The sequence below is a fragment of the Moritella sp. JT01 genome (assembly GCF_001574435.1).
Classification (GTDB): Bacteria; Pseudomonadota; Gammaproteobacteria; order Enterobacterales; family Moritellaceae; genus Moritella.
Window position 1 is genome coordinate 181 of sequence record NZ_LOCN01000003.1, and the last position, 57,671, is coordinate 57,851.

Annotated in this window: 44 protein-coding genes and 2 tRNA genes (1 of these 46 running past the window's edge); 41 read left to right on the forward strand and 5 right to left on the reverse strand. The window is 38.6% G+C overall.

Annotated elements, in window-relative coordinates; all coding sequences use genetic code 11:
- Window positions 1-112 precede the first annotated feature (112 nt).
- From AKG98_RS02790 to AKG98_RS02810, 5 genes are all read left to right on the forward strand, one after another.
- Window positions 113-188 (forward strand) — tRNA-Trp (locus AKG98_RS02790).
- 77 nt (window positions 189-265) lie between these two features.
- Window positions 266-341: transfer RNA gene (locus AKG98_RS02795), tRNA-Trp, on the forward strand.
- A 34-nt stretch (window positions 342-375) separates the two neighbouring features.
- The gene (locus tag AKG98_RS02800; protein ID WP_067041096.1) at window positions 376-777 is read left to right on the forward strand and encodes a DNA polymerase III subunit psi; all 402 of its coding nucleotides are present in this window, start codon (window positions 376-378) and stop codon (window positions 775-777) included.
- Window positions 778-787: 10 nt separating this feature from the next.
- Window positions 788-1,228 (forward strand): ribosomal protein S18-alanine N-acetyltransferase, encoded by a 441-nt coding sequence (rimI, locus tag AKG98_RS02805; RefSeq protein WP_067041099.1) that lies wholly within the window; start codon window positions 788-790, stop codon window positions 1,226-1,228.
- 132 nt (window positions 1,229-1,360) lie between these two features.
- The gene (locus tag AKG98_RS02810; protein ID WP_067041102.1) at window positions 1,361-3,148 is read left to right on the forward strand and encodes a long-chain fatty acid--CoA ligase; all 1,788 of its coding nucleotides are present in this window, start codon (window positions 1,361-1,363) and stop codon (window positions 3,146-3,148) included.
- Between the two features lie 109 nt (window positions 3,149-3,257).
- Here AKG98_RS02810 and AKG98_RS02815 read toward each other — a convergent pair whose 3' ends face one another.
- On the reverse strand, window positions 3,258-4,175 hold the full coding sequence (locus tag AKG98_RS02815) for a manganese-dependent inorganic pyrophosphatase (protein ID WP_067041105.1): 918 nt from the start codon (window positions 4,173-4,175) through the stop codon (window positions 3,258-3,260).
- A gap of 316 nt (window positions 4,176-4,491) precedes the next feature.
- Between AKG98_RS02815 and dauA the strand changes: the two genes are divergently transcribed.
- From dauA to AKG98_RS02835, 4 genes are all read left to right on the forward strand, one after another.
- On the forward strand, window positions 4,492-6,216 hold the full coding sequence (dauA, locus tag AKG98_RS02820; RefSeq protein WP_067041107.1) for a C4-dicarboxylic acid transporter DauA: 1,725 nt from the start codon (window positions 4,492-4,494) through the stop codon (window positions 6,214-6,216).
- 80 nt (window positions 6,217-6,296) lie between these two features.
- The gene (prfC, locus tag AKG98_RS02825) at window positions 6,297-7,883 is read left to right on the forward strand and encodes a peptide chain release factor 3 (protein WP_067041109.1); all 1,587 of its coding nucleotides are present in this window, start codon (window positions 6,297-6,299) and stop codon (window positions 7,881-7,883) included.
- Between the two features lie 344 nt (window positions 7,884-8,227).
- Window positions 8,228-10,102: a DEAD/DEAH box helicase gene (locus AKG98_RS02830; RefSeq protein WP_067041112.1), complete on the forward strand. Its 1,875-nt coding sequence runs from the start codon at window positions 8,228-8,230 to the stop codon at window positions 10,100-10,102.
- 218 nt (window positions 10,103-10,320) lie between these two features.
- Entirely contained in the window at window positions 10,321-12,387 is a 2,067-nt protein-coding gene (locus AKG98_RS02835) for a S9 family peptidase (protein WP_067041115.1), read from the forward strand.
- Between the two features lie 80 nt (window positions 12,388-12,467).
- Here AKG98_RS02835 and AKG98_RS02840 read toward each other — a convergent pair whose 3' ends face one another.
- Window positions 12,468-13,499 carry a GGDEF domain-containing protein gene (locus AKG98_RS02840; protein ID WP_067041118.1) on the reverse strand — a complete coding sequence of 344 codons (1,032 nt, stop codon included), beginning with the start codon at window positions 13,497-13,499 and terminating at the stop codon, window positions 12,468-12,470.
- A gap of 121 nt (window positions 13,500-13,620) precedes the next feature.
- On the opposite strand from AKG98_RS02840, the gene AKG98_RS02845 reads away from it, so the two are divergent.
- The 9 genes from AKG98_RS02845 (at window position 13,621) to AKG98_RS02885 (ending at window position 27,190) form a co-directional block, all read left to right on the forward strand.
- Window positions 13,621-14,388: a TatD family hydrolase gene (locus tag AKG98_RS02845; protein WP_067041121.1), complete on the forward strand. Its 768-nt coding sequence runs from the start codon at window positions 13,621-13,623 to the stop codon at window positions 14,386-14,388.
- A gap of 219 nt (window positions 14,389-14,607) precedes the next feature.
- Entirely contained in the window at window positions 14,608-15,831 is a 1,224-nt protein-coding gene (locus AKG98_RS02850; RefSeq protein WP_067041124.1) for a NupC/NupG family nucleoside CNT transporter, read from the forward strand.
- Between the two features lie 664 nt (window positions 15,832-16,495).
- Window positions 16,496-17,284, forward strand: a complete 789-nt coding sequence (deoC, locus tag AKG98_RS02855) for a deoxyribose-phosphate aldolase (protein WP_067041126.1) — start codon at window positions 16,496-16,498, stop codon at window positions 17,282-17,284.
- 181 nt (window positions 17,285-17,465) lie between these two features.
- Complete coding sequence (gene deoA / locus AKG98_RS02860) at window positions 17,466-18,797, forward strand: thymidine phosphorylase (RefSeq protein WP_067041129.1); 1,332 nt, start codon at window positions 17,466-17,468, stop codon at window positions 18,795-18,797.
- A gap of 62 nt (window positions 18,798-18,859) precedes the next feature.
- Window positions 18,860-20,074 (forward strand): phosphopentomutase, encoded by a 1,215-nt coding sequence (locus tag AKG98_RS02865; RefSeq protein ID WP_067041130.1) that lies wholly within the window; start codon window positions 18,860-18,862, stop codon window positions 20,072-20,074.
- A gap of 88 nt (window positions 20,075-20,162) precedes the next feature.
- The gene (gene deoD / locus AKG98_RS02870) at window positions 20,163-20,876 is read left to right on the forward strand and encodes a purine-nucleoside phosphorylase (protein ID WP_067041132.1); all 714 of its coding nucleotides are present in this window, start codon (window positions 20,163-20,165) and stop codon (window positions 20,874-20,876) included.
- Window positions 20,877-21,046: 170 nt separating this feature from the next.
- Window positions 21,047-22,717, forward strand: coding sequence for an energy-dependent translational throttle protein EttA (ettA, locus tag AKG98_RS02875; protein WP_067041134.1), 1,671 nt, complete (start codon window positions 21,047-21,049; stop codon window positions 22,715-22,717).
- A 227-nt stretch (window positions 22,718-22,944) separates the two neighbouring features.
- On the forward strand, window positions 22,945-24,615 hold the full coding sequence (locus AKG98_RS02880) for a GGDEF domain-containing protein (RefSeq protein ID WP_228140191.1): 1,671 nt from the start codon (window positions 22,945-22,947) through the stop codon (window positions 24,613-24,615).
- Between the two features lie 214 nt (window positions 24,616-24,829).
- Window positions 24,830-27,190, forward strand: a complete 2,361-nt coding sequence (locus tag AKG98_RS02885) for a PilZ domain-containing protein (RefSeq protein ID WP_067041136.1) — start codon at window positions 24,830-24,832, stop codon at window positions 27,188-27,190.
- A gap of 83 nt (window positions 27,191-27,273) precedes the next feature.
- On the opposite strand, the gene serB is transcribed toward AKG98_RS02885, so the two are convergent.
- Window positions 27,274-28,425: a phosphoserine phosphatase SerB gene (gene serB, locus AKG98_RS02890; protein WP_067041138.1), complete on the reverse strand. Its 1,152-nt coding sequence runs from the start codon at window positions 28,423-28,425 to the stop codon at window positions 27,274-27,276.
- A gap of 102 nt (window positions 28,426-28,527) precedes the next feature.
- On the opposite strand from serB, the gene AKG98_RS02895 reads away from it, so the two are divergent.
- From AKG98_RS02895 to AKG98_RS02905, 3 genes are read left to right on the forward strand one after another with little or no spacing between them, the layout of a single operon-like run.
- Window positions 28,528-29,232 carry an AhpA/YtjB family protein gene (locus tag AKG98_RS02895; protein ID WP_067041141.1) on the forward strand — a complete coding sequence of 235 codons (705 nt, stop codon included), beginning with the start codon at window positions 28,528-28,530 and terminating at the stop codon, window positions 29,230-29,232.
- Between the two features lie 4 nt (window positions 29,233-29,236).
- Window positions 29,237-30,706 (forward strand): UDP-N-acetylmuramate:L-alanyl-gamma-D-glutamyl-meso-diaminopimelate ligase, encoded by a 1,470-nt coding sequence (gene mpl / locus AKG98_RS02900; protein ID WP_067041144.1) that lies wholly within the window; start codon window positions 29,237-29,239, stop codon window positions 30,704-30,706.
- A 56-nt stretch (window positions 30,707-30,762) separates the two neighbouring features.
- Window positions 30,763-31,386: a flavin prenyltransferase UbiX gene (locus tag AKG98_RS02905; RefSeq protein WP_198155387.1), complete on the forward strand. Its 624-nt coding sequence runs from the start codon at window positions 30,763-30,765 to the stop codon at window positions 31,384-31,386.
- 58 nt (window positions 31,387-31,444) lie between these two features.
- On the opposite strand, the gene AKG98_RS02910 is transcribed toward AKG98_RS02905, so the two are convergent.
- Window positions 31,445-32,074, reverse strand: coding sequence for a TetR/AcrR family transcriptional regulator (locus tag AKG98_RS02910; RefSeq protein WP_067041150.1), 630 nt, complete (start codon window positions 32,072-32,074; stop codon window positions 31,445-31,447).
- A 319-nt stretch (window positions 32,075-32,393) separates the two neighbouring features.
- On the opposite strand from AKG98_RS02910, the gene hpt reads away from it, so the two are divergent.
- The 4 genes from hpt (at window position 32,394) to AKG98_RS02930 (ending at window position 35,662) form a co-directional block, all read left to right on the forward strand.
- Window positions 32,394-32,927, forward strand: coding sequence for a hypoxanthine phosphoribosyltransferase (hpt, locus tag AKG98_RS02915; RefSeq protein ID WP_067041153.1), 534 nt, complete (start codon window positions 32,394-32,396; stop codon window positions 32,925-32,927).
- Between the two features lie 200 nt (window positions 32,928-33,127).
- Entirely contained in the window at window positions 33,128-34,087 is a 960-nt protein-coding gene (locus tag AKG98_RS02920) for an ABC transporter ATP-binding protein (protein ID WP_067041156.1), read from the forward strand.
- Window positions 34,084-34,854, forward strand: a complete 771-nt coding sequence (locus tag AKG98_RS02925) for an ABC transporter permease (RefSeq protein ID WP_006029926.1) — start codon at window positions 34,084-34,086, stop codon at window positions 34,852-34,854. The genes AKG98_RS02920 and AKG98_RS02925 overlap by 4 nt, the downstream gene beginning before the upstream one ends.
- Before the next feature lie 106 nt (window positions 34,855-34,960).
- Window positions 34,961-35,662 carry a tRNA (guanosine(46)-N(7))-methyltransferase TrmB gene (locus tag AKG98_RS02930; protein ID WP_067041159.1) on the forward strand — a complete coding sequence of 234 codons (702 nt, stop codon included), beginning with the start codon at window positions 34,961-34,963 and terminating at the stop codon, window positions 35,660-35,662.
- A 97-nt stretch (window positions 35,663-35,759) separates the two neighbouring features.
- Here AKG98_RS02930 and AKG98_RS02935 read toward each other — a convergent pair whose 3' ends face one another.
- Window positions 35,760-36,923, reverse strand: a complete 1,164-nt coding sequence (locus tag AKG98_RS02935; RefSeq protein WP_067041161.1) for an LPS O-antigen chain length determinant protein WzzB — start codon at window positions 36,921-36,923, stop codon at window positions 35,760-35,762.
- Between the two features lie 676 nt (window positions 36,924-37,599).
- On the opposite strand from AKG98_RS02935, the gene AKG98_RS02940 reads away from it, so the two are divergent.
- The 16 genes from AKG98_RS02940 to AKG98_RS03015 form a co-directional block, all read left to right on the forward strand.
- A complete protein-coding gene (locus tag AKG98_RS02940; RefSeq protein WP_067041165.1) occupies window positions 37,600-38,736 on the forward strand; it encodes a polysaccharide export protein in 1,137 nt (378 codons plus the stop codon).
- Window positions 38,736-39,167 (forward strand): protein tyrosine phosphatase, encoded by a 432-nt coding sequence (locus AKG98_RS02945; RefSeq protein ID WP_067041168.1) that lies wholly within the window; start codon window positions 38,736-38,738, stop codon window positions 39,165-39,167. The genes AKG98_RS02940 and AKG98_RS02945 overlap by 1 nt, the downstream gene beginning before the upstream one ends.
- Before the next feature lie 102 nt (window positions 39,168-39,269).
- Window positions 39,270-41,471, forward strand: a complete 2,202-nt coding sequence (locus tag AKG98_RS02950) for a polysaccharide biosynthesis tyrosine autokinase (RefSeq protein WP_228140192.1) — start codon at window positions 39,270-39,272, stop codon at window positions 41,469-41,471.
- A gap of 89 nt (window positions 41,472-41,560) precedes the next feature.
- Complete coding sequence (gene tviB / locus AKG98_RS02955) at window positions 41,561-42,841, forward strand: Vi polysaccharide biosynthesis UDP-N-acetylglucosamine C-6 dehydrogenase TviB (RefSeq protein WP_067041170.1); 1,281 nt, start codon at window positions 41,561-41,563, stop codon at window positions 42,839-42,841.
- 49 nt (window positions 42,842-42,890) lie between these two features.
- Window positions 42,891-43,928 carry an NAD-dependent epimerase/dehydratase family protein gene (locus AKG98_RS02960; RefSeq protein WP_067041173.1) on the forward strand — a complete coding sequence of 346 codons (1,038 nt, stop codon included), beginning with the start codon at window positions 42,891-42,893 and terminating at the stop codon, window positions 43,926-43,928.
- A gap of 276 nt (window positions 43,929-44,204) precedes the next feature.
- Window positions 44,205-45,389 (forward strand): hypothetical protein, encoded by a 1,185-nt coding sequence (locus AKG98_RS02965; protein WP_157534058.1) that lies wholly within the window; start codon window positions 44,205-44,207, stop codon window positions 45,387-45,389.
- Complete coding sequence (locus AKG98_RS02970; protein ID WP_067041179.1) at window positions 45,386-46,687, forward strand: polysaccharide pyruvyl transferase family protein; 1,302 nt, start codon at window positions 45,386-45,388, stop codon at window positions 46,685-46,687. Before AKG98_RS02965 ends, AKG98_RS02970 begins: the two co-directional genes overlap by 4 nt.
- A gap of 7 nt (window positions 46,688-46,694) precedes the next feature.
- Window positions 46,695-47,921 (forward strand): O-antigen ligase family protein, encoded by a 1,227-nt coding sequence (locus tag AKG98_RS02975; RefSeq protein WP_083543868.1) that lies wholly within the window; start codon window positions 46,695-46,697, stop codon window positions 47,919-47,921.
- Complete coding sequence (locus tag AKG98_RS02980; RefSeq protein WP_067041184.1) at window positions 47,911-49,098, forward strand: glycosyltransferase; 1,188 nt, start codon at window positions 47,911-47,913, stop codon at window positions 49,096-49,098. The genes AKG98_RS02975 and AKG98_RS02980 overlap by 11 nt, the downstream gene beginning before the upstream one ends.
- Window positions 49,091-50,368, forward strand: coding sequence for a hypothetical protein (locus AKG98_RS02985; protein WP_067041187.1), 1,278 nt, complete (start codon window positions 49,091-49,093; stop codon window positions 50,366-50,368). The genes AKG98_RS02980 and AKG98_RS02985 overlap by 8 nt, the downstream gene beginning before the upstream one ends.
- Window positions 50,361-51,341 (forward strand): glycosyltransferase family 2 protein, encoded by a 981-nt coding sequence (locus AKG98_RS02990; RefSeq protein WP_067041190.1) that lies wholly within the window; start codon window positions 50,361-50,363, stop codon window positions 51,339-51,341. Before AKG98_RS02985 ends, AKG98_RS02990 begins: the two co-directional genes overlap by 8 nt.
- Before the next feature lie 4 nt (window positions 51,342-51,345).
- Window positions 51,346-52,515 (forward strand): DegT/DnrJ/EryC1/StrS aminotransferase family protein, encoded by a 1,170-nt coding sequence (locus AKG98_RS02995; RefSeq protein WP_067041193.1) that lies wholly within the window; start codon window positions 51,346-51,348, stop codon window positions 52,513-52,515.
- Entirely contained in the window at window positions 52,508-53,101 is a 594-nt protein-coding gene (locus AKG98_RS03000) for a sugar transferase (RefSeq protein ID WP_067041196.1), read from the forward strand. The genes AKG98_RS02995 and AKG98_RS03000 overlap by 8 nt, the downstream gene beginning before the upstream one ends.
- A 167-nt stretch (window positions 53,102-53,268) precedes the next feature.
- Window positions 53,269-55,212 carry a nucleoside-diphosphate sugar epimerase/dehydratase gene (locus tag AKG98_RS03005; protein WP_067041199.1) on the forward strand — a complete coding sequence of 648 codons (1,944 nt, stop codon included), beginning with the start codon at window positions 53,269-53,271 and terminating at the stop codon, window positions 55,210-55,212.
- 247 nt (window positions 55,213-55,459) lie between these two features.
- Window positions 55,460-56,884 (forward strand): MBL fold metallo-hydrolase RNA specificity domain-containing protein, encoded by a 1,425-nt coding sequence (locus AKG98_RS03010; RefSeq protein ID WP_067041202.1) that lies wholly within the window; start codon window positions 55,460-55,462, stop codon window positions 56,882-56,884.
- A gap of 183 nt (window positions 56,885-57,067) precedes the next feature.
- On the forward strand, window positions 57,068-57,671 hold the 5' portion of the coding sequence (locus tag AKG98_RS03015) for an O-antigen ligase (protein ID WP_067041205.1). 689 nt of this gene lie beyond the right edge of the window; 604 of the gene's 1,293 nt are visible here — the first part of the coding sequence; the start codon lies at window positions 57,068-57,070; the stop codon falls past the right edge of the window.

The following is a 57,671-nucleotide window of genomic DNA, read 5'->3' on the forward strand; positions in this document are numbered from 1 at the left end:
ATGGTAGTGTGGGGTCTCCCCATGTGAGAGTAGGGCATCGCCAAGCGCCAAATTTTATTCAAAGCCTCGCTTTGGATAGATATTCAAGACGAAGTCTTGGGTAAAGAGTAATAGGGGTGTAGCTCCAACGGCAGAGCAGCGGATTCCAAATCCGCGTGATGGGAGTTCGAATCTCTCCACCCCTGCCAATTTTATAAGTACTATCAAATCTAAGAAACAGATTTAACTTTAATGATAAATTAAGTTATAATCCTGTTCATCTTGTAGGGGTGTAGCTCCAACGGCAGAGCAGCGGATTCCAAATCCGCGTGATGGGAGTTCGAATCTCTCCACCCCTGCCACTTTCTTCTGTAAATCTTCAGATATGGTTATCCAATGAGTAATTTTTCACGTTATTACTTGCAGCAAATGGGTATCACATTATGGCAATGTCATAAACCTGAGCAGTTTCCTCATCTTGCTAGCCAAGCTGAAAAAAAACCATTACCGAAACATTGCCAAATTCTGATTATCGCCAATGATAAACTTACACCACATAATCAATTTATCAAACAAATCTTGCGTACATTACAGCTTGAACTTAATCAAAGCCATATCATTACTGAAGATGAGTTAAAGTATTATTACCAAACGCCAAAATGGATTTGGACTATCGGTTGTAAACAATCAAATCTTGCTGCAAAACAGCAACTATCATCACCACATTTAGATGTACTGTTGCATTCTGCTCAAGCGAAAAAGCAGCTTTGGCAACAAATCGTCAGTTATATGCAATAACGAGTCTTTAATGCCAAAAATCATTCCGCTAACACCTGAACATTTACCTTTAATCCAAAAAATTGAAACTGCGAGCCATGCATTTCCTTGGTCGGATAAAGTCTTAGCCAGTAACTTCGGCGCTCGATACTTTAATTTTGTATTGATAAAAGATGAGCAAATTTTAGGTTATTACTTTGCGAGTCAAGTCGCTGGAGAAGGAAGTTTGCTCAATATTGCGGTTGCTCCTGCACATCAAGGCAAGGGTTACGGCAAGCTACTTATTAATCATCTTATCCAACAATGCCAACAGCAAGATCTGTTTCAGTTATGGTTAGAAGTTCGTGAGTCGAATAATGCAGCTTATCAGTTGTATTTAAATATTGGTTTTAATGAAGTAGATCGTCGTTTTGGCTATTACCCTGCGGCAACAGGTAGAGAAGATGCCATTATGATGTGCTACATTGTCTAAAACAAGACAGGGTGATTCTTTCTTGTTTTTACCATCGGGGAAGCCTATTGTTTGTATACTTATTCCTGATTAATGATTATTATCCGTGACATATTATGCGTTAATTCTATTTATGGATAATCAGAGTAACTAATGACCCAACACTTAGTAAACAGTTTTAGATCTAAATTTGCAGCACGTAAAGCCACTACGGCAATTCGCTTCCAAGAAAACGGTGAATGGCAAGATATTACTTGGTCTGAGCTACTTGATAACTCGGACCGCGTTGCGAAAGCATTACTATTTTTGGGTTGTGACGTTCAAACTAAAGTTGGTATCTTTGCAAATAATCGCCCTGAGTGGAGTTTTGCTGATTTAGGTATTCTAGCTGCACGTTGTGTTACGGTTCCTATTTATCCAACTAATACCACAGAGCAAACGCGCTATATTATTAATAATGCCGATATCGATTATTTATTCGTTGGCGGACAAGAGCAGTTTGATAAAGCGCTTGAGCTGTTAATAAGCAATGACTTAAAGCTGGTTGTTGCGCTGACGGATGCCATTGATTTAAAAGGCACATCGAATACGATGTACTTCTCTGAGTTTATTCAGCAAGGTAATGGAGCCGCTGACGCTGAGTTTAAACAGCGACTTACTGATGCGAGTATGGATGACTTAGTTACCCTTATTTATACGTCGGGTACGACAGGACAGCCAAAAGGCGTGATGTTAGATTACACTAACTTTGCAGCCGCATTCAGTAGTCATGATAAAATGATTGATGTTTCGGAAACCGATACCTCAATTGCATTCTTACCATTAAGCCATGTGCTTGAGCGTAGTTGGTCTTTTTACCTGATGCATTGTGGTGCGAAAAATGTGCATCTCGAAAATCCCAAACTGATTATTGATGTTATCGCAGAAGTTAAACCTACGCTATTTGTCGCTGTACCGCGCTTATATGAAAAAATATACAGTACCATTCATAGTCGATTAGAATCAGCATCTGCAGTGAAAAAAGCGTTGTTTGGCTGGGCGACTAAAGTTGGTTTAGCACATTTCAAGCTTATTCACAGTAATCAGAAGCCACCATTAGTATTATCGATTCAGCATAAACTCGCTGATAAGCTTATTTTTTCTAAATTGCGCGGTATTCTTGGTGGTAACACACGTTTTTTACCTTGTGGCGGTGCGAAAGTTGATCCTGACATCAATATTTTTTTCCAATCAATCGGAATTGAACTGCAAGCTGGTTACGGTATGACAGAGACAACGGCGACAGTATGCTGTCATCGTGGTACCGGCTATGATTTTGGTTCTATTGGTCTACCACTGCCAGATATGGAAGTGAAAATCGGTGCTGATAACGAAATATTAGTGCGTGGTGATACGATCATGAAGGGCTATTACAAAATGCCTGAGGAAACCGAAAAGAACTTTATTGATGGTTGGTTGAAAACCGGCGATGCGGGTAAAATATTAGCGAATGGTGAAGTCGTGATGACTGAGCGTATTAAAGAGCTAATGAAAACATCGAATGGTAAATATATCGCACCGCAGTTGGTTGAAGGCACCTTAAATAAAGACCACTTTATTGATCAAGTCGCAATTGTTGCGGATTCTCGCCATTTTGTAAGCGCGTTAATCGTGCCATCATTTGACGCTTTAGAAGAATATGCAAACTCGATAAACCTGAAATTCTCAAGTAAAGCAGAACTGTTACGGCATAGTCATATTGTCACTATGTTTGAGAAACGAGTGCAAGATTTACAAAGTGAGTTAGCTAGCTTTGAAAAAGTGAAAAAATTCAAACTTCTTAGTCGTGAATTCTGTATGAAAAAAGGTGAGATAACCCCGACACTGAAATTACGTCGTAAAGTGATTGAAAGTGAATATAAGAAAGAGATTGATGAAATGTATAAGAGCGATAAAAAATAATTGCTCTGTATGAATAGAAAAGGGAGCTAATTAGCTCCCTTTTTGCATTCACATTTACAGCTTTATACTAGCAGTTTTTTACTATAAATAATAAGTGGTCGATTAAGACTTACTTAAATTTAGCCTGTAATGGTGGTAATACTTGTTTTTTACGGCTTACAACATTGGGTAGATCGATAAGTTCACCGACGAATGTACCACCTAGCGTTTCTGCTACTAACTCACCTTCTTCACTTTCGATTAAAGCGATAGAGTTTAGGTTGGTAATATCAGTCAGTAATACTAATGCAGTGTGGTAACCGTGTTCAGCTTTGTATTTAACGAGCTCAGCTTGTAGTTCTTCTTTACGTGCTAGTGCAGAGTCAACATTAGTGATCTCAATTTGTGCAATTGAGAAGTCTTTTTTGCCAATGGTATAAACTTTAAGATCACGTAAGATTAGTTCTTCAGAAGGCACTGCTGCAATATCGGATTTCGCTGCAAATTGTGCTGTAACGAATGCATCAATATCATCAATACCAGCGATTTTAGCAAGTTCGTGTGCTGCATCGATATCGATTTGCGTACATGTTGGCGAGTTGAAGTGTACTGTGTCACTTAAGATCGCACCTAGCATCATCACTGCTACTTTCTGATCGATTTCGATGTTGTGGATCTTATACATGCTATAAACAATCGTGTTTGAACAGCCACAAGGCCAGATCCATGCTTCAAGTTGTTCGTCAGTTTCGACGTCACCCAGTTTGTGGTGATCGACAATACCGCGGATTGTAGCTTGGCGCGCATCTTTTGGTGCTTGGTTGAAATCTGAGTAATCAATGATCCAAACTTCTTCACCAGCAATTGATGTACGTATTTCAGGGCACGCTAGTCCAGCTTGTTCAAGCAGGAAAAGACCTTCTGCATTCGGTTCGCCTTGCATAATTGGTGTTGCTGTTTTGCCATCGCGTTTTGTTAAAAATGCAGATAGAGAGATTGAGCCTGCTAAGCTGTCACAATCAGGGTTTGTGTGTCCTAGTACTAACATCATTGCTTCCAAATTAATTATAGGTTTATGGATTAATGAACATAATAGTGATCTCGGTTAAGCTGTGCAACCTAATCCGCTTAATCACTGCATTATTTACCTTTGTCATACCGCGTTCGAGACCGCTTATTATTCACTATTTAAGTATACATTGGATTTTTAATGTGATCATAGCTGCAAATTAAGATAATTAGTCGGTAATTCTGATATGAATCAAGCTAACAACTTTTTTGTTGATAAATGATGTGACCTTGATTGTATCTGCTGTAAAGAAGATTATAATTGCGTGATCTAATTAACAGTTTAAGGCAATAGAATGCAGCAAAGGGCTCATCTTTTTTCGTTACGTATTGCGCATGCACTACGTGAGTCGATTAACCGCACTGGTTATGACTCGACTAAATTCGGAAAAGATTTATTAGCGGGTATTACCGTTGGTATTATTGCCATTCCCTTAGCGATGGCACTTGCTATTGCCAGTGGTGTAGCCCCTCAATATGGCCTTTACACTGCGATTATTGGTGGCATTGTTATTGCGATATCGGGTGGTAGTCGCTACAGTATTTCAGGTCCTACCGCTGCTTTTGTTGTTATTTTGTATCCAATTGTTCAGCAATATGGTTTTGGCGGCTTATTATTAGCGACGATAATGTCTGGATTGATCTTGGTGATAATGGCGATATTACGTCTTGGCCGCTTTATTGAATATATCCCAGAAGCGGTGACCTTAGGTTTTACTGGTGGTATCGCTGTCGTAATTGCGACATTACAGTTCAACGATATTTTGGGTCTATCGATTGAGACCTTGCCTGAGCACTATTGGGATAAACTTGCATCATTAGTGAGTGCATTACCTGAGTTACACTTACCCAGTTTTACGGTTGCCATATTTACGCTTGTTATAATGTTAATTTGGCCGAAATTTAAAACCGTTATTCCCGCACACCTACCTGCCGTTATTTTTGGCAGTTTATTCGCACTTGTATTAAATAATATGGGAATGGAAATTGCGACTATTGGTAGTCGTTTTCATTACTTATTGCCTGATGGCAGTCAAGGTGCAGGGATCCCGCCTTACTTACCTACTTTCGAGTGGCCTTGGTTACAAGCGGGAGCGAATGGTCAAGCGTTAGTATTAAGTTGGACGTTACTGTCTGATTTATTACCTGCTGCGTTTGCGATTGCCATGTTAGGGGCGATTGAATCATTATTGTGTGCAGTGGTACTTGATGGCATAACAGGTAAACGTCATAGTGCAAATAGTGAATTACTCGGCCAAGGTATTGGTAATATCGTGGTGCCATTTTTTGGTGGTATTACCGCAACAGCGGCGATTGCACGTTCTGCTGCGAATGTTAAAGCCGGCGCGCAAACACCGATATCAGCCGTTATCCATGGTTTAGTTGTGTTGGCGAGTTTAGTGTTATTTGCACCATTATTAGCTTATTTACCTATGCCTTCGATGGCGGTGTTATTATTAGTTGTCGCTTGGAATATGAGTGAAGCGGGCAAAGTATTACATTTATTAAAGACTGCGCCGAAAAGTGATCTTTGGGTTTTTGCTATTTGTTTTTCGTTTACTATACTGTTCGATATGGTTTTGGCTATTACTGCGGGTATTTTGTTGGCGGCCGTATTGTTCATGAAAGAAATAGCTGAAATGGTTAAAGTGACTGATATTACCGATAATAAACGCATCGTAGCGGCCGATATTCCAGCTGGTTGGCGCGTATTTAAAATTAATGGGCCATTATTTTTTGCTGCTGCGGATCGTGTTTTTTCAGAATTAGCGGTTAAAACCACGGAAGTTGATGGTTTAGTTCTTTACCTTGATGGTGTGCCGTTACTTGATGCTGGCGGACTCGCAGCAATGGATCAATTTGTTAATCAGTGTAAGATCTACAACACTCAAGTGATATTTTGTGATCTGCAATTCCAACCCTTAAAAACCTTGGCGAGAGCAGGCGTGAAGCCTATTGGTGGCGTGACCTCTTTTAGCCCGACATTGCATGAAGCATTACGTGATATAGCGAACTATTAATTGCAGGTCTTCCTTGTGTCTCATCGTAATTTCAGCGAAAATAGCGCTCATTAGATTTAACCCAATGAGAAGACTCATTCATGTCAAATAGCATTCTTGAGCAAGAGGTGTCGAAAAGACGTACTTTTGCGATTATCTCGCATCCCGATGCCGGTAAAACAACAATCACCGAAAAAGTATTATTATTCGGGAACGCATTACAAAAAGCCGGTACTGTGAAAGGTAAAAAATCAGGTCAGCATGCTAAATCTGACTGGATGGAAATGGAAAAAGAACGTGGTATCTCGGTAACAACATCGGTAATGCAGTTTCCATACCGTGACTGCCTGATCAACTTACTTGATACGCCTGGACATGAAGATTTCTCGGAAGATACTTATCGTACGCTAACCGCTGTGGATTCTTGCCTAATGGTAATTGACTCCGCTAAAGGTGTTGAAACACGTACTGTAAAATTAATGGAAGTAACACGTCTACGTGATACGCCAATTATTACCTTCATGAATAAAATTGACCGTGATATTCGCGATCCAATTGACTTAATGGATGAAGTTGAAGAAGTATTAAAAATTGCATGTGCACCCATTACTTGGCCGATTGGCATGGGTAAAGAACTAAAAGGTGTTTACCACATTTTACGTGACGAAGTGATCATATATAACAGTGGTCAGGGTCATATGATCCAAGACAGTCGTGTAATTAAAGGTATTAACAACCCAGACGTTGACGAAGCGCTTGGCGATTATGCTGAGCAATTGCGTGAAGAGATGGAGCTTGTTGAAGGCGCAGCGAATAAATTCGATTATGATTTATTCATGGCGGGTGAACTAACACCAGTATACTTTGGTACAGCACTTGGTAACTTTGGTGTTGATCATGTACTTGATGGTTTAACTGAATGGGCACCCAAGCCGCAATCACGTGTAACAGATCTACGTACTGTCGCGCCAAATGAAGATAACTTCTCTGGTTTCATTTTTAAGATCCAAGCTAATATGGACCCAAAACATCGAGATCGTATTGCTTTCATGCGTGTTTGCTCTGGCAAATACAGCAAAGGCATGAAAATGAAGCATGTACGTTTAAATAAAGAAGTCAGCATTTCCGATGCCGTTACCTTTATGGCGGGTGATCGTACTCAAACTGAAGAAGCATACCCGGGTGATATTATTGGTTTACATAACCATGGTACGATCCAAATTGGTGATACTTTTACCCAAGGTGAATTATTGAAATTTACGGGTATCCCTAACTTTGCACCTGAAATGTTTCGCCGTATTCGTTTGAAAGATCCACTAAAGCAAAAGCAATTGCAAAAAGGGTTGATTCAGTTATCTGAAGAAGGTGCCGTGCAGGTGTTCCGTCCTCAACGCTCTAACGATTTGATCGTAGGCGCAGTTGGTGTGCTACAGTTTGACGTGGTTGTGCATCGTTTACGTACTGAATATAAAGTAGATGCAATCTATGAAGGCATCAGTGTTGCGACTGCACGTTGGGTTGACTGTAAAGATCCGCGTAAGCTAGAAGAATTCAAGAAGAAAGCGTGGGACAATATAGCATTAGATGGTGGTAATAACTTAACGTATATTGCCCCGACTATGGTTAATTTACGCCTTGCACAAGAGCGTTATCCTGATATTATTTTCCGTGAGACTCGCGAGCACTAAGCGAAAAATGTCACTGGATTTAGTAATAAATCTTACCTCTTTGGAGGTGAGATTTATTTTTTGTCACATTTTATAATCTTAACTCGCTTTCATTACCAAGTTTTAAGCTATTGATTTTAATTTGTTATTTTTTAACAGTTAGAAGTTTTTACTTTTTATGTGATTTAGGTCGCATAAATTCGGATTTTAATTTTTAACTGTAGTATACTACGTCGGCCTTTTTATGTGGCTTCGCTCTTAAAAGAGTTTGAGCAAAAGACCACTAATTTTGCGCACGAAATACAATATGTGGAGCTATAATTGATATAGCTTTATTCAAAGACCCGTCTACCTGAGGCCCGTGAATGTCTGATACATCACCCGTAGTACAATTTACTGATTTAAATTTACCTGAACCAATTTTACAAGTGTTGAATGATCTAGGTTATGAAACTCCTACACCAATTCAAGCTGAATGTATTCCGTTACTACAGAACGGTGGTGATGTGCTAGGTATGGCACAGACTGGTACGGGTAAAACTGCTGCGTTTGCATTACCATTATTAAGTAACATTGATATTGCATTGACTAAACCACAGATATTGGTGCTAGCACCAACTCGTGAATTAGCGATTCAAGTTGCTGAAGCATTTCAAGCATATTCACGTCATATGCGTGGATTCCATGTGCTACCTATCTACGGTGGTCAAAGCTACCCGATTCAGCTAAAAGCACTTAAACGCAACCCACAAGTGATTGTTGGTACTCCTGGCCGTGTGATTGATCACATTAACCGTGGTACGCTTGATCTTTCTGGTATTAAAGCGTTAGTACTTGATGAAGCTGATGAAATGCTACGTATGGGCTTTATTGATGATGTTGAATCAATTCTGTCTAAAACACCTGAAAAACGTCAAATGGCGTTATTCTCTGCAACTATGCCTGAAGAAATTCGTCGTATTACGAAACGTTTTATGACTGACCCAACTTCGGTTAAAATTGCAACTAAAACATCAACTGTTGAAAACATTGAACAAAAATGTTTAATCATTGGTGGTTTACAAGCAAAACTTGACGGCCTAACACGTATTCTTGAAACTGAAGATTACGATGGTGTGATCATCTTTGCTCGTACTAAGACAATGACTGTTGAACTTGCTGAGAAATTAGAAGCTCGCGGTTACTCTGCTGCAGCACTAAACGGCGATTTAAACCAAGCAATGCGTGAACGCACTGTAAGCCGTTTGAAAAGTGGCCAGTTAGATATCGTTATCGCAACTGACGTTGCGGCACGTGGTCTAGACGTTCCTCGTATTGACCTAGTAATTAACTACGATATCCCAACTGATACAGAATCATACGTTCACCGTATTGGTCGTACAGGCCGTGCTGGACGTAAAGGTACTGCAATCTTATTTGCTGCACCACGCGAACGTCGTTTATTAAAAGCGATCGAACGTGCTACACGTCAGCCATTAACGATGATGGATCTACCTTCACGTGATGATGTGACGAAAAAACGTATTTCATCATTCCGTGATCAGTTATCTGCGCTTTCTTCTGGTGACGAAAACCTAGATTTCTACAAAAACTTAGTTGGTCAACTTTCTGAAGAGTTAGAACTTAGCGAATTAGATCTTGCATCTGCGTTATTATTCATGGCTCAGAAAGAAAAACCATTAGTATTACCACCTGAAGCACCACGTCGTGAACGTAGCTTCCGTGATGATGACCGTGGTGATCGTGGCCGTGATCGCAACGACCGTGGCGACCGCCGTGATCGTGGTGACCGTCCTGAACGTGGTGAACGTGGTGAGCGTCGTCCAGCTGCAGAAATGGAAGTTTTCCGTATTGAAGTTGGTCGTAGTGATGGTGTTCAAGTTAAGAACATTGTTGGCGCTATTGCGAATGAAGCGAATATCAACAGCCGTAACATCGGTGGTATCCGTCTACATGATGACTACTCAACAATTGAATTACCAAAAGGTATGCCAAGCGAGCAGTTACAACAACTACAACAAGTTTATGTTTGTAACAAAGCATTACGCATGAGCAAACTTGAAGGTGTTGCAGCTGAAGGTCGTCAAGAACGCAGCAGCGCGCCACGTAGTAACGATCGTCCAGCACGTGACAATGATCGCGGACATCGTGGTCAACGCCGTGATTCTACTGGTGGTGGCGAACGTCGTGAATCTACTGGTGGCGAAGAACGTCGTCCACGTCGTCCACGTCGTGACTAATTAACTCGTTAACAATTAATCGTTAATAGTTAAATATATGAAAAGGAGCGCTTGCGCTCCTTTTTTGCATCTGGGATATTAATACTCATCACATTGCATAAATAATTGTTTGTCTAATGTAATGAGTACTTAGGCACCAATACTTAGGCACCAATACTTAGGTATAAGTAAATAAGTCACATCTCTTCAATTAATTTATAGGATTTCTTCTTGTGAAAATGGATCTCTCTACCACTGCGCCAGTTGCGATGAAGCAAGCGCACTCAATGACCATTCATCAGCATACTCGTCAAGACGACTATTTTTGGCTGCGTGACGATGAACGTAAAAACAAACAAGTTTTAAACTATTTAGAACAAGAAAATAACTATACGAAAGCGGTTTTATCGCCATTAGCCTCATTACAAACCGAACTTTATGATGAAATGGTCGCGCGGGTAAAACAAGAAGATGCATCAGTGCCTTATTTGAAGAAAGGCTATTGGTATCAAACCCGTTTTTCGGAAGGTAAGGAATATCCAGTGTATAGCTGGCGCAAGGATAATACCGATGCCGAGTGGCTGGTATTACTCGATGCGAATGAACGTGCTAAAGATCATCAGTACTATCAGCTCGGTGAATTAGCGATAAGTCCAAATCATCAGGTATTGGCTTTTTCTGAAGATACGGTTAGTCGACGTCAATATCGTTTGCGTTTTCTCAACCTAGATACTGGCGAAACGTATCCTGAAGAAATTGAAGATACCGAATCTGTGGTGTGGGCAAATGACAGTAAAACGCTGTTCTATGTAAAAAAACACCCAACCACATTATTGCCTTATCAAGTTTATCGCCATGAACTTGGTACCGACATCAGCACTGATGTACTGGTTTATGAAGAGTTGGACGATACTTTTTACACTGACATTTATAAATCGACCTCTGATGATTACATCATGTTGTCATTAAGCAGCACCATGACGTCTGAAGTACATGCATTACCTGCGGATAAGCCGACAGAAGCGTTTACGCTATTGCTTGGTCGCGAACGTGGTCATGAATATAGCGTTGATCATTATCGTCAGCAGTTTTATATTCGCAGTAACAAAACCGGTAAAAACTTTGCATTGATGTCAGCTACATTAGCGACAATCGCCGATACGCAACAATGGAAAACAATTATTCCAGCGCGTGAGCAGGTGTTATTAGAAAGTTATGAGCTGTTCCGTGATTGGCTCGTTGTTGAAGAGCGTGAGCAAGGTTTAACGTTTTTAAGACAAATTAATTGGCAGACAAAGGCCGATATCATCATTAAATTTGACGATCCAACCTATACGGCATGGCTTGGCACAAATCCGGATCCTGATACCGATAAATTACGTTATGGCTACTCGAGTTTAACAACACCAACCTCAACGTATCAATTAAATCTAGATAGTGGTGAACGTGAAATATTAAAACAGCAAACCGTTGTTGGTGATTTCTGTGCACAAGATTACCAGAGTGAACGCGTTTGGATTGTTGCTGAAGATGGCGTTAAGATCCCGGTGTCCTTAGTATATAAAACGGCGCTGTTTTCGAAGCGCAATGTTAATCCAATATTGCAATATGCTTATGGTTCTTATGGTTCGAGTATCGACCCTTACTTTAGCGCATCGCTATTAACTTTACTTGATCGTGGTTTTGTTTATGCCATTGCGCATATTCGTGGTGGTGAAGAATTAGGTCGTCATTGGTATGAAGATGGTAAGCTACTCAATAAAATGAATACCTTTACGGATTTCACAGCAGTAACCAGAGGTTTAGTCGAACAAGGTTATGCTGATCCTAAACGTGTTTATGCTATGGGTGGTTCTGCAGGCGGTTTATTGATGGGCACTGTGATTAATATTGCGCCTGAGTTATACCATGGTGTAGTTGCTGCTGTTCCATTTGTTGATGTCGTTAGTACCATGCTTGATGAATCTATTCCCCTGACAACCGGTGAGTATGACGAGTGGGGTAATCCGAACGACGCCGAGTTTTATCATTATATGCTGTCGTATAGCCCTTATGATCAAGTGACAGCACAAGCTTATCCGAATTTATTGGTGACGACTGGGTTACATGATTCACAAGTGCAATATTGGGAACCTGCAAAGTGGGTTGCTAAATTGCGTGAATTAAAAACAGATGCGAACGTATTGTTACTACATACGGATATGGAAACCGGGCACGGCGGTAAATCTGGACGTTTTCAGCATTACCATGATACCGCTAAAGAATATGCTTTCATGCTTGATTTGGCAAAGTGTACAGCGCTGTAAAATAAATAAAGAGCAAGTGATCTAAGCTATATATTGTAGGCTAGGATACTTGCTCTTTATTATCAAATCAGGATATGTCACTAGCGTGGCATAGGCATTACTCGATTGCGGCCAAGACGTTTTGCTTCATACAATTGTAGATCAGCGCGGGTCAAAATATCATGGCTGGTATCTCGGGGTTTATTTTCACTCACGCCAATCGATATGGTAATGTTATCAATCACTTTACCAGAACGCTTATCACGAATACTCAGGCGCTCAATGGCGCGGCGAATTGATTCCGCATTCTGACGCGCAATAGTGAAGTTTTTGTTTGGTAAGATCAGTACAAATTCTTCGCCACCATAACGGAATACTTGTTCACCTTCTTGACAGCTATCTGAGATACGTTTCGCAATGGCTTTTAATACTTGATCACCGAGTTGGTGGCCAAAATCATCATTAAAGGTTTTGAAGTTATCAATATCGACCATTAAGATTGAAAAAGTACGGTTTAAACTTGGGTTACTGCAAAAGGTTTCAATTTCTTTACTAAATACCCGGCGGTTGAGTAGGCCTGTTAAGCTGTCATGCATAGCATCATGCTGTGTTTCTAATAATGTTTCACGTAACTGTGCAATTTCGGCTTGTGCTTCTTGCAATTGGCTTTTGAAATGACGCGTTGACGAACGCACATCGTGAGACTCTTTGACCAGTTCCCGCACCGCGGATAATGTTTTTTCAATCGAAAAGCCATCTTCTTCAACACTTGATAATTCGTTCAAACATTTATTCAACATCCGATCAAATTCGTTGGTATCATTGAGTGTATCGTGTAGTGAGCTGCTCAATTCATTGGTCATCGAATCAAGTTCGATACGTAATTGAGTAATTTCTTGCTCACGCTTATCAACAATAAAGCGCTGATACAGTTCTTCACTCGCCGCTGGGGTACAAGTACCGTGTTGGGCAATTTTATCATCGAGATGTTTTTGTAATGCACTATTATTATCTGAAACATAGTGATACCACAGCGCGTAGTTTGTTGGCGTTGTTGGGATTTGATACTGGATCATCAGCGGCATGGCTTTTTTTAAATATTGAGCAGATAGAGCAAAGAGTTTTTTAGACATGCACGGTTCCATAAAGGTTCTTAATTGATGATAACCCCGCTATTAAATCAAATTATGCAGCAAGTTACACTATCTCTTTATTTCACTGTTTGGGTGAACAATCAAAAAGGCGACGTATTTAGTGATAGAACTCATCGATAGCCATTGCCATTTAGACTTTGTTGATTTTAATACTGATTTGATGGCGGTATTAAATCGAGCGAGAGATAAGGGCGTTAAACGTTTCTTAGTGCCAGGTATTGGCGCTCAAAATTGGCAGGCAGTATTGGCGCTGGCCAATCAGCATGAGGGGGTTTATCCAGCGTTAGGTATTCATCCGTATTTTCTGGCCGATTTTGATGATAGCCATTTGCAATTACTTGATGAACATTTAGCGGCAGGAAAAGGCATTGTTGCTGTCGGCGAGTTTGGGCTTGATAAAGCGGTCGATTTTCCGTTCGAACAACAATTGCAGATTTGTAAGCAACAATTATTGCTCGCTAAACACTATGATTTACCGGTTATTTTACATTGCCGTAAAGCCCACAACGAATTGATTCAGTTATTACAACTGGTGAAATTACCCCGTGGTGGCGTACTCCACGGCTTTAGTGGCAGCAGTCAATTGGGAATACAATATATAAAACTTGGGTTTAAATTAGGTATTGGAGGGGTGATTACATATCCAAGAGCAGTAAAAACCAGACAAGCGGTGAGCGAGTTGCCCTTAGCCTCGTTATTGTTAGAAACGGACTCGCCGGATATGCCTATATGTGGTTATCAAGGGCAGCGTAATGAGCCGGTTAACATTACAGAAGTGTTACAGACGCTTACACAACTACGGCAAGAGCCGGACGAATTAATTGCCAAAACCAACATTCGTTCGTTTACCGAACTGTTTTTGTCTTAAATTTAATCTTTCTGGAAATAAATCAACTTTTTTGAAACTATTTTGAGAGGTCTGATCTCAAGCACTTAACAAGTGGCTAATAACAGTTATAATCTCGCCGATTGTTATAATCAATGATTAAATTGTAAATTTACTATTCATTACACTTTAATTGACTATTTTGGTTATGACGTAAATAAACAAAAACACTTCTGAAGCGAAACTTGGAGATTATTCCTGATGAATTTTGTAATGGGTATTGTAGGCATATTTGTCCTACTCGGTCTAGCGGTTCTGTTATCTGATAACAGAAAAGCAATTAACCTTCGTACTGTCGGTGGCGCATTTGCTATCCAGGTTGCCGTTGGTGCCTTCATTTTATATTTTCCTCCAGGTAAAGAGTTACTGCAAGGTCTCTCTACTGGTGTCGCAAACGTAATTGCTTATGGTAATGAAGGTATTCAATTCTTATTTGGTGACTTAGCGAAATTCAAACTTGGTTTCATCTTTGCGTTTAACGTATTACCAGTAATCGTTTTCTTCTCATCATTAATCGCTGTTTTATACTATATAGGTGTAATGAGCGTGGTAATTAACTTTATCGGTGGTGGCTTACAGAAGTTATTAGGTACCAGTCGTTCTGAATCACTTTCTGCAACTGCAAATATCTTTGTTGGTCAAACTGAAGCGCCACTTGTTGTGCGTCCGTTCATTAAATCAATGACTAAATCAGAGCTATTTGCGGTAATGGTTGGTGGTCTTGCTTCTATCGCGGGTTCAGTACTGGCGGGTTATGCGGGTCTTGGTATTAAGATTGAGTACTTGGTTGCTGCGTCATTTATGGCGGCTCCGGGTGGTCTATTAATGGCTAAAATCATTAAACCAGAAACAGAAACACCAAAAATCACACTTGATGATCTTGATGATAGCGAAGAGGAAAAACCAGCGAACGTACTAGACGCAGCCGCTGCGGGTGCATCGTCAGGTATGATGCTTGCGCTTAACGTTGGTGCAATGTTAATTGCATTCGTGGGTCTAATTGCATTAGCAAACGGTATCACAGGTGGTATCGGTGCTTGGTTCGATATGCCTGAACTAACAATCCAAATGATCTTGGGTTGGATTTTCTCTCCACTTGCATTCGTTATTGGTGTGCCATGGCACGAAGCGATTACTGCCGGTAGCTTCATTGGTCAAAAGCTGGTTGTAAATGAATTTGTTGCTTTCTTAGATTTCGTTAACTACATTAAAAACAACGAGCTATCTGATCATACACAAATCATCATCTCATTTGCATTATGTGGTTTTGCTAACTTCTCATCTATCGCCATCTTACTTGGTGGTTTAGGTAGCTTAGCACCAACACGCCGTGCAGACATTGCAAGCATGGGTCTAAAAGCGGTACTTGCTGCTTCTCTTGCTAACTTAATGAGTGCTGCATTAGCGGGTCTATTCCTCGCTTAATATAACCTCGTTCTTCCTCTGTTTTTATAGCAGTGGGATAACGAATATATACCCTCAAACTGTATTGATTAACGGTTTGGGGGTATTTTTTTGCCTGAAAAACCAGCAACGCAATAATTCATTATTCGATAAAATAACGAGCTTACATAGTCATACATTTAATATATTGTTTTATTGTAGTTTATTTGCTCGTAGTGAGAAGTAGGTCGGTTATGATGGCATTTATTTCTTGATTTCTTTGTCACTTAGCGTAAATTTAGTGATGTAATTTAACTGATCGTACATGATGTACTTTTGGTGTTTTTCGTTCAATATAGCTTGTCTTTTTAACCTTAACTAAAGGTTGGGGGAAGCTGTATTAGCGCGGTTATAGGGATATTAATTGATAGTCATATCAAGTCTTCACGGAACCAAGTCCGCATAGTTATTCTTCATGGATATTTATCTTAAAGATAGTTATGTCGATAGTTAGATTAATACATATATTAATACTTATATTGATAGAAAATGTTAATCGTTATACGTCATCTATTTACTTTAGGTCCTTAGCTTAAGGTAAACACTTCTTTATTAAAGTCATCCTTGAGTAGCTGCAGTCAGCAATTAGTGTAATTGCTCTGGTTTCACTGTTTTTATAAAATTTAAATAAGTTTGGAGACTTAATATGAGTAACTTTAAAGTAGCGGCGCAACGTGCATTAAACATGATGGACTTAACGACGCTTAATGATGATGATACAGATGCGAAAGTAATTGAACTGTGTCACAAAGCAAAAAGCGCGGCAGGTAATACGGCTGCTGTTTGCATCTATCCTCGTTTTATTCCTATCGCACGTAAAACGTTGAATGCAATTGGTGCTGAAACGGTAAAAATTGCAACAGTAACAAACTTCCCACACGGTAACGATGATGTTGCTATCGCGGTTGCTGAAACGAAAGCGGCTGTAGCATACGGCGCAGATGAAGTGGACGTAGTATTCCCATACCGCGCACTAATGGCCGGAAATGCGGAAGTTGGTTTTGAGCTTGTGAAAGCATGTAAAGCAGCTTGTCCTGCCAACGTACAACTTAAAGTTATCGTTGAGACTGGCGAACTTAAGACTGAAGCACTGATTCGTCAAGCGAGTGAGATCTCGATTGATGCAGGTGCAGACTTCATTAAAACATCAACAGGTAAAGTGCCTGTGAATGCAACACTCGAATCCGCGAAGATCATGCTTACTGTGATCAGTGAGAAAAACACCGATGTTGGTTTCAAACCCGCGGGTGGTGTTAAAAATGCTGAGCAAGCAGGTGAATACCTTGCATTAGCAGAATCAATTCTAGGTCAAGACTGGGTCTCTCCAGCCAAATTCCGTTTCGGTGCTTCAAGCCTGCTTGCTAACTTATTAGCTGAGCTTGAGTTAGTTGAGATCTCATCAGTAGAGAAAGCAGCTGATAGCAGCGGTTACTAACTATCTCGTTCCGGGTTCGATAAAGCAATATCCCCAAACAAAGTGTGCTGTATTGATTAAGACCAAATGTGAGATGGCTTAATCAATATACCACGTGCTTATTCGATCCTAACTTTCTGTATTTAACGAAGCACTTCCCATTTTAAGGAGTAGCTTTTTCTTATTTAAGGAATAGGTAGTTATGTTTATACCGCAAGAGATTATTCGTCGTAAACGTAATGGCGAAATATTAAGTCGTGCTGAAATTGAACATTTTGTTAATGGTATTGTTGATAACAGCATTTCGGAAGGACAGATCGCTGCATTTGCAATGGCGACTTATTTTAATGACATGAACATGGATGAACGTATTGCGATCACATCAGCAATGCGAGATTCAGGTGACGTATTGAGTTGGGATGCAATGCAACTTAATGGCCCAATCGTCGATAAGCATTCAACGGGTGGTGTCGGTGATGTCATTTCACTGATGCTTGGTCCTATGGTTGCGGCTTGTGGTGGTTTTGTTCCGATGATTTCAGGTCGAGGCCTGGGTCATACCGGCGGTACACTCGATAAATTAGATGCGATCCCTGGTTACCAAACAACGGTTGATAATGCGCTATTTCGCCAAGTGGTAAAAACCAGTGGCGTCGCGATTGTTGGTCAATCAGCAAATCTAGCACCTGCGGATAAACGTTTCTACGGTATTCGTGATATTACCGCGACAGTAGAGTCTATCTCGTTGATCACGGCTTCTATATTATCGAAGAAACTGGCTGCTGGTCTTGATGCATTAGTGATGGATGTAAAATCGGGTAGTGGTGCGTTCATGCCGACTCATGAGCAATCAGTAGAACTGGCTAAAAGTATTGTTTCAGTTGCCAATGGTGCAGGTTGTAAAACATCGGCTTTAATCACAGATATGAACCAAGTATTGGCAAGCAGTGCTGGTAATGCAGTGGAAGTGCGTGAAGCAGTGCGTTTCTTAACGGGCGAATACCGTCACCCACGTTTATTCGCTGTCACAATGGCACTCTGTGTGGAAATGTTATTGTCAGCAAATCTAGCGACAGACGTAGATGATGCACGTAATAAATTACAAGCAGTATTAGATAATGGCAAAGCGGCAGAATTATTTGGCACTATGGTTTCAGGTTTAGGTGGTCCAACTGATTTTGTTGACAACTATGACCTACACTTACCAAAAGTCGAGATTATTCGTCCAGTATATGCAGCACAAAGTGGCTATTTAACTGAGATGGATACCCGTGGTTTTGGCATGGCGGTTGTTGCTATGGGTGGTGGTCGCCGTGTGGCGACAGATCAAATCGATTATGCTGTTGGCTTATCTGATATTGCTGCGCTGGGTCAGCAGTTAGATGCACAAACACCAGTTGCTATGGTGCATGCTCGTAGTGACGCACAGTTTGAAGCTGCACAAGCAGAGATCTTGAAATCGATTCATATCGGTGACATGCAGCCTGCTGCAAGTGCCGATGTTTATCAACAAATTAGACTTTCAGATGTTTAACAATTAGTTAATATTTAATGTAGAGCATAGTTAAAAATAGATAATAAAAATAGGTCAGAATGATGAAACGTACAATTATATTAATGTTGGATTCATTGGGTATTGGTGCTTCTGCCGATGCTGATAAATTTGGTGATGTAGGCAGCAACACGTTTGGTCACATAGCTCAATGGTGTGCCGAAGGAAAAGCGGATGAGGGTCGTGAAGGCCCATTACATATCCCTAATTTAACCAAACTGGGTCTTGCGCATGCTTGCGGGGATAGTGTGGGTTCATTTCCTGCAGGCTTAGATGAAAGCGCAGAGGTTATTGGTGCATACGGTTACGCACAAGAGATCTCAAGTGGTAAAGACACGCCAAGTGGTCATTGGGAGATCGCAGGTGTACCTGTGTTGTTTGATTGGGGTTATTTCTCGGATACCGAAAACAGTTTCCCACAAGAATTACTGGATCAGTTAGTAGAACAAGCAAACTTACCGGGTTATTTAGGTAACTGCCATTCTTCAGGTACTGAGATCTTAGATTTGTTGGGTGCTGAGCACATGGCATCGGGTAAACCAATTTTCTATACCTCGGCAGACAGTGTATTCCAAATTGCTTGTCACGAAGAGACCTTTGGTCTTGAACGTTTACTTAAGTTATGTGAATTAGCACGTGAATTATTAGAACCGTACAACATTGGCCGTGTTATTGCGCGTCCATTTATTGGGGCTGATAAGAGTGATTTTGCGCGTACTGGTAATCGCCGTGATTATTCGGTATTACCGCCAGCGCCAACCTTACTTGACCGTATGGTTGAGGCTGGTGGTGAAGTGGTAAGTGTGGGTAAAATTGCCGACATTTATGCACACCAAGGCATTACTAAAAAAGTGAAAGCAACGGGCCTTGAAGCATTATTTGATCTGACGTTAGAGCAAGTAAAACAAGCGGGTGATCAAACGATCGTATTCACTAATTTCGTTGATTTTGACTCATCTTGGGGTCACCGTCGCGACGTAGCTGGTTATGCCAAAGGGCTAGAGTACTTCGATACGCGTTTACCTGAGTTACTTGAGATCCTCGGCGAAGACGATATTGTGGTATTAACTGCCGATCATGGTTGTGATCCAACGGCTCCGGGTACAGATCATACCCGTGAACATATTCCAGTCATCTTTTATGGTCAAAATGTACCAAAAGGTCCGCTGGGTTTACGTGACACATTTGCTGATATTGGTCAGTCAATTGCGGCGTATCACGGTTTACCTAAGCTTGATTACGGTAAAAGTTTTTTATAAATAATAATGTTTATAAATACACTATTTCATAAATAAAAGTACTCAGCTAAGAATGCTGAGTATAACCAAAACACAAAAGGTAACTATAATGGCAACTCCACATATTAATGCAGAAAAAGGTGATTTCGCTGAAACGGTATTATTCCCAGGTGATCCACTACGCGCTAAATACATCGCAGAAACATTCTTAGAAGATATAAAGCAAGTGAATGACGTGCGTAACATGTTAGGTTTCACGGGCACTTACAAAGGTAAACGTATTTCTGTTATGGCTTCTGGAATGGGCGTTCCGTCTTGCTCTATCTATGCAAAAGAGCTAATTACAGAATTCGGTGTTAAAAATCTGATCCGTATTGGTAGCTGTGGTGCGATTAGCACTGACGTTAAAGTACGTGATGTTGTGATCGGCATGGGGGCATCGACTGATTCTGGGGTTAATCGCGCACGTTTTGATGGTTATGATTTTGCGGCTATCGCATCATGGGAGTTATTAAGTAAAGTAACACGTGCAGCTAAAGCATGTAATATTGATGTGAAAGTTGGCAACATTTTCACCGCCGATTTATTCTACACACCAAAGCCTGAATCATTTGATACAATGGAAAAATTGGGGATATTAGGTGTAGAAATGGAAGCTGCTGGTCTATACGGCGTTGCTGCTGAATTCGGCGCAAATGCTATTTGTATCTGTACTGTATCTGATCACATCCGTACTGGTGAAGTTACAACGGCTGAAGAACGTCAATTAACATTCAATGACATGATCATCATGGCATTAGAGTCTGTGTTAATCGAAGACTAATACCTAGTTTTATTGATAATGCCCGCTAATGCAAATTGGTGGGCATTTTTTATCTGTAATATCCTACTATGAGTACTCTCACTCGTGTGATATTGATGAACGCTTGTATCAACAGCATGCAAGGTTTACACTTATCCCACATTCCTTATTCCTTGTTAAAAGAGAACATAATGGCTGGTCCTCAGTTTATTTATTCGATGCATCGTGTTGGCAAAATTGTGCCACCGAAGCGTCATATTCTTAAAGATATCTCACTCAGTTTCTATCCAGGCGCTAAGATCGGCGTATTGGGTCTAAACGGCTCTGGTAAATCAAGCTTATTACGTATCATGGCTGGCGTAGATCAAGACTTCGAAGGTGAAGCGCGTCCATTAGCGGGTACTAAAATTGGTTACTTACCGCAAGAACCCGTTCTAGATCTAGAAAAAACAGTACGTGAAGTTGTTGAAGAAGCGATTTCAGAATTGAAAGATGCAATGGCTGGTCTTGACCAAGTGTATGCTGATTATGCCGAACCGGATGCGGATTTTGATAAGCTAGCGAAGAAACAAGAAAAGTTTGAAGCTATTATTCAAGCACACGATGGTCACAACATCGAAAACCAACTAGAGCGTGCTGCGGATGCATTACGTTTACCTGAATGGGACAAAAAAATTAAACTCCTATCGGGTGGTGAACGTCGCCGTGTTGCTATCTGTCGTTTGTTACTTGAAAAACCAGACATGCTACTACTTGACGAACCAACTAACCATTTGGATGCAGAATCTGTGGCTTGGTTAGAACGCTACCTACACGACTATGAAGGCACTGTTGTTGCTATTACGCATGATAGATATTTCCTTGATAATGTAGCCGGTTGGATCTTAGAGCTTGACCGTGGTGAAGGTATTCCATGGGAAGGTAACTACTCGTCTTGGTTAGAACAAAAAGATGAGCGTTTGGCACAAGAGTCATCAAAAGAAAGCGCACGCAAAAAGTCGATTGAAAAAGAATTAGAATGGGTACGTTCAAATCCGAAAGGCCGCCAAGCGAAAAGTAAAGCACGTATGGCGCGTTTTGAAGAGCTTAACCAATCAGATTACCAACGTCGTAACGAAACCAATGAACTGTTTATCCCACCGGGTGAGCGTTTAGGCGACAAGGTAATTGAAGTTGAAAACCTAGGTAAAGCCTATGATGGTCGCGTATTAATTGACGACTTATCATTCTCTATGCCAAAAGGCGCAATCGTCGGTATTATCGGTCCCAATGGTGCAGGTAAATCAACGTTATTCAAAATGCTAGATGGCACTGAATCACCAGACTCGGGGTCTATCTCAATCGGTGAATCAGTGCAAATTGCCAGTGTTGATCAGTTCCGTGATCACATGAACGGCGAGAACACAGTGTGGCAAGAATTGTCAGACGGCCTTGATATCATCAAGATCGGTAACTTTGAAATGCCATCGCGTGCTTATTGCAGCCGTTTTAACTTTAAAGGTACCGACCAGCAGAAACGTGTTGGTCACCTGTCGGGTGGTGAACGTGGTCGTTTACACTTAGCTAAATTGCTACAAGCTGGTGGTAACGTATTACTGCTGGATGAGCCAACCAATGACTTGGATATCGAGACATTACGTGCACTTGAAGAAGCAATTCTCGAGTTCCCAGGTTGTGCGATGGTTATTTCCCATGACCGTTGGTTCCTTGATCGTATCGCGACGCATATCTTAGATTACCGTGATGAAGGTAAAGTGAACTTCTACGAAGGTAACTACACAGATTACGAAGGCTGGTTGAAGAAAACCTTAGGGCCAGAGGCGACACAACCGCACCGTATTAAATACAAACGCATTAGTTAATCTTGCCGTCATCTTTGACGAAATAACGACAAATGTGAATTAAGAGTAAAAGCCTGTAATTATGATATTACGGGCTTTTTTTTGCTTGTTTTATTCACTGTGTATAATGGCTTTATCTTTAAATCACGATGAGATGTGGTTATTGCTCTGATTTGAAATGGAGAATAAGTTGTTGTTCGTTCAGTGTTTGTGATGAAATTTTGATTTCGATTTAACAACTTGGCAGAATGGCGACACAACATAAACAATGGATTGTTTTATTCCCTGTGACTTTTATTAAATACGCTATTTTCATCACCCTCACCTTATCTTTCAGTATTGGCACTTTTACAGTACGAGCTGAATATAAAACCGAGCATGTTCGTATTTTATTGCCGCCTACGTCGATAGTTCAATCTGCGGGTTACTATATGGCGCAGCATAAGGGGTTTTTCAGTGCGCAGGGTTTTAATGCTGACTTAATTTCGATGCGTTCTCATCAATCAATCAGCCAAGCTGTCGATCAAGGAGAGGCCGAATACGGGGTGACGAATGCGGATGTATTGATTGCAAAAGCCAATGGCCGGGCACTCGTTGCCATTGCTGCCATATTTCAACACTCTCCGAGTGCTTTATTAGTATTAAAAAACAAAGGCATGAATAAGTTAGCCGATTTAAATGATAAGCGGGTGCTGTTACTACCTGAATTTAAAGATATTGAAGTGCTCAGTTTATTACGTAAACAGCATATTCATTCAATTAATATCTTATCCCCTTCGGTCACACGTGATATTACGACTTTAGTAAACAATCAATTTGACGCCCTCAGCATTAATTTAACCCGTGGCCCCTATAACGCCGTACGTCAGGGCGTGGAACCGATTATTTTTATGCCAAAAGATTATGGTATCGATTTTTACAGTGGCTTCTTATTTACCAGCGTAACAGAAGCAAGCTTAAACCCCGAACGTGTCGCTGCAGTACGGACGGCGGTGTTACAGGGATGGGAATACGCATTAACACATACCGAAGAAACGCTTGATGTATTGGTGGCGTTGAATCAACCGTTACCGTCGGCTGCTTTGGATGTATTACGTAATCAATTTAAATATCAGTTAATCACTATGCGGGATTACATTTTGCCTGATTTTGTGCCCTTGGGGTATATTAATCGCCAGCATCTTGTTGATATTCAACAGCAACTTATTGATCTTAATTTTATTTCACAAGGCAGTGATTTTAGTCAGTTTATTTATACGCCGCCCCGCGCCAAAATAGACTGGCAAGTGTGGGGCGTTTGGGTCAAAGTTATCGTCGTGGCGTTATTATTTAATGGTTTGTGGTTATTTTATTTGTTAATCATCAACCAAAGGTTAAAACGCGAAGTACTGGAAAGAAGGCGTGCCGAGCAACAGGTTCGGTATGCAGCGATGCATGATAACTTAACTGGGCTAGCAAACCGGGCGCAGCTGATGGAGACACTTGAACATATTCTGCCGCTGGCTAAAAAAGGCAAGATAACACCGGTATTATTGTTCATGGATCTGGACCGCTTTAAGTTAGTCAACGACCGCTATGGGCATGCGGCAGGAGATGAACTACTTATTGCCGCTGCGCAGCGTATGTCACGTTTACTCGGCGCGCCAGGCGAGTTATTAACGCGGTTAGGCGGGGATGAATTTGTGGTTTTACTGACAAACTCTAATCTCCGCTATGCAGGTCAACTAAGTGAACAAATCGAACGTACTTTATTACAATCATTCGCCTTATCTGTGTGTAATGTATCTATCGGCATTAGCATTGGTTATAACGTTTATCAGCACGATATGAGCGCTGATGAGCTATTGACAGGTGCAGATAACCAGATGTACGAAATAAAAAGTGAGCATCATCAAAAAAGAAAGCAAATAGTCTGTTAAGTGGCACTTATTTTGCTTGTTTCTCGTTATTATCTATTACTTGACGCTTTGTACGTGTACTCAGTAGTAACGAGCAGACTTTTCCCTGTAAATAACGATGGTCGTGTTTTCTATGTCATCCCTTACCGATGCATTTGACCGTCGCTTATTTTAGTCGTAAGTGTCTAGCCGTAATAGTTGTATTCATTTTCCTATTTAAGCAGTGATCGCCAGCATGGAATTATCTCATTACGCCGACGTAATTAAAAAATTAACGACCTTGTATCATGAACCTGATTTTAGTCTTTTGTTCGCACAGTTGACTGAAGGTGAAACGAACAGTAAACGTTTTTTGATCAAGATGGAGGTCAATCGCCTTTCTGCGCTGACTCGGCGGATCCTCGATTTTCGTCAACGCGGTGATAGTGGCGCGGTAGCGTATGAGTATGATGATATTTTACATCACATTAATCCAGTCGAAATTAAGCTTTTAGAAACATTATTAGCCCAGCACCAAGGTAATTATACGCTGGGTATCTATGAAGAAGTATTGGCTTTTCATCAACGTGAACGCAGTAAACCGGTGAATGAGCGCAATGTGATAACGGTTGAACCCGCAGCTAAATTTGCAGTCGAACCGATTCAGTATGCGTCATATTTTGTGCGTAACGAAGAGCGTATGCACTACAGTTCTGCGATAAAAATGCGGTTTGGCGACCGTGTTATTGATGCCATGACCTCCGATTTATCCACCAGTGGCATTAAAGTCAAAGTGAATAAAAGTCACGGCATTGTGATCGGCAGCGTAGTGAATGTGAACTTTTCGAGCTTACGCCAAGAATATGCGAACCATTTATTACGTGATTTTTTTACTTATAAACTCATGGGCATCGATGAAGAAGAGAAGTTTGATTATTTACGTTTAATGCGGATTGACGAGAATAATGAATTAGATACCTTTATCAGTAAATTGATCGCGCAAAATAAAAGTAAATACAAAGTTAACGTCCGTTATCAAGAAGAGAATGTCGTTGTAAAAGGGTATGAACAGTTCTTTTTACCACGAATGTCAGGCTTACCCTTGTATATCTCGGGTGATGAACAGCCTGTATTGAGTCATTTGTTGTTGAATGAAAATAATCGTGGTGTATACGATTATTGGATCAATGAAGAATCTAAAAGTCAGCTTGAAGCATGTTGGCAGACACCTTGGATGCAAGGGTTACTACAGACCAAGAAAAGTATTGAAACGACCATTTACAGTTTTTATTATACGCAGAATGGGCGATTGTACTTTTACGCCGCCGACGCGATTAGTTTGGCTAAGTCAGGTTTGAAGGCCTTATTTTTGTCTTTTGCTTGTCAACGTCCTAATTTCAGGGCATTTAAATTTTCATTATACCCGTCAGTGTTTGATGAAAATAAACATTTACTGGAAGCTGAAAGTCACCAACAGCCGATAGGGTCGACAGCGCTCACGGCATTACAAGATATTCGTTGGGTGGGATTACTGCAAGACATTACCAATGAAAATATTCTGAATGATTATAAAGCGTATGCGCAGCACGGCAGTGACTTTAACCAGTTGCATCAATATCGTTTACCGGCTGCGGATCAACGCGCGATATTAGCCCAGTTTAAGTTTGTACAATTACGTAAAGAAGCCCGATTCAGTTACAAAACGGCGATTGTCGTGAGTCATACCGAACGTAGTATCAAAGGTTGGAGTAATGATTTTTCGACGGAAGGATTACAGATCGAATTAGAATCGCCGTTGGATGTACAGATCGGTCATCGCGTTTACCTTGAACTGCCGATGTTACAAAAACTGTCGAAGAAAATAGCGCTCGCCAATTTACCTTACAGTGTTGTTGGCTGTAATAAAGCGAAAACAATTCTACACTTGCAGATCGTCGGTGATAAAGAGGCGCACATTGGCTGTAAATTCTTTAGTTTGTTGATCAGTAGTAATAAAGACAAGTTAAAAAGTACTCCAGAGCCAACGCAATCACCGGGTGTCACCGCGGTACTACGGAATATGTATTGCCAGCATTTAGCGACTATGCCCTTGTATATTCATAAGGTAAACACGAGTTACCAGATGGACAGGATAGGCATTAGCCCGAACGAAAATAGTTTAGCACCGCTGTTTGAATATTTTGGGCAAGCTGAATCCCGCTATAATCTGTACCCTCTGTTATCAGATAATAATATTAAACAGGTTTTCGATGATGCATTAGCCGGGTTAGAACCCACTTATCGCCCTTGGCAGCAGGTGCTTTATATTTCGATTGCAGCCAGTGATTCGGTAGTCACAACGCGATTTGAAAAAGATTTTAGTGATGAGCATGAACGCCGCCAGTTCATTACCCATAGTTTACAAAAAGGCGTTTTCTTTGCGATCCAAGTGATGCTGTCTCGTACTGGGCGGCCGGATATGGAGTACATTGAAAAAGAACTTAACTACGTTAGCCATTATGCGATACACAGAGCACAAAAGCTTGAAGACGAATTATGGAGTGTACGCGGAGTGGTGGATCTGATTGATGTGTCTGATGAGTTGTTGTATCGACTCGGTTTACGCCGTATGCGTTAGTTAGCGTTGATCTATTGAGTCTATTGATTAATAGAGTCCACGTAAACAACCGCTCACGTGGACTCTATTCATTTTAAATTAGGTTACGACCAGCTTGCGTCCACACAGCTCGCGGCCTGTAGCAGTCCGACTAGCCCTTCTAGATCATGATGATTTAATGCCACTTGCGCTTGCTGTTGGACAATCGGTTTAGCATGAATGGCCACACCGAGTGCCGCACTTTTCAACATGATTAAATCATTAGCGCCATCACCAATCGCGACTGTTTGCTGCGGGGCAATTTGATATTCCTGTGCGAGTGCTTGCAGGGTATCGGCTTTCACCTGCGCATCAACAATATCGCCAATAACCTGACCCGTTAAGATACCATCGACGATTTCGAGTTCATTGGCATAAACAGCATCAAACCCTAAATCATCTTGTAGACGCTTAGCAAAGTAAGTAAACCCGCCTGACGCGATCGCTACTTTCCAGTTTGCTTGGTGCAAGGTGGCAATCAATAACTCTAAACCGGGCATTAGTGGCATGGCATCGGCAACTTGGGTTAATACGCTTTCTGGGCAGTTGGTTAGCGTCGCCACGCGCGAACGTAGGCTTTCAGAAAAATCTAATTCACCATTCATGGCGCTCGCTGTTACCGCTGCGACTTGTTCACCGACGCCTGCCAGTTTAGCTATTTCATCAATACATTCAATTTGAATGGTCGTTGAATCCATATCCATTAATACCACCCCCGGTTGCTTTAAACTCGGTAGTGTTTGGCTTAATGCATAATCAACATGGTAATCATTACCCCAGCTTGCTAACGTATCTTTAAATTGCTGCTGTAGTTCATCTGATAACGTGGTAAAGCCTAAAACAATAATGTCACCTTGATTGGCTGTTGTTGCGCATTGGGCTTGCTTGTCGGTTAATGCGTTATGGTTTAATGCATAGTTCGCTGGTGGATATAGGGTAATATCACCTGCACCTTGCATTGACAGCTGCAGTTGACTCAATGCTGACAGTAGGTTGAGCAGCGCGTCACTTGTTATACATGGCGCGATTAAAGTGAGATAATAGTAACTACTGTTATCACTACTATTTCGGCTATTTATTGGCAGTTCTTGCGCCGAAATATTAAATTGACCCTGACAATAAGTGACATGTTTTATTTCAGTGCTTTGCAAGGTTAACAATTGTGGCCATGCTATTGGCGGAGTATTACTAAATAAAGTCTCAGCGAGTTGAGTCATTTTGCTACTAATCCTTGTAATCGATAGGTTACTGCTAGCAAAGATAACGTATTCGACTTAAAATTGCGATTCGTAATTACGGTATTCAGAAAGGAGCTCGTTGTGGTTAAAGGCAAGAATAATGACAATCCTGTAAATACAGAGCTGGTTCCGCATGAACCACATTTAGCGACGAACCAGACGACCAAGTATAATCAAGATGGTAAATCTAATGGCCGTAATAAGTTCTTAAAGCGTCAAACTTCATTATTGATTGCGTTAAGTCTTAGTTCATTCTTCATTTTTATAGCGATCTCGTTATATGACAATGTCACGGCCTCTCGTTATCACCAGGTTGATATGTTGGTGCATTCATTATTGGATTATCCGACCAAAATGGCGGCTAACTTGATTGTCGCACGTGAGTCGACCGATCGTAATACCAGCATTAACAGTAAAAAACAGCTCCAACAGCTGGTGGATGAAGTCAGCGAAAATCAGTATGTCACTAGCCTGCATATTTTTGCTGAAGATGGTAAGTTATTAAGTTCTTCTCAAGAAGACTATATGGCAGAATTATTGGCTAAAAAACAATATGCAGCACCCAAGGGGGTGCGTGTTTATCTCAAACCGATATTGGCAGACAACAAACCTGTGGGTTTTTTACAGTTGCATTTTAGTTATCAACAAATGCTTAAAACCTTCACTATTTTCCAGTTTGACGCCACTAAGTCTATTTTAATCTTGTTTCTGTTGTTATTGCTGTTTGGTGTCATTATCGGTGTGACGATCAACCGCGTTCATCATAAGTTTCGTTCAAAAGGGTAATAAAATGTCTAAACATATACATATTCTGGGTATTTGTGGCACGTTTATGGGTGGCATTGCAGTACTGGCTAAACAGCTAGGTTATAAAGTGACGGGTTCTGATGCCAATGTTTACCCGCCAATGAGCACCCAATTAGAAGAGCAAGGTATCGAACTTATCGACGGTTATGAGCCGAGCCAGCTTGATCCAGCGCCAGACATGGTGATTGTAGGTAATGCCATGTCACGTGGAAATCCTTGTATAGAATACATGTTAGACCGGAAACTCGCTTATACTTCTGGACCACAGTGGCTATCTGAACATTTATTACAACACCGTTATGTGATTGCGGCTTCGGGTACCCATGGTAAAACCACGACTGCGGCTATGATTGCATGGATCTTAGAATATGCGGGATTAGAACCGGGTTTTTTAATTGGCGGCGTACCCCAGAACTTCACTGAATCGGCACGCTTAGGCTGTGGTTATTTCTTTGTCATCGAAGCGGATGAGTATGATACGGCCTTTTTCGATAAGCGTTCTAAGTTTGTCCATTACCAACCCAATACCCTGATCATGAATAACCTTGAATATGACCATGCCGATATTTTTCCTGACTTAGCGGCGATCCAACGTCAATTTCATCACGTAGTCAGAACCGTCCCCAGTAATGGCCTGATCTTAATGCCAGAGGATGTACCGGCATTGGATGACGTGATACAACAGGGTTGCTGGACGCCAGTGCAGTCTTTATGTTTAGAGAATAAAACTCAGGGTCCTGAAAATAAAGCATTAGGCGCTGAAGGCGGCAGCCACTGGCAAGCGAAGAAATTACGTGACGATGCCAGCCAATTTGAAGTTTACTGCAAAGGTGAGTTAGCGGGTGTGGTGACGTGGGATTTAATTGGCGATCATAATTTACAAAACGGCATGATGGCAATCGCAGCAGCGCATTATGCGGGCGTAGAGTTAAACCAAGCCATAGCAGGATTAGGGGCGTTTAAAACCCCGAAGCGACGTATGGAGGTCAAAGGTGAAGTGCAGGGTATCCGCGTTTATGATGACTTTGCACACCACCCCACGGCGATCGCCACGACATTAGCTGGATTACGCGCCGCTGTCGGTAGTGAACGTATCATTGCCGTATTAGAACCACGCTCAAACACCATGCGCATGGGCACGCATCAACAAGCATTAGCGCAATCATTAATGCAGGCAGATGATGTGTTGTTATATCAACCCGAAGGTTTAGATTGGAATCTACAACCGGTTGCTGATGAGCTATGTGTGACTAATGGTTCGGGTGCGATAAATGAATCAGGTATAGATAATCGTCATAAAGCCGCTATTCATCAGCACATTGATGGTTTGATCACTGAGATTACGACGCGGGCGAAAGCACAGGCAGGTCCTTGCCATGTACTAATTATGAGTAATGGTGGCTTTGCGGGTATTCATGATAAATTGTTAGCTAAATTAGAAATGAAATCATAATTAGACAAATGATCACTAGAAAATGATGAAATATATGAAGAAGGGCGATGACTATCATGCAAACTAAAACGGCTGAATTTAGCAAACGTATTACCTTAGGGATTAGTGGTGCGTCAGGCTCACAATATGCGGTACGTTTATTGGAATTATTATTAGCGGCGGATGTGCAAGTACATTTGCTGATGTCGGATGCAGCTAAAGTGGTAATGGCAACCGAAACTGATGAAATATGGCCAGCAGACAATAAAGCACTACAGCTGTTTTTAACCGATAAATATCAAGCAAAAGCAGGGCAGTTATTCGTGCCAAGCAGTAAAGATTGGTTCTCGCCAGTTGCCTCGGGTTCGGGTGCACCAAAACAAATGGTTATTTGTCCGTGTAGTATGGGGACCGTTGCTGCGGTGGCGCAAGGCATGTCGACTAACTTATTACACCGTGCTGCTGATGTGGTATTAAAAGAGCGTGGTCAACTGGTATTGATCCCTCGTGAAACGCCATTATCACCGATCCATTTAGAAAACATGCTGAAGTTGTCTCGCTTAGGGGTAACCATCATGCCTGCTGCACCGGGTTTTTACCGAAAACCGAAAACCCTTGATGATTTAATTGATTTAATGGTCGCTCGTATTCTTGACCACTTAGATGTTGACCAATCTATTTATGCAGGTTGGGGCCGTTAAGCGTTAGATATCGATCCCCTCCCTTGACTGTAAGGGGAGGGGCGAATCCGTGCTAGCGTTAAGCTTTCGCTAATGCAGACGTTACATACTTTTCTAAAAACTCAATAATACTTTTTTTATCCATTGCTTGAGGTTGATTCACTAATTGCAAGATCATATAACCTTGGTTGGATAGACTACGGGCAAATTCAGTGGTGGTTAAATAGGTATTTATTTCACCCGATGCGATAGCAGGTTCTATCTTGTTGCTGATAATTGCGATGTTGTTATCGAGTAGCGCCAGATAACGCGGCCAAGTATCTTCTCGAATAGAGGAACTCCATTCTAACCAAATGTAAGTGAATTGTGGATTATTGATGGCGGCGTCAACAAAATCGGCTAAATAGTCATGAATGGCTTGATGCGCGCTTTTACTTGGTTGCCCTGCAAGGTCAATAAAGTTCTTACTTACCATGTGGCTAAAGAAGTCTTCGATTTGTATTAATACACTGTCTACCAGTTGTTCTCTGCTACTGAAATAGTTAAATACAGTGGCAACGGACACCTGTGCTAACTCTGCGATTTCTGCGTGGCCAGCACGGCCAAGACCGCGTTTAGAGAATACTTCAATCGCACACTGCATTAATTGTTCGCGACGGGCTTCGGGAGAGAGACGGGTGCGCCGTCTGATTACTGCAGGCATTTCCATATGTTGCATCCAAGTAGAATAATTTAAAATGTTAATTTATTGTTAAGGTTATCATTAGGCCTGTACCGAGTTCAACCGTGAAGTGAAACTAATCTCGTTTCTAAGTGATAATAACTCGTATTTAACGATTACAATCTCAGTGGTTTTTAATGAAACTATTTCGACTATTGCCATTAGGCTGTTAAACTGTGCGCAATTTTTAGATATCAACGTTGAAAATAGTTATTTTTGAAGTTGTATATTTTAGACATACATTTTTAGAGAACGGTATTTATCGGTTATTTGCTGGTTGGTACTGGGATCGTTTGGAGAAATTACCATGAAACACACTGTTGAAGTGATGATCACTGAAGCTGACGTGCAAGCAAAAGTAAAAGAATTAGCGGCACAAATCGAAACGCATTATAAAGATACTGAAACGCTAATCATCGTTTGCTTATTACGTGGTTCGGTTATTTATATGTCAGATCTGTGTCGTCATATTAGTTTACCGATTGAGTTAGACTTTATGACAGCATCAAGCTACGGTAATTCAATGGAAAGTAACCGTGATGTCCGTATCTTAAAAGACTTAGATAGCGACATTAAAGGTAAAGATGTACTTATCGTTGAAGACATCATTGATACTGGTTTCACACTGAGCAAAATCAAAACGATGTTAGAATTGCGTGATCCTAAATCAATCACCATTACGACACTATTAGACAAGCCGTCTCGTCGTGAAGTTAATGTACCGGTTGATTGGGTTGGTTTTGAGATCCCAGACGAATTCGTGGTTGGTTATGGTATCGATTACGGTCAGAAATACCGTAACCTACCTTACGTAGGTAAAGTGGTACCGTTAGAAGGTTAATTTTTACTTAATCTGTTCGAGTCGTTTAAGCCGTTCAGCCGCAATCGCTGATCTTATTTTAAACGACTCGCTTTTATAATTACCTTGTTAGACTTTCGGTTTTAGTCTTTGGTCCTATAGTTAGTCTCTACTCCACCCTCGCATTTCTACGCTATTCCAGTATAATTCATCTCCCATTCTTCACTAGGTTTGTTCATCTCATGACGTTAGCACTTGAAATAAAAGGGCTCCAGAAGACGTATTCTGGCGGAGTTCAAGCGGTAAAAAATATAAATCTTACCGTAGCCAAAGGTGATTTTTATGCGCTGTTAGGGCCTAACGGTGCGGGTAAGTCAACGACTATCGGCGTGATGAGCTCACTGGTAAATAAAACCGCCGGACAAGTTAAGATCTTCGGTTTTGATATTGATACTGATCTTGAAGCGGCCAAGAGTAAGATCGGTTTAGTACCACAAGAATTTAATTTTAACCCGTTTGAAAAGGTTGAAAATATTATTGTCAATCAAGCGGGTTATTATGGTGTACCGCGTAAAGAAGCGTTAGTGCGTTGTGAAGCACTACTAAAACAACTGGAATTATGGGACAAACGCCATGAAGCGGCGCGTAATTTATCTGGTGGTATGAAACGTCGATTAATGATCGCGCGTGCATTAGTGCATGATCCAGAACTGCTTATTTTAGATGAACCAACGGCCGGTGTTGATATTGAATTACGTCGTACCATGTGGGAATTCTTGCAGCGTAAGAATGAGCAGGGTATTACTATTATTTTGACCACCCATTATTTAGAAGAAGCAGAAATGCTGTGCCGTAATATCGGTATTATTGATAAAGGCTTGTTGATTGAGAATACCTCAATGAAAAACCTGTTATCGCAATTAAATAGTGAGTCCTACTTACTTGATATAAAGAGCCAGCTTGATATAAACAGCCAATTAATCAAGCCTGAATTAGACGGCTACAGCTGTCGATTATTGGATGATCATACCTTAGAGGTCGATGTGGCTAAAAATCGCGGGTTAAATTCGTTATTCGCGCAATTGGCGACAATGAACATCCAAGTTCAAGGTATTCGTAATAAAGAAAATCGTCTCGAAGCGTTATTCATGAACATAGTCGAGCAGGGGCGTAACAAAGACTTAAATGGGTTAACAAAATGAAACAAAATTATTTAATCGCGTTTAACAGTATTCTGAATAAAGAGATCACCCGCTTTACGCGTATTTGGGTGCAAACCTTAGTACCGCCAGCAATTACCATGTCGTTATACTTTGTCATCTTCGGTAACCTGATTGGCTCTCGTGTCGGCCAGATGGAAGGGTTTAGCTACATGGCGTTTATTGTTCCAGGCTTGATCATGATGTCGGTGATCACCAACTCTTATTCTAATGTGGCGTCGTCGTTTTACAGCGCCAAGTTTCAAGGCAATATTGAAGAGTTATTAGTCTCACCGGTACCCACTTATATCATTATCGCCGGTTATGTCGGTGGCGGTGTTACGCGTGGTTTACTCGTTGGCTTTATTGTGACTTGTGTGTCGCTGTTCTTTGTACCATTACAAATACACAGCATATTAGTGATCGTGACTACGTTATTGCTCACCTCTATTTTGTTTTCGTTAGCTGGGTTGTTAAATGCTATCTTTGCTAAAAGCTTTGACGATATTTCGATTATCCCTACGTTTGTATTAACGCCATTAACCTATTTAGGTGGGGTGTTTTATTCAACGTCACTGTTACCACCAGTATGGGAAACTATTTCACACGCCAATCCGATCATTTATATGGTCAGCGCATTCCGTAATGGTTTTTTAGGCATCGAAAACATTCCATTATTCTATTCATTTACGGTCATCATTGGTTTTATTGCCGTGCTTTATGCATTGGTATATCGCTTGATCAGTAAAGGAGTGGGTTTAAGAAGTTAATGAAGAAGACTTGCTCTTAGTTCCTCCCTCTTGTTTTTATTCATAGATAAGAAGGGGGGGAGACTAAGAGGAATTATCACTTAATATTAAAAAATCGGTAAAACAAATGAATACTCAGCAGCAAACAACACAAGACGATTCGATGGGTAACTCTCGAGAGATAACAACTAACCAAACGGGCTTAAACGAGCACCTAGATGAAGTTGTATTAAAACACCTTAAGCACAAATTCCGTAAGCCATACCGTCAGCATACCGTTGACGCGTTTGAGCAGATGCAAGCGATTGTAGCCGCAGATCCACGTCCGATTATTTTTGATTCTTGCTGTGGTGTAGGTGAAAGCACCGCGAAGATCGCGCAGTTGCACCCTGACTGTTTGGTATTTGGTATGGACAAGTCAGCCGACCGTTTAGACCGTAACGAACAGCACCGTCATGCCCATCAAATCGATGGGCAGGTATATCACTTATTTCAGGTTGATTTAAACGATCTGTGGCGTTTAGCCGTGGATGCAGGTTGGCAGTTACATAAACACTATATCTTGTACCCAAATCCATGGCCAAAAGCCAAACATTTACAACGACGTTGGCATGGTGCTGCGGTATTCCCGTCAATCTTAGCGTTAGGTGGTGAATTAGAGCTGCGTAGCAACTGGCAATTATATTTACAAGAATTTCAGCATGCTTTATCACTGGCGAATGTAAAAAGTGAATTACAGACGTACAAAGCATTAGAAGCAACCACACCATTTGAGCGTAAGTATTGGGCGAGTGGCCAAACGTCTTGGCAGTTAATCGCTAAGTTATAACGTTTAAAATTATTTTTAATCAGTAAGATCAAAAAGCCTAATATCTCTGAAGTGACCCCATTAGGCTTTTTGATCTTAAATGCATAACAGAAAGGAATTAAGCTTCTTTAGTTTTGTTATGATTGCGTATAACACTCATAATTAATACATATGCAACACCCAGCATCAAGCCAAGTAGTGTACCTAATACTAGAATAAGCGCACGTTTTGGCTTATCACGTGTTTTTGGTAACTTAGGCTCATCTGTAAAGCGATAGAAATTAAAATTATCGAGTTGCATTGTCTTATCATAATTAAGCCATTTTTCTATTAATAGGGCATTACTATTTACCACTGCATTGTTTTCATGATTAGCCAGTTGTTGACTTAAAACAAATTTTTCTGCCGATAATATTTCATAACCTTTAGTATAATCTGGTGCTGATTCGAGCGAAATATTTTGAGTCACAAAGTTTTTAATATTCGCCCTTTTTGCGATTTTAATATTTATTTCAATGTCGTTTATTTTTTCTTCAAGTTGGATTTTCTCACTGTCGCTTATATTGTCGTTAAAATTAACCATTTGTTGCAAGCCGAAAGATAATTCAGTGGATATCAGATCTCGAAGGCGTTCCATCATAATATCATTAATAAAGTCAAGATAAGATTGGTTCAGTACTAATGCATCTTCGGGTTTAATTGCGCTGATAGTAATGTTAGTACCGATGTTGTTATTAAAATTTACTTTCTTGATATCTTCTGCTGTAAAGGATATGTTTTGAGCAACCCATTCATACGCATAATTATTTTGTTCTACTTGATTAAATTGATTTTCGGCAACAACAGCTTTAAATAGTGGTTGGGCTTTAAAAAATTTAACTTGGTTCGTTGTCATCCGCGCTTCTTTAACATATAGATAATGTAACGCTTCAATACTGGGCAATTGATTGTAGTTTTTGCTGTTATCAATATTGATTACTTGATCACTAGTTTTTGCTTCACGTGCTGCATCGATATTTTTATTTAATGTTCTAATACCCTCGTTAATCAATTCTCGGGTGAAGTTATATTGCTTAACTTGTTGTGGCGTCGGGGTATCAACCGTTACGCTAACCGACCATATTTCAGTCGCGTTTAATGCATAAACTAGAGAAAACAGCATAAATACGAGTGTAATTGAGATTATCTTCAGTTTTTCTTGCCATAGAGTGGAAAATAGCGCAAAAAGATCTATTTCATCGTTATTATCATGACTGCTATGTTGTTGAGGTTGATTGATCATTTAGCTCTCGAGGTAACGTTAAAAGAGTTATCATCACTTAAATGGCAAGATAACGTGTTAATCTGATAAATTCAGCGGGTATTTTACTGCAATTAAGTAGGGAATGAAAGGGCCCTTTAAATGGAGAAAAGGTTTAAGCCGCTTATAATGTAATACACCGTAACTTTTTACGTGTTAAATCGATCAACGATAAAATAATTAATGTATAATAATGCGCTTACATCTATTTACATAACTATTGTTTTTCATTTGATATAATATGCGGAGCCTTTCACTTTAGTAGTTGTTTTAAATTGTAAGTATATATGGCTGAAGAATGATTTTAAATTAATGCTTAGTCATGATTATTAGCTCAATATTGCTATGTCGGTCACGTTTTAGCTATCACTATCAAATAATTTTGATTATATTTAATGACATTTAGTTATCTATTAGGGAGTAATTTAATTACTTGCCCAAAATAAAGGAATATGCGAGTATTGCCCTCCGTTTTGAAGGGCTGTAGAAGAGTAATAAAGATAACGAATCGCTTTATTACTGAGTATAAATATTTTATAACAATGTATAATTTAGTGAATTATCAGTCTTGGGGTACTGCAACCCTAGGGCGGTAGCGTGTTTTTTTTCCATCATTGCAGTATAACCCCGCTTTATTTAAAAACAAAAATTGGATCATATGAAGCATTATAAAAAATTACTGTTAGCTATTGTTTTTCCTGTCATTTTAGCCAGTTGCACTGTGCCAGGTTCTTACCTAAATGCATCTGCAAGTACCAATGATGATAGTTCAGAAACGGTTGATATTTTAGAGCGTGTTAATCTATATCCATTAACAGCAGACAAAATGGCAATGTATAAAGCCCCCCGTTTGAGTGCGCAGATTAATCCTGAGTTAGATGACAAAGTAGCCGCCTACGAATACCGTATTGGTGCTGGTGATATTTTAAATGTAACGATTTGGGACCATCCTGAATTAACCATTCCAGCAGGCTCTTACCGCAGCGCGAGTGAATCGGGTAACTGGGTACATGCCGACGGTACTATTTTCTATCCTTATATTGGTTTTGTGCATGTTGCAGGTAAAACGGTCGTTGAAATTCGCGCCATCTTAACGACAAGATTAGCTAAGTTCATTGAAACTCCGCAGGTTGACGTTAACGTAGCCGCGTTCCGTTCTAAAAAAACCTACATCACGGGTGAAGTGAACGAACCGGGTCAACAATTTATTACCAATGTACCGTTAACATTGCTTGATGCAGTCAACCACGCTGGTGGCTTAGCCGCTGACGCAGATTGGCGTAATGTGACTTTAACGCGTCAAGGTATTGAGCAAACATTGTCTTTGCATGCCTTAATGCAACGCGGTGATTTAACTCAAAACCGTTTGTTACTTCCAGGCGATATTGTGCATGTGCCACGTAATGATGGTCAAAAAGTGTTTGTTATGGGTGAAGTGAACGAGCCTAAATTATTGAAAATTGATCGTGCAGGCATGAGCCTGACCGAAGCATTAAGTAATGTCGGTGGTATTAATCAATTGGCTGCAGATGCTACCGGTATCTTTGTGGTGCGTGCTAATCGCAGTGTTGAATCAGGTGCTAACAGCAATATCATTGCAGATATCTATCAATTAGACATAACGAATGCCGCAGCGCTGGTAATTGGCACTGAATTTGAACTAAAACCTTATGATATTGTCTATGTGACTGCGGCTCCGATTACGCGTTGGAACCGTGTAATTGGTCAGATACTACCAACAGTGACTGGTTTTAATCAGCTGACTGAAGGCATCAAAAACGTGAGAGCTTGGTAATGTTTAATAATATTTTAGTGGTGTGCGTGGGTAATATTTGTCGCTCACCATCGGGCGAGTATTTGCTTAAGTCGTTATTGCCGAATAAAAATATTGCATCGGCAGGCGTTGGTGCGCTTGTCGGTAAACCAGCAGATAAACTGGCTTGTCAGGTTGCAGAAGAACACGGTATTAGTTTAGCTGGTCATCAAGGTCGTCAACTTACATCGGCATTGTGTCGTGAGTTTGATTTGATTTTAGTGATGGAGCAAAGTCATATCAATGCGGTTACCAATATTGCTCCTGAAGCGCGTGGTAAAACCATGTTATTCAGTCACTGGTTACAAAAACAAGATATTCCTGATCCATATCGTCAGAGCAAAGAAGCGTTTGATCATGCTTATAAATTGATTGAAGCCTCGGCAAACGCTTGGGCTAAAAAGATAGGTTAACAGCCGTTAAGTAGTCATTTATGTCGCACTGACGATGACTATTTAAGCTACTTATTAAGCAAGCTATTTAGCGCTTAAATTTAAAGTTGGAATTTGATTACTATGATGAGCAGCAATACTCTCAATCAGACGAACAAACCGCAGCAGTCACAGCAAGTAATAAAAAGCAGTGATGCGGATGAAATCAATTTAGGTAAGTTATTCGGTATATTACTGGATGCGCGGTGGAGTATTATCGCGATTACGTTTATTTTTTCTGTATTTGGTGTCAGCTATGCGTTGTTAGCGACGCCAGTTTATAAAGCCGATGCATTAATCCAAGTGGAACAAAAAAGTGGTGGTATGTCTGCTCTTGTTGGTGACATGGGGGACTTATTTTCGAGTGAGTCTTCTGCGACTACCGAAGTTGAGATCATTAAATCAAGAATGATCTTAAGCCAAACAGTTGAAAAACTCAATTTAACCACACTTGCTGCACCTAAATACCTGCCTTATATAGGCAAAGGGTTGGCTCGTATGAGTGGCCAACCGAATGACATTATGATTAGTCGTTTTGAAATTCCAAGCTATGCCGGATCTGCATTTAGTTTGATTATTGATGATGCTGGTAAAGGTGCTTACTCATTATACAATGGTGATGGACGTAAGGTGTTATCTGGTATTGTAGGTGAATTAGCGCAGAACAATGATTATCGTTTGTTTGTACAGGCCTTGGTGGGTAAAAAGTCGGATGAATTTTCAGTCGTTAAACGATCGGTATTTGATGCAATTCAATGGTTACAACAGAATTTATCGGTAAGTGAACGCGGTAAACAAACCGGTATTTTACAGTTGACATTCAGCGACGAAGATAAAGTCTTAATCGAAAATATCCTTAATGATGTAAGCCAAAATTATTTCTTGCAAAATGTACAACGTAACTCGGCAGAAGCAGAAAAAAGCTTGGCGTTTTTACAAGGTCATTTACCAAATATTAAAACCGAGTTAACCGCTGCTGAAGATAGGCTTAACCGTTTCCGCCAAGATAATGAATCAATCGATTTAGGCTTAGAAGCGGAGTCAACGTTAAAAGTAATGGTGGCGTTAGAGTCGCAGTTAAATGAATTAACCTTTAAAGAAAGTGACATTAGCCAACGCTTTACTAAAGACCATCCGGCTTATAAATCGTTATTAGATAAACGTGAAGTCTTGTTAGCGAAAAAACAAGAGTTGAATGCACAAGTTCAAAAGTTACCAAAAACCCAGCGTGACGTATTACGCATGAAGCGTGATGTTGAAGTAAACCAGCAGATATATATTCAGTTGTTAAACAAAGTACAAGAGCTGAAAATTTTGAAAGCCGGTACGGTCGGTAATGTACGTATTCTTGATACAGCCCAGGCTTATAGCAAAGCAGTGAAACCGAAAAAATCATTGATTGTAATATTAGCGACATTATTGGGTGGCATGCTTTCTGTAGCTGTTGTACTTGTTCGTGCTGCGCTGCATAAAGGCATCGAAAACCCAGATGACGTTGAAGCGTTAGGTTTACCGGTTTATGCCAGCATCCCAATGTCAGATTGGCAGGCGGAAATGGACGTAAAGCTTAAACATAATAAGCGTAAAAAGAACTTTGAATTACATGAAACTTTGTTAGCAGAGTCGAACCCTGCTGATCTATCAATCGAAGCATTACGTGGCCTGCGTACCAGCATGCACTTTGCCATGATGGAAGCGAAGAATAATGTCGTTATGATCTCCGGCCCTGCGCCTGGTATTGGTAAATCGTTTGTATCGGTTAACTTTGCGGCTGTGATTGCCAAAACAGGACAAAAAGTATTACTGGTCGATGGTGACATGCGTAAAGGTTATTTACAACGTCATTTCAATCTTGACTGGGACAAGGGTTTATCAGAAATGCTGTCGGGTAAATTAGACACGAAAGACGTAATTAAGTTATCGGGTATTGAAAACCTAGACATTATTACCCGTGGTCAAATACCACCAAACCCTTCAGAACTGTTAATGCACCCACGCTTTGCTGACTTTATTACTTGGGCATCAAGTGAATATGATTTAGTACTGATTGATACTCCACCGGTACTGGCGGTAACAGACCCAAGCATTGTAGGTGCATTAGCGGGTACAACCTTAATGGTTGGTCGCTTTGGTCAAAATACCGTGAAAGAAATTGAAGTTGCACGTCATCGCTTTGAAATGGCTGGGATTGAAGTGAAAGGCTTCATTCTTAATGCGGTTGAGAAAAAGGCAAGTGCGTCTTATGGGTATGGTTATTATAACTATAGCTATGAGAGTGATAAATAATTTAAGCGTTTGTTAATATGTGTATTCGATATAAATGCCATGCTGGCTTTACGATAAATAAAATTTAAGTTTAAAATCAGGAAAACGTTATGACGTTGTCATTAGAGAAAATAAAAATTGGTATTATTGGACTTGGTTATGTTGGTCTTCCATTAGCTGCCGAGTTTGGTAAAAAGTTTAATACTGTTGGTTTTGATATTAACGTAAAGCGTATTGGCGAATTACAAACAGGTCATGATGCAACACTTGAATGTTCGCGAGAAGAACTTCTCGAATCAACAAAATTAACATACACAGCGAATGTTGAAGAGTTGAAAGCGTGTAATGTTTATATCGTGACGGTACCAACTCCGATTAATGAACATAAACAGCCGGATTTAACGCCTTTAGTTAAAGCTTCTGAAATGTTAGGTAAAGTGATATCTAAAGATGATATCGTTATTTATGAATCAACCGTTTATCCTGGTGCGACAGAAGAAGTATGCATACCTGTATTGGAACGTGTCTCTGAAATGGTATTTAACCAAGATTTTTATGCGGGCTATAGTCCTGAACGTATCAATCCAGGTGATAAAGAGCACCGAGTCACAACAATTATGAAAGTGACGTCAGGTTCTACACCTGAAATTGCTGAATTTGTTGATTCTCTTTATCGTGCAATTATTGTTGCTGGAACACATAAAGCGTCTTCGATTAAAGTCGCTGAAGCTGCAAAAGTAATTGAAAATACACAGCGTGATTTGAATATTGCTTTGATCAATGAATTAGCGATTATCTTTAATAAACTTGATATCGACACTGAAGAAGTACTGAAAGCTGCTGGAACTAAATGGAATTTTTTACCATTCCGTCCAGGTTTAGTCGGTGGGCATTGTATCGGTGTTGATCCGTACTATTTGACGCATAAAGCTGAAACGATTGGTTACCACCCTGAAGTAATATTAGCGGGTCGCCGAATTAATGACGGCATGAGTCGTTATGTTGCATCACAGCTCGTTAAGGCTATGTTAAAAAAACGCATTCACGTTGAAGGTGCAAGTGTATTAATCATGGGCTTGACGTTTAAAGAGAACTGTCCTGACCTACGTAATACCAAAGTAGTGGATATTATTACTGAGTTAGAAGAATACAATATTAAAGTTGATATCTATGATCCATGGGTAAGCGCAGAAGGTGCTAAAAAAGAGTACGGTATTGATGTACTAACACAGAAACCTGTTAGTCAGTATGATGGTATTATCATGGCTGTTGCACACGACGAATTTAAGTCCATGCCAACGACTGAATTAAAAGCACTGTGTAAGTCTGAATCAATCATTTATGACTTAAAATATATTCTCGATACTGCTGTCGCAGACATCCGCCTTTAATTAAAAATAAAGCGATATATGGATATATCGCTTACTGAATGAGGTCAACATGACTAAATACGAACAAATTCAACAAGAATTACTTAGTACTCCAAAAGTTTGGTTAGTTACTGGTGTCGCCGGTTTTATCGGTTCTAATTTACTTGAAAAATTATTGAAACTAAATCAGAAAGTTGTTGGTTTAGATAACTTTGCTACAGGGCATCAGCATAATTTGGATGAAGTTCAAGGTTTAGTTACTGACACGCAATGGAATAACTTTAGTTTCATTGAAGGCGATATTCGCAATTATGCAGATTGTGAGCAAGCTGTGATCGGTGTGGACTATGTATTGCATCAGGCTGCATTAGGTTCTGTGCCGCGATCTATTGCAGACCCCCTGACAACAAATGCAGCTAATATTACTGGTTTTATTAATATGCTACAAGTTGCAAAAGAAGCTGATGTTTCAAGCTTCACGTATGCAGCGAGTAGTTCTACTTATGGTGATCATCCTGCATTACCAAAAGTAGAAGAAAATATTGGTAACCCACTATCTCCTTATGCAGTCACAAAGTATGTAAATGAATTGTATTCTGGCGTTTATGCCCAAACCTATGGTTTTAAAACTATTGGACTTCGTTATTTTAATGTATTTGGTCAACGTCAAGATCCAAATGGTGCTTATGCTGCCGTTATCCCTAAATGGACATCTGCAATGATCACTGGAGAAGACGTATTTATCAATGGAGATGGTGAAACAAGTAGAGATTTTTGTTTTATTGAAAATACAGTGCAAATGAATATTTTAGCGGCTACAGCTTCTGATGATGCTAAAGATAAAGTTTATAATGTAGCTGTAGGTGACAGAACAACGTTAAACGATTTGATTAATGCAATTAAGCAGTCGTTAAGTAATAATAATTTAGAAATTAACACTTCGCCTATTTATCAAGACTTTCGTATTGGTGATGTCCGTCATTCTCAAGCGGATATAACTAAAGCTAAAAGTATTTTAGGTTATGTTCCTGAATACCGAATCTTTGAGGGTATTGATAAAGCTATGCCTTGGTATATACAGTTTTTAATCGACGGGAATATTAACTAAATATTTTCACTGTAAGTTTAACGTATTTATATACAGCTAATATTTATTTAAATTAATGTTTTAATAGTAATTCTAATAAAATGTAAGTTGTAATATTAAATTATTATCACTACTTATAAGTTGTAATAATATTATTGTATATTTAAAGGGCTCGATATTTTAATTTAAAGTTGATTTTTCAATGGTGTCTAAGTCTCATCTATTTAACATTTAACATTTAACATTTAACATTTAAATTAATATTTATATTGGTAATTAAGGTTTGTATTTTTCGTAATGAAGATTTATATAAATATAGTTTCAAACATAATTAATGCATTAGTACTCTCTATTCCATATATTATTACGTCTAAAATACTATCCCCTGAAACAATGGGAGAAATGACGTTATATTTGACTATAGGAGTAACTCTTGGTGTTATATTTAATTTAGGATTACCTATTACGTTTTTGATATCTCTTCAAAAAGGTGAATACTTTAATTGTAATGAAAGGTTAAGGGCTTCAAGAACAATATTTATAGTGTTGTTTACTATAATATGTATATTTAATGTCAAGTTGGCTGTAAGCGTTACTATTGCATATCTAATGTTTATAAAAGAAAGTGTAGATAGCGTACTTATTGTTAATAATGAATTCTGGAAAAAGTTATATATATCTATACTAGATTTATTATTTATCATAGCTTTTTCTATATTTGTTTATGTAGGTTCAAGTGAGTTTAGTGTTTTTAATGATTTCTTTTCAGTAATTATTTTGCTATTGACATTTAAATTTATTTTAGTTTCTATATGTATAGTTTTTACTAGAAAATTTAATGTGATATTTTTATCATATTCTTTTATGGGTTTTTCTGAAATAGTAAAACTATGTAAAATTAATATCTATAACATATGTAATTTGCTATTTAGTGCAATTTATTTACAAGGCTACATAATTGTTGTTGGTTTGATGGTGGGGGTTTATGAATTATCATTGATTAAAAGTTTAGCTTTATTTCAGACTGCTATAGCTATTGTTATGAATGCATATTTTCAAGTGATTAATTCTAAAATTATTAACAATTCAATTAATGGTTTGAGTCAAAAAAGTATTGTTGTTAAGTCTCTATTGTTACAATTAATTCTTTCTATTTTATCTGTTGTTTTTATTATTGAATTTCCTATTCTCGAATATATATTTAATATTACAATTTCAGACATGTGGTTGTTAGTACCTTGTTTTTTATTATCATTTATATTAGTCCCTGTTAAAATTGTATTTGCTCAATCTATTACGGCACTCGGTTTGCATAAAGAACGGTTTAAAGCTATTTTTTTAAGTACGGTATTGTCATCACCTATTTTATTTTTTTTAAATTTAAATTTGTTGTATTTACCTGTTTATATCCTATTTCAAGATTTAGTTGTTGTTATATTACTTAAGTATAAAATTAACTCATTATTAAAGGTAAGAATATGAAAGTATTAATCACTCATGGTTGGTCTGAGGAAAACTGTGGCGATTACGCTATTGAAAAATCGATAAAAGAAGTAATTGAAGATGTGTCATCTGAGAATTGTACTTTTAATTATTGGAGTATGTTTGATAATAAAGACCCCCGTCTTATTAGTCAAAATACATTAAAAAATAAACAAGGGAATGTTAATGTTCAAGGCGCATTGTTAGGAACTCCTCCAATTAACTTTAATATTTTTGGAAAAGTTTTTTATTTGTTATATAAAACATCGTTGTCTAGCTTTTTGTTATTGTACTTTCTTTTACAAAGAATAATATTTAAAAAAATATTACATTCCCCTTTTTCATTTGTTAAAAATGCTGATCTTGTGATTGTTAAAGGGGGGACGTTTGTTTATGCGCCAAAAGGAATTCGTGGTTTTTTATTTGCATATAGGATTGCAATTCCAATTCTGATTTCATATTTACACAATAAAAAAATTATCGTTGCTCCTCATTCATTTGGTCCTTTTAGTGGGAGGTTGGCTACTAAGTTATTAACTTTTACATTAAATAGAATTGATACTATTTATTGTAGAGAAACAATATCAATGTCTGTGTTGAGTGATATTGGCGTTAAATCAAATATTGTTTACTGCCCGGATATAGCTTTTTATCAAACTAACGATAATGAAGTATCCATATTGGATACTGATAATATTGTAAATGATAAAAAAATAAAGCCTTTAATAGGTATTACAGTTAGACCGTGGAGTTATATGAATTCTGCAGAGTCGGCTCGTATATATAAGCACTACATTCGTGAAATGTCTTTAATAGTTAAGCTGGGATATGTTGACTATGATTTTGTTTTTATACCACAAGTTATAGGACCTGATCACAGAGAGGATGATTATATTGCAATTCAAGATATATTTAAAGATTTAGATGATAACGAAAAAGAGTCAGTTAAAGTTTTAGAGAGAAGGTTAAGAGAGCCTAGTGAATTAATAAATATTTACTCAAACTTAGACTTATTAATTGGTACTCGAATGCATTCTATTATTTTTGCGTTTATAAGTGGTGTTCCTAGTATTGCTGTATCATACTTAGGTCCTAAACATGCAGGGATTATGAATGAGTTTGGATTAAGTAAATATGTAACTTCAATAAAAGATGTAGACTCTAAAGTTGTATTAACAATGATATCATCTATTTTAGATAATAAAAAAGATTTGGGAAATAAGATTGAGATAACATCAAAGCAGTTGAGGAAAGATATTTATAATAATTTCGAATCAGTGCTTAAATATTTGAAGTGATCAATTTATGGTAATATATATATATTTCGTTTTAACTGGTTTTTTTTTATTTCTTAAAAATACTTCTTTATTTTTTGGTGAATCAGAGAGCCTCGCTGGAATTTTTAGAGAATTAACTTTACTTACTTTGATTGGGACCATGGTATGCGTAATATATCTTAGTAAGAAGAAAAAAATAAAATGCTATTTGAGTGTATGGAATGTTTCATACCTTTTTGTATTAATAATAGGGGTATCTAGCTTATTATATAAAATGTTAGAAGGTGGTAATTATGGGCAATTATTTTCTTTAAAAAATTATATTTATGATGTTTTATTCAACTTATTGCTAGCAATGCTTTTAGTTAATTATTATAGTAAGGTTAAATTTTATAAATCATTGTATTATTTTGCCCTGTTTTTAGCTGTTGGTGCAATATTACAAAAATTCGTTTTATCATCTTATATAGATCTTAGTGAAGTTTATCGAACTACTGTATTTTATACTAGGATTTCATTTATTGCTAATAACCCTAATCATCTTGCATTTTTATTGACGATAGGAATAGCTGCAAATAACAAAAAAGACACTTCCGCACTTGTCGGTTGCCTCGTTTTAACCTTTGCTTGTTTTTTAACTGGGAGTCGTCTATTTTCACTTATTTGCCTATTATTTTTATTTTTTAAAGTATGGAGTATGCGCCATATTGTAGTTTACGTTTTAGGCTTACTTTTACCCTTTCTAGTTTGGGTAATGTTCGGCAGTTTTAATCTCACGGCTTTAGACCGTATAGCGGGGAGTGTTGCTAATTCAGGTAATGATCCTCGCTATGCATTATGGTCTGAAGCGATAAACTATAGTGCTGACAATATTTTCTTAGTATTATTTGGTAATGGGTTCGGCTATATTGGACGCTATCTTGGAGTGAAGAATGAACTTGATATTCCAGTTTTTTATAATAATGAAATTTATGTCAATACAATAACCTACTTAGATAATACTTTTGTTTCTTTATATATGGATGTTGGTTTGGTTGGTTTACTTGTATTTTTATTTATGCTAACCGTCAATTTGTTTTTTGTTAATGTTAAGGGTAGCAGGGTCCGAACATGTGATCTTGGTGTACAACTAATTATTATACTATCGTCATTCTTTGGCGATTCTTTTTTTTCATTTCCTGTCTTGCTTATATATTTAGTTTCAATTTTTAAACAAGAGTCTTATTTTAGGGAACTTCGTTATAATGAACGTTAAAATTTTTGCAAATATATCGGAGCCATTTCGATTTGTGGGCGATTCATATATTTCTAAATATGTTGCCGCTAAGTTTTTGCTGCGTATTAAAAATATAAAAATAGCTTCTCCAGTGATAAATTCAGATGAAACTATTGTTAACTCAGTTGTTAATCCATCTTCATTTGTTGTATTACCTGATTTTACAAGTGCATTTGATTTTATTACAAAATTTTTAATTTCAAAATCTTTTCGTACTAAGTTTAATTCAACTGTTGAAAAGGAAATTAATTCTTGTGATAAAGTTTGGGTTAGAGCCCCTTCAATCGACTCTGTTTTTATCGCTAAAATAGCTCTTAAGAATAGAAAACCTGTGATAATGCATGTCGCTGGTGATTTGAATGGAGTATGGAAAAATAAAAAATATTCTAAATTAAAAACTATTTTTGCTTTTATTTTTGCAAAAATAATTTTATTTTACATATCTAGGTTAGCAAAAAATCAAAATGTTTATATTCTTTCAACTGGGAATGATTTAAATAAACGTTATTCTAATGCTATAAATGGGAGCGAACTATTTTTTGATACCTGTCTAGATATACCCAATATGGAAAAAAGTGGTAATTTAGTGATTAACAAAAATGTTGTTAAATTGTTATACGTTGGTCGTTTGGAATCAGACAAAGGTGTTCTTTCTTTGTGTGATATGATTATGAAACTGAACTCTCAGTATATAGATAAAAAGTTCGAATTAACAATTATTGGATTTGGAACTGCAGCAAATGAATTGGACGAACAGATAAAAAAGTATAATTTAATTGGGTCTGTTACGCATATTGGATTTGTAAAAAATGATGAATTATCAAAGTATTACTTAAATCATGATGTATTTGTTTTTCCTAGTACTGCTCCAGAAGGTTTTCCTCGTGTTATTCAAGAAGCTTGGCTTCATGGTTTACCTGTAGTTACAAGTGACACTGGAGGGATAACTGGGGTGGCAATTGATCGTGTTAATTCTATTATTTTTAAAGCTGGGGATATAGAAGATATGATACTAAAAATAAGTAGTTTAATCGATGATGATGAATTATTTGAATCTTTACACAAAAATATATTAGAATCAAGAAATATGTATACTTCAACTTATCAGCATAATATCGCAATTAAGCGTATTAATGAGGCTGAATTTCGTGGCTAAATTTAATAAATTTGAACGACTAATAGCATCTCAGCTACATAAACATCCATTCTTGAAGCAAATGATAAAATCTGGTTACCAACGTTTACTTTATATATTTTATAAAAAAAACTATAAGTGGAAAGGTATTCGTGAGCTTCAATCTTACGGTATGGTGAATACTGAAACTTTTTGGGGGTATTATGATAAATCACCAATTAGTAATGATAATAAACACATTGCCTATAATGAAAGTGTTCGTTCGACAAAAAATAAACCTGATGATTCTAATTATATTTATCTTAAAATAGTGGATGTTAATTCGTCTAAAATAGTTTTCTCAGAGGAAGTTAGAGCGTTTAATTGGCAGCAGGGATGTCGAGCTCAGTGGCTATCTAGTACTCAATTAATTTATAATGATTATGACATTGAGCGAAATTGTTATGTATCTAAAATGGTTAATTTGACAGATCAAAGCTTAAATATGACATTTGATCTCCCTGTATACGATTGTTTTAAAAATGAGTTTGCCTATTCTATTTCTTTTGAAAGGTTAATGCATTTAAGGCCTGATTATGGTTACCGTGCCCATGAATTAGATAATTATCATTTACCTTTAAATGATAACGATGGTTTGTATTTTTTAGATTTAAAGTCTGGAAAGTCTGAGTTGATTATGACTTTTACAGAGTTTTTACATATATTACCAATAACACTTTCTAAATCGGAAAATATAATTCATAAATTCAATCACCTCATGCTATCACCAAATGGAAGTCAGTTGATGTTTTTACATCGATATTATATTGATGGCACTCGTTTTGACCGGCTTGTAACTATGGATACAGATAGTCATAGACTGAGGTTACTTGCGGATGACGGGATGGTTAGTCATTGCTGCTGGTATGGTGATAATAAAATAATTGGCTATCTTAGACATCACGGAGAAGATGCTTATTATCTAATAGATTTATCTCTAGATAATGTAAGTTACGAACGAATTAATGAATTGAATGGTTATGGTGATGGTCATCCGAGTATATCTTCAAAGGGACATCTTATAACTGACACATATCCTGATAAAAGCCGTATGAAGAACTTAATTTTATTGAATATAAACTCGCGTGATGTACATGTAATAGGGGAAGTATTTGAAGGTTTGGAATGGGAACATGAATCACGCTGCGATTTACATCCAAGATTTTCATTTGATGGTAAGTCAATATATTTTGACTCTGTCCATGAGGGAAAACGTCAATTATATGTTATGGAGAACCCATTAAATGAATAATGATCTACCTTTAGTTTCATTAATCTTGGTTGTAAGAAATAGTGAAATATATTTAGAAAATGCAGTTCAATCTTACCTTAATCAAAATTACCCTCTCTCAAGGATGGAGTTGATAATTGTAGATGGGATGTCAGATGATAAAACTTTAACTAAGATAAATCAGTTGAAAAGTAATTTATTAGACAAATTTTTTTCAGTCTCTATATTAAAGAATGAAAAAAAGATATTAGCAACAGGCTGGAATATTGCGATTAATCATGCTTCAGGTGAGTTTGTTTGCAGGATTGATGTGCATAGTTCAATACCTATTGATTATATCTCTAGTGCCGTAAAAACATTGTCTGTTAACCAGTCAGATGTTGTTGGCGTTGGTGGTGTTCTAATAAACAAATCATTATCAAACTTTGGTCAAGTAGCTTGTGACTTTTACAGTTCAAAATTTGGTGTTGGCAACTCGCCATTTCGTATAGACAGAGAAAGTGGCATTGTTGAATCTGATACCGCAGTTTTTGCTGTGTACAAAACATCATTATTTAAAACCTGTGGTTTATTTAATGAAGAACTAGGGCGAAATCAAGATATTGAATTTCATAAAAGAGTTAGTAAGAGTGGTTTAAAATTATTAACAGACTATAGCTTGAAATGTCATTACTATGTGCGTAGTAATATCAGTGCTTTTGTAAAAAAAGCATATAATGATGGCTTCTGGGTCGTAATGTCTAAGAGTTTCTATCTGAGACATTTAATACCTCTTTTCTTTGTGTTTTTTTGTTTGGGGCAAGTGTTTCTTGCGAGTTTTTTCGATGCTAAGTGGCTATTATTCATTACGATATATTTCTTATTAGCTGTTATATTTGGATTTAAGGATGGTAAAAAATTATTTAGTAAGTTAACCTTACCATTTTTATTCCTGTTTTATCACTTATCATATGGTTGTGGTTCTTTAGTTGCATTATTACGAAAAAAGGTTTAATTATATGTCGTTCATCCCTTTTGCACTCCCTTTAACTGGCGAAGAAGAAATCGCCGAAGTGGCAGATACAATTCGTTCCGGTTGGCTAACTACAGGCCCAAAAACAAAACGTTTTGAAGCTGATTTTGCTGAATTCGTCGGTGCAAAGCATGCGCTTGCTGTTAATTCCGCTACTGCTGGCTTACATCTTGGTCTGGAAGCTCTCGGTGTAGGCAAAGGCGACAAGGTTATTACAACAGTGCACACCTTTACTGCAACAGCTGAAGTTATTCGTTACTTAGGTGCAGATCCTGTATTTGTTGATATTGAAGGTGATAGCTTTAATATTGATTGTGATGCGATTGAAGCGGCTTTAATTGCTCATCCTGAAGTTAAAGTTATTATGCCTGTTCATTATGCAGGACAAGCGGCTAATATGACACGTATTGTTGAATTAGCAAAACAGTATAATGTTAAAATATTAGAAGACGCGGCTCATGCTGTACCGTCGACTCATAATGGCAAAACTATCGGTACTATTGGTGATATAACCGTTTATAGTTTCTATGCAAATAAAACCATGACAACAGGTGAAGGTGGCATGGTCGTTACAGCAAATGATGAGTACGCCAAACGTATCAGTTGCATGCGTTTACATGGAATTAGTAAAGATGTGTTTGATCGATTTACTTCTACCAAACCATCTTGGCACTATGAAGTCGTGGCACCTGGCTTTAAATATAATATGACCGATATTGCTGCTGCAATGGGGATTCATCAATTAAAGAAAGCATGTTTTTTTCAGCAACGTCGTCAATTGATTGCTGAAAAATACACTGCTGCATTTGCCGAACTGCCTTTAATTACACCATTGGTTGTAAATAGTGATGATGTGCATTCATGGCATCTTTATGTGATCCAATTGAAGTTAGAAGAGCTAAGTATTGGTCGTGATCGATTTATTGAAATAATGGCAGAAAAAGGAATAGGCACATCTGTTCATTATATCCCATTACATTTTCATCCTTATTGGCAGCAGGAATATGACCTTAAAGCGGGGGATTTCCCTAAATCAACTTATGCTTTTGAGCGAATTGTTAGTTTACCTAATTATCCAAAAATGACGGATGCTGAAGTTGATAGAGTAATTGCAACAGTGAATGAAATATTACTGGAATATAAGAAAAATGATTAAACGTCTATTTGATTTTATTACATCATTTTTTGGCATTTTATTCTTAAGTCCTGTTCTTATATTTATTGCGTTTTGGATTAAAAAAGATAGCAATGGTCCTATTTTATTTATACAGCAACGGGTTGGCTTAAATGGAAAGTCAATAGGTGTTTATAAATTCAGAACCATGATCATGGATGCGGAATCAAAAGGGCTTAAAATTACGATAGGGCGAGATCCTCGAATTACTGATAGTGGTCACTTCTTACGAAAATATAAGCTGGATGAATTAGCACAATTATTCAATGTCCTTAATGGTTCAATGAGTCTTGTTGGTCCTCGTCCTGAAGTGCAAGAGTACATAGATGAGTATCCTGAAGATATCCGTAGTAAAGTACTTTCTGTGCGTCCTGGTATTACAGATTTTGCATCAATTGAATTTAAAGATGAAAATAGTATTTTAGACGGAGCTAAAGACCCGCAAAAAACATATATTGAAGAAATCTTACCAATCAAACAGCAGTACTATCTTAAGTATGTTGAAGAACAGAATTTGGTATTGGATATTAAATTAATTTTAAAAACGATAGTGGCTATTATAAAATAATTATAAGTCGATATATTATTTTTAATTTAACCTTCATCTAATACAAAATTTATAATTAAATAGATTATGCATAATAAATGACCATGATTTTGTAAAATTAATCATGATCATTGTAATATTTTCATTATTGAATTTGCTGTAATCTATTTTAAATTCGGAGCGAAAAAATGACCCTCTTGCAATATATATTCTCCCTAAATCGTAGCCAAAAACGTATTGTCAGTGTCGCTATCGATATTTTATTTATCCTTGTTGCATTTTGGCTATCGCTATTCGTCCGTCTCGATACCACTGATATATTTTTAAATACTCAGTACTGGATATTAATGATATTAATATCCCCTATTAGCATATTTGCTTTTATTAAGTTTGGTTTATATCGCGCAATATTACGTTATATGGGCTCAAAGGCGTTATCTGCGGTTGCAATTGGTATTGCTATATCAGCAGTTAGCATTGTTGTATTCGCTTACTTTTTTAATATCAATATTCCTCGTACAGTTCCGATCATTTATGCAGCATTTGCGATTATCTTTGTTGGTGGTAGCCGTGTAGCATTACGCTCTGCTGTAAGTACAGGGCTTAAACGTGTTGGTGAACCTGTGATAATTTATGGTGCAGGTGTTAGTGGGCGACAGTTACTTACTTCATTAATGCAAAGCCATGAGTATTACCCGTGTGCATTTGTTGATGACGATAAGTCATTATATGGTTCAAGTATTCAAGGTGTACATGTTTATTCGCCATCTATTTTAGCTAATTTAATTGAGCAGAAAGCTGCGAAAAAAATATTACTTGCCCTGCCAAGTGTGAGCCGTTCACGTCGCCAAGAAATACTGCGTAAGCTGGAACCATTGGCACTGCAAGTGATGACAATCCCTGCAATGGTTGACTTAGTCAGTGGCAATAAACTGTATAGTGATATCAAAGAAGTTGAAATTGAGGACTTGCTAGGGCGTGAACCTGTATCACCGAATAGTGAGCTGATGTCGGCAAACATCAAAGATAAAGTCGTTATGGTGACTGGTGCCGGCGGTTCTATAGGTTCTGAATTATGCCGTCAAATTCTCAAACAAGCTCCAAAAAAGTTGATCTTATTTGAATTGTCTGAATTTGGGCTGTACGCAATTGATCGTGAACTAACGTTAAGTGCGCAAGTGCAAGGGCTAGATATAGAAATTCTGCCGATGATGGGTTCAGTACAACGTGAAAATCGTGTACAAGCTATTATGCAAACCTTCAACGTACAAACCGTTTATCATGCTGCGGCGTACAAGCATGTACCAATGGTTGAACATAATGTAGTTGAAGGTGTACGTAATAATATTTTTGGAACTTTATATACCGCTCGTGCAGCTATTGCGGCAAAGGTTGAAACCTTCGTTCTTATTTCAACCGATAAAGCGGTGCGACCAACCAATGTGATGGGCACGACCAAGCGTATGGCCGAATTAACCTTACAAGCCCTGTCAAAAGAAGAGCATGAAACTCGTTTCTGCATGGTGCGTTTTGGTAACGTATTAGGCTCATCAGGTTCTGTTGTGCCATTATTTCGAAAACAGATCGCAAGTGGTGGTCCCGTTACTGTTACTCATCCTGACATTACCCGTTACTTCATGACTATACCCGAAGCATCACAACTGGTTATTCAAGCCGGAGCTATGGGGAAGGGTGGTGATGTATTCGTATTGGATATGGGAAAATCAGTTAGAATTGTTGATTTGGCCAGTAAAATGATTCATTTGAGTGGATTTAGTGTCAAAGACGAAAAAAACCCGGATGGCGATGTTAGTATCGAGTTTAGTGGTTTACGTCCAGGTGAAAAGCTCTATGAAGAATTATTGATTGGCGATAATGTTACCGGTACCGATCATGAGCGTATCATGACTGCACACGAAATCGACTTACCGTGGAGTGCGTTACAGGTATTGCTGGATAATTTAGATCATGCTTGTCATCATTTTGACCATGAAAAAATTAGAGCTCTATTACTTAATGCACCAACAGGCTTTGCCCCATCCGATGGTATTTGTGATTTACTTTGGTTAGCGAAAAATAAACTTTCATCAGAAGTGAACGAAGTTAATAATGTTATTCCGTTAGTGAATTAATCCACGTTAAACTCTAGTATTACGGTGTGTATTGTACTTAGTAATGAACAGAAACAGGCTAATAGCGAGATTCGTTATTAGCCTGTTTCTGTATCTGGGCTTAAATATTACCCTCTGCGGGTTGCTGCTATATAAGTAAGCGGCTATTGAGCCGTCAATCAGTACTTAAATAAGCGTATTGACCTATTACGTTCCTTGGATTCAAGCTTTAAACTAATTGTTTAATTTGCTTTCAAGGACGGAAACAATGCGTATTTTACATCACGGTGCGGTGAATGGCGTGACCGGATCTTGTCATCAGCTGTATATGAATGATTATAATTCTGTGCTGATCGACTGCGGTTTATTTCAAGGTTCAGAAGCCGCAGGTAATAACAATAAAGACCAACACTCTATCGACTTTAATGTGCGCACCGTTAAAGCGCTTATTATCACGCATTGCCATATTGATCATGTTGGTCGAATTCCTTACTTATTAGCGGCAGGGTTTTCTGGTCCTATCTACGCTACCGAAGCAACTGCAGCGCTCCTTCCTCTTGTTATCGAAGATGCGCTTAAAGTCGGTGTCACCCGCGATAAAAAACTCATCCAAGCTTGCCTATCCCTATTACAAAAACAACTCATTTCTGTGCCGTATCAAAAGTGGCGGACCATTGATGTACTGAAAATACCTAAAGAGGACATAAGTGCAGATGAAGTCTGCTACCAACGGCAAAAGATCCGGTTTTGTCCAGCTGGACATATCCTCGGTTCTGCCTATGTCGAAATCGAACTCGCCACCGATAAACCTATTCGCCGTCACCGTGTTGTATTTTCTGGTGATCTAGGCGCTTCCTACAGCCCATTATTATCATCCCCCCGATCACCATACCGCGCCGATACCTTAATTATTGAAAGTACCTATGGTGATAAAAGGCACGAACACCGCAATCAACGTAGCCAAAAGTTACAAGCCGTCATTGAGCATGCGGTGAGTGATAATGGCGTGGTATTGATCCCTGCATTCAGCATTGGCCGCACACAAGAATTACTCTACGAGATCGAACAGTTTATTCACAGCGCCCCAGAGACGAGTTTATGGAAAAACATTGAAATAATCGTCGATTCGCCAATGGCTGCAAACTTCACCAGTAAATACCGCGATTTTAAAGCCTTGTGGGATAAAGAGGCGTTAGGTAAGTTAAAGCAAGGTCGCCATCCACTTAATTTTGAACAGCTTTATACCATCGACAGTCATCAAGAACACCTAACTGTCGTTAAGTATCTAGCTAGACGTAACAAACCTGCGATTGTCATTGCCGCCAGTGGCATGTGTAGTGGTGGCCGTATCGTTAATTACCTCACACAATTTTTACCTGATGCCAAAGCCGATGTTATTTTTGTTGGTTATCAAGCCCAGGGCACCCCGGGTCGAGATATCCAACAATACGGACCAAGGGGAGGTTATGTTGAGCTTAACGGTAAGCGCGTAACCATTAATGCCGATATCCATAACATTAGTGGTTATTCAGCCCATGCTGATCAACTAGATTTACTTAATTTTGTAAAACATATAAAGCATAAGCCACAACAGATACGTATTGTGCACGGTGATGAAAGTGCAAAAGCTGTGTTGGCGGAAAAATTGAGAGTGTTAGTGCCCGATACGCAGATATTGCGACCAACAGAATAATATTAGTTGATATACCTAATCTTGATATGTAATGAGAATAAAGTTAATATGGCGTCCAATTATTAAGATGATAACTAGTGTTTAGCTGAAAGTATGACAGGTCATCTTAGAGTTAGATGTTATAATTTATTGGGTGAAACCCATATTGAGATAGGTTTTTAAATTCAAATGAGTATTAATATAATGTCTAAATTAAATACTAATATTAGCGCTAAATTAGTGCCTATATTGGCATGTCTGTTTCCTATTATATGTCTAGCATACGGGAAAGGCTATAAAACAATACCCATTATTTTATTGCTATTTTCTTTACCAACTCTATTTTCAATTCCTCGTAATATCTTAACTAAAGATGTAAAAGTATTGATAGGGGCATTTCTATTTTATTTTGGTATTTTTGTTTTCTCTACATTATTAAATGGAGATAGCTTGTCGCGACTGGATGGTCCTAGTCGATTTATTTTATGTATTCCTATTTTTATAGCAATACTTCGTTATCCCCCTCCTTTTTCTTGGATTACGAAAAGTATTGTTGTAGCAAGTTATATTGCTGGGATAGCCGCTCTAATTTTGGTTTTTAACTATGACCACACACGTGCGTTTATGTCAGGTAATGATTTATTTTCTGAAGGTTACATGCCGATTCAGTCGGGTGATATAGCGATGACTTTTGGTATTCTGTGTTTGCCAATCGCCATTTATTATCTAAAAAAATCAGCAATAATTACATCGATTATATGTAGTGTGGGTGCAGCGTTTGGTATGTCAGCAAGTTATCTTTCTGGAT

What these genes read in the sequence shown, in the direction of transcription:
- AKG98_RS02905 (WP_198155387.1), top strand. Translation starts at nt 30,763, where the DNA reads ATGCAAACTAAAACGGCTGAATTTAGCAAACGTATTACCTTAGGGATT.
- AKG98_RS02850 (WP_067041124.1), top strand. Translation starts at nt 14,608, where the DNA reads ATGAATTTTGTAATGGGTATTGTAGGCATATTTGTCCTACTCGGTCTA.
- AKG98_RS03005 (WP_067041199.1), top strand. Translation starts at nt 53,269, where the DNA reads ATGACCCTCTTGCAATATATATTCTCCCTAAATCGTAGCCAAAAACGT.
- AKG98_RS02920 (WP_067041156.1), top strand. Translation starts at nt 33,128, where the DNA reads ATGACGTTAGCACTTGAAATAAAAGGGCTCCAGAAGACGTATTCTGGC.
- AKG98_RS02885 (WP_067041136.1), top strand. Translation starts at nt 24,830, where the DNA reads ATGGAATTATCTCATTACGCCGACGTAATTAAAAAATTAACGACCTTG.
- AKG98_RS02835 (WP_067041115.1), top strand. Translation starts at nt 10,321, where the DNA reads ATGGATCTCTCTACCACTGCGCCAGTTGCGATGAAGCAAGCGCACTCA.
- AKG98_RS02945 (WP_067041168.1), top strand. Translation starts at nt 38,736, where the DNA reads ATGTTTAATAATATTTTAGTGGTGTGCGTGGGTAATATTTGTCGCTCA.
- AKG98_RS02980 (WP_067041184.1), top strand. Translation starts at nt 47,911, where the DNA reads ATGAACGTTAAAATTTTTGCAAATATATCGGAGCCATTTCGATTTGTG.
- AKG98_RS02990 (WP_067041190.1), top strand. Translation starts at nt 50,361, where the DNA reads ATGAATAATGATCTACCTTTAGTTTCATTAATCTTGGTTGTAAGAAAT.
- AKG98_RS02970 (WP_067041179.1), top strand. Translation starts at nt 45,386, where the DNA reads ATGAAAGTATTAATCACTCATGGTTGGTCTGAGGAAAACTGTGGCGAT.
- AKG98_RS02815 (WP_067041105.1), bottom strand. Translation starts at nt 4,175, where the DNA reads ATGTTAGTACTAGGACACACAAACCCTGATTGTGACAGCTTAGCAGGC.
- tviB (WP_067041170.1), top strand. Translation starts at nt 41,561, where the DNA reads ATGACGTTGTCATTAGAGAAAATAAAAATTGGTATTATTGGACTTGGT.
- dauA (WP_067041107.1), top strand. Translation starts at nt 4,492, where the DNA reads ATGCAGCAAAGGGCTCATCTTTTTTCGTTACGTATTGCGCATGCACTA.
- AKG98_RS02940 (WP_067041165.1), top strand. Translation starts at nt 37,600, where the DNA reads ATGAAGCATTATAAAAAATTACTGTTAGCTATTGTTTTTCCTGTCATT.
- deoD (WP_067041132.1), top strand. Translation starts at nt 20,163, where the DNA reads ATGGCAACTCCACATATTAATGCAGAAAAAGGTGATTTCGCTGAAACG.
- AKG98_RS03010 (WP_067041202.1), top strand. Translation starts at nt 55,460, where the DNA reads ATGCGTATTTTACATCACGGTGCGGTGAATGGCGTGACCGGATCTTGT.
- AKG98_RS02910 (WP_067041150.1), bottom strand. Translation starts at nt 32,074, where the DNA reads ATGGAAATGCCTGCAGTAATCAGACGGCGCACCCGTCTCTCTCCCGAA.
- AKG98_RS02800 (WP_067041096.1), top strand. Translation starts at nt 376, where the DNA reads ATGAGTAATTTTTCACGTTATTACTTGCAGCAAATGGGTATCACATTA.
- AKG98_RS02960 (WP_067041173.1), top strand. Translation starts at nt 42,891, where the DNA reads ATGACTAAATACGAACAAATTCAACAAGAATTACTTAGTACTCCAAAA.
- deoC (WP_067041126.1), top strand. Translation starts at nt 16,496, where the DNA reads ATGAGTAACTTTAAAGTAGCGGCGCAACGTGCATTAAACATGATGGAC.
- hpt (WP_067041153.1), top strand. Translation starts at nt 32,394, where the DNA reads ATGAAACACACTGTTGAAGTGATGATCACTGAAGCTGACGTGCAAGCA.
- ettA (WP_067041134.1), top strand. Translation starts at nt 21,047, where the DNA reads ATGGCTGGTCCTCAGTTTATTTATTCGATGCATCGTGTTGGCAAAATT.
- AKG98_RS02950 (WP_228140192.1), top strand. Translation starts at nt 39,270, where the DNA reads ATGATGAGCAGCAATACTCTCAATCAGACGAACAAACCGCAGCAGTCA.
- mpl (WP_067041144.1), top strand. Translation starts at nt 29,237, where the DNA reads ATGTCTAAACATATACATATTCTGGGTATTTGTGGCACGTTTATGGGT.
- AKG98_RS02975 (WP_083543868.1), top strand. Translation starts at nt 46,695, where the DNA reads ATGGTAATATATATATATTTCGTTTTAACTGGTTTTTTTTTATTTCTT.
- AKG98_RS02965 (WP_157534058.1), top strand. Translation starts at nt 44,205, where the DNA reads ATGAAGATTTATATAAATATAGTTTCAAACATAATTAATGCATTAGTA.
- AKG98_RS02810 (WP_067041102.1), top strand. Translation starts at nt 1,361, where the DNA reads ATGACCCAACACTTAGTAAACAGTTTTAGATCTAAATTTGCAGCACGT.
- serB (WP_067041138.1), bottom strand. Translation starts at nt 28,425, where the DNA reads ATGACTCAACTCGCTGAGACTTTATTTAGTAATACTCCGCCAATAGCA.
- prfC (WP_067041109.1), top strand. Translation starts at nt 6,297, where the DNA reads ATGTCAAATAGCATTCTTGAGCAAGAGGTGTCGAAAAGACGTACTTTT.
- AKG98_RS02865 (WP_067041130.1), top strand. Translation starts at nt 18,860, where the DNA reads ATGAAACGTACAATTATATTAATGTTGGATTCATTGGGTATTGGTGCT.
- AKG98_RS02880 (WP_228140191.1), top strand. Translation starts at nt 22,945, where the DNA reads ATGGCGACACAACATAAACAATGGATTGTTTTATTCCCTGTGACTTTT.
- AKG98_RS02995 (WP_067041193.1), top strand. Translation starts at nt 51,346, where the DNA reads ATGTCGTTCATCCCTTTTGCACTCCCTTTAACTGGCGAAGAAGAAATC.
- AKG98_RS02840 (WP_067041118.1), bottom strand. Translation starts at nt 13,499, where the DNA reads ATGTCTAAAAAACTCTTTGCTCTATCTGCTCAATATTTAAAAAAAGCC.
- AKG98_RS03000 (WP_067041196.1), top strand. Translation starts at nt 52,508, where the DNA reads ATGATTAAACGTCTATTTGATTTTATTACATCATTTTTTGGCATTTTA.
- AKG98_RS02935 (WP_067041161.1), bottom strand. Translation starts at nt 36,923, where the DNA reads ATGATCAATCAACCTCAACAACATAGCAGTCATGATAATAACGATGAA.
- AKG98_RS02925 (WP_006029926.1), top strand. Translation starts at nt 34,084, where the DNA reads ATGAAACAAAATTATTTAATCGCGTTTAACAGTATTCTGAATAAAGAG.
- rimI (WP_067041099.1), top strand. Translation starts at nt 788, where the DNA reads ATGCCAAAAATCATTCCGCTAACACCTGAACATTTACCTTTAATCCAA.
- deoA (WP_067041129.1), top strand. Translation starts at nt 17,466, where the DNA reads ATGTTTATACCGCAAGAGATTATTCGTCGTAAACGTAATGGCGAAATA.
- AKG98_RS02830 (WP_067041112.1), top strand. Translation starts at nt 8,228, where the DNA reads ATGTCTGATACATCACCCGTAGTACAATTTACTGATTTAAATTTACCT.
- AKG98_RS02930 (WP_067041159.1), top strand. Translation starts at nt 34,961, where the DNA reads ATGAATACTCAGCAGCAAACAACACAAGACGATTCGATGGGTAACTCT.